We start from the raw sequence: 53,380 nt of genomic DNA on the forward strand, positions 1-53,380 counted from the left end.
ACAAAAATATAGAAAGAAAGGCGGCTTTTCGTTCAAAATTGAACAAAAAGCCGCCTTTCTTGTTTTACATATGTTTTATGAGATGAAAAACTTAAGTTTTTCAGTGGCCTCTACATAAAGGGGATGTTAATATTAATATTTATTTTGCTTCTTTATACATAGCTTCTACTTGTTTCTGAAGCTCTTCGTTTTCTAAATACTCATCATATGTCGTTTGTTTATCAACTAAACCGTTCGGTGTTACTTCAATAATACGGTTTGCGATTGTTTCAACAAACTGATGGTCATGTGATGTGAATAAAATTGTTCCTTTAAATGCCATTAAACCATTGTTTAATGCTGTAATAGACTCAAGGTCTAAGTGGTTCGTTGGATCATCAAATGTTATTACGTTTGCACCGCTTAACATCATTTTAGAAAGCATACAACGTACTTTTTCTCCTCCAGAAAGAACAGAAACGTTTTTCTTTACTTCTTCACCAGAGAACAGCATACGACCTAAGAATCCGCGTAAGAAGCTTTCAGACTCATCTTGTGGCGAGAATTGACGTAACCATTCAATTAAGTTCATCTCGCTATTATCGAAGTACTCAGAGTTATCTCTTGGGAAGTACGCCTGAGATGTTGTAACGCCCCATTTAAATGAACCGCTATCTGGCTCCATCTCACCTGCTAAAATTTTAAATAAAGTTGTAATTGCAATTTCATTACGTCCAACGAATGCAATTTTATCACCTTTATTAACAGTGAAGTACACGTTATCTAATACTTTCTCACCATCAATTGTTTTAGAAAGACCTTCCACTGATAATAAATCATTCCCTACTTCACGCTCTGGTGTAAAACCAACGAACGGATAACGACGAGAAGATGGTTTAATATCATCTAATGTAATTTTATCTAATAATTTCTTACGAGAAGTTGCTTGCTTCGCTTTTGAAGCGTTCGAGCTGAAACGCGCAATAAAGTTTTGTAACTCTTTTACTTTCTCTTCTTTTTTCTTATTCGCATCTTGTGTTAATTTTAATGCTAATTGGCTAGATTCATACCAGAAATCATAGTTACCAACATAAAGTTGAATTTTACCAAAATCAAGATCCGCCATATGCGTACATACTTTATTTAAGAAGTGACGGTCATGGGATACAACGATAACTGTATTTTCAAAGTTCATTAAGAAGTTTTCTAACCATTGAATTGCTTTTAAGTCTAAATGGTTCGTAGGCTCATCTAGTAATAAAATATCCGGTTGACCAAATAGTGCTTGTGCAAGTAATACTTTTACTTTCTCTGCCCCTGTTAACTCAGACATTTTTTTCGCATGAAGGTCTTCACCGATGCCTAGTCCTTTTAAAAGAATTGCAGCTTCTGATTCTGCTTCCCAACCGTTTAACTCAGCAAATTCACCTTCTAGCTCAGCTGCGCGCATACCATCTTCATCACTGAAATCTTCTTTCATGTAAATCGCATTCTTCTCTTGCATTACTGCATAAAGACGTGTATGTCCCATAATAACTGTTTCTAATACTGGGAATTCTTCATACTCAAAGTGGTTCTGTTTTAAAACAGCTAAACGCTCACCTGGTGTAATATGAACATCTCCTGTTGATGGATCAATTTCACCAGATAAAATTTTTAAGAATGTAGATTTACCAGCACCATTTGCTCCGATTAAACCGTAACAATTGCCTGGTGTAAATTTTATGTTAACATCTTCAAAAAGCTTACGATCTGCAAAACGTAAACTTACGTTACTTACTGTAATCATTTAGTTCCTCCTAGTAATACCGCTGTTTTCAGCGGTTTCTCACACGTTAATTCAAAAAGACAGATTACGATTCACGTATTTTAAACTGTATTCACATTATACAGTAGTAAATATAGGAAAGACAATAGATTATGTTAAACGCTTGATTTTACTGAATTATTAGCGAACTTTTTACAACAATCACTAAATTCTATATCGATAGTTTACTACTCGCGTATTTTCTGGGTATATTAAAGTTATAATATAGCGGTTTTTTCTAATTTTACAAAAATATAGAAGAGATGATGGAGGCATTTAATCTATGAGCGATGTTATACAGATTCTTCAAGAAAGAGTAACATTACTTCAAAACGCTAAAAAAATTGAAGAATTATCAAAAGGATACTCACCAGATAAAAAATATGTAGCTCATTTTGATAATGAGAAATTATTATTACGAATAGGTGATATACAGGGCTATAAAAAGAAGAAAACAGAGTTCCAAATATTAAAAAATATGAAAAATCTCGGAGTTATATCTCCTCAGCCTATTGATATAGGTATGATTGAAGAGTTCAACTCCTGCTATAATATATACTCTTTTATAGATGGCGTAGACGCAAAAGACATAATACACACGCTAACAAAGGAAGATCAATATAACATTGGAATGGAAGCAGGAATACAACTATCTAGGATGCATTCGTATGAAGCTCCTCCAACAATTAATACCTGGTATGACCGCGCGATGGAAAAGCATTATAGATACCTAAATGCTTACAAAGCTTGTGGTATAAGGATTAAAAATGATGAAAAAATTATGGATTTCATTGAGGAAAATAAACAGCATATAAAAAAACGTCCGAATCGATTTCAACATGATGATTTTCATCTAGAAAATATTATTGTGAAAGATAAAAAATTTGCTGGTGTCATTGATTTTAATAATTTTGATTGGGGAGATCCACTTCATGACTTTGTAAAAGTAGCTTTATTTCAAAGAGAACGAAGTGTCCCGTTTTCAATCGGACAAATTGATGGATATTTTAATAAAGATGTTCCTGAAGATTTTTGGATACTTTATTCTATCTATTCTGGAATGGTTATCTTCTCATCAGTTGTATGGTCCTTACGTTTTGCGCCTAAACAATTAGAAGAAATGATAGGTCGATTATACGTTATACTGGAAGACCACAAAAATTTTGAAATTCTAAAACCTACATGGTACGAATCAAGTAGTTATTTAAGCCATACATCAGTTAGCTCAATAACATACAAATAATGTTGTTGGGCTAGATAAGGTCATTTGTAGTAAAAAAGGAGCGGCCCTTTTAAAGGCAGTTTTACTTTACGTTTATCTCCTCATTCCCTCGAAAATCGTGTATTCCATCAAACAATGGCCAAAGCGCATTATCTACGATATTCCGATATTAATGCTTTACACTTCGCCAATTGTCTCATTCTCTCGTCCCCCTTTCCCCTCTACTTCGCTATGTGTGAAATTTTAACAATCAGATATTAATGAATTGTAAATACATTATAAATTTCCCATTAATATTAAAAGATGATGATACACTATTTTTATAATTGAATTGACTTTTGGACCTTAAAAAACATCTTTACAACACAAATTTTCTATTTATATCAATATAAAAATTTATACTAATATGGTAATTTATATTCAGGTAGAACATCAGCAGGAATGGACATTAGGTTGGTTCTTATTAATGATAAAATCATAACTGTTTATCCAATGTATTGAAGAATGTGAGGTACCAAAAATGAAATATAACTATACTATAACAAAAAATGAAGGTCTAGATTCTTTAAAAATAGAATTACCAAAAGGACTAGAAATTGTGGCAACATTTTTAGAAAACGATATACAAGGTATTCCAATTAAATGGTGGTTGCAAGAGATTGATGAAGTATTAAATAACTTAAAAGAATATAATGAATTTCAAGGTACATTATGTGCAGTTCAGATAAAAAAGGATGAGACCATAATTGCCGATTTATATTCTATCCACGACCCTAATATATGTAAAATAGAAACAACCGAATTAAGAAAATTAATTGAAGTTTGGGGACAAGCACAAAAAGTTTATAAAGATAACAACTAAAAAAATTAGTTTCTATGAAGAAATTCATATTAAGATGGAATATATTTTGAAGGATTAGAAATAACACCATTGGAATGGCTTGAACAAACAGTCGTAACGTTAAAACAATCTAGTAAAAAGAGACCGCCCGTAATAGGCGATCTTTTCTTCGTATACTTTTCGCTTACTTTAATATAAGGAAGTATAATAAAAATGAAATATCAATATAGTTTTGAAGTACTTAACAATAGAAAATTAGTTATGAGACTACCCCAAGAAATTAAACTTGTTGAAACTTTTTTAGGGGTTGAAGTATCTGTTTTTGGAGATTGGATTTTAGAAGAAATACATAGTGTTTTAAACGGAGAAATGGATTACGGAAAAGTCAATGGTAATATTTGCGGCTTAGAAATTCGAAGAGATACAACTACTGTCCTAGACAATTTAGCTGAAGATGGTAAGGGTGAATTTTGCGAGATAGAAACAGTTGAATTAGTACATTTAATTCATATTTGGCTAAAAAAGCGAAATGAATTTAGAAAAGAAAAAACACAGGATTAAAATAATAAATATAGCTGACTCCTATATGAGGTCAGCTGTATTTATTATTTCACATACCACCTACTATCTATAGCACGCCTTTCAAATTTATTCTTTACCTCCCGTTACTTTAAACTTTATAGTTACTTTTCCGAGACTTTTATCAGCGAAATTAAGTACGTATATACGAAGTAGTACCAATATATTTAAACGCATCCTAAAGCATAAAATTTAACAGAAATGCTAACGAGTTAGACCCGTAGTTTTAAATTCGAAAAACCTAAGGAGAAAAAATGATATAAAAACTCCATCGTATAAACCATTATATATTTTAGTTTATGTCGTAATATCTGTATCTATTATAGGGTTAATGATTACTCCATCCAACAATCCGTGGGAAAAAATTGTTGGATGGAGTAATCATTCTTTTGGGAACAGGTTTAATATGTTTTCTTAAATTTGGACGGTGGGCGCAAAAGAAACTTTATGATAAATTTACAAAAAAACGGGATTAACATAAGACTGGAGAAATTAAAATATGCGTACAATAAATAGAATTTTGTCCTTTACTGTATGTATTATATTTATGTTGTTAATCGGTACTTCTTCTACTATGCGCTTAGAAGACAAGCTTTTACTTAATTGATAAGTAATTTTGTACATAAGTTAAAAATAACCCGACTCATATCATATTGAGTCGGGTTTGTTGTCACTTTACACTCACATATTTCTCACTATCCGTAATGTAAAACAAGATTATATTCGATAATAAGAGGTAATACATATATCCGGTTTCACGCCCGGCTCCTACATAATCGCGCCGAGCTGATCGCACAACTCACCGATTGTACCTACATTATTAGCTTCGAAAGTAGCATTTCTCCGTAATTTATATACTACACCTCTAAATTAATTAGCTTTAAAATTATAAATAGGTTTTATAATACGTTTGATATCAACTGTGTCTTTAGTATTTGCTACAATTTCAGCCATTGGTTTATATACCATTGGTGCTTCATCTAAAGTACTTTCGGCAACAGAAGTCGTCCAAACATCAGTCATTGTATTCTGAAAGTCTTCTAAGTTAAGTACTTCTTTCGCTTTCTTTCGGCTCATAATACGACCCGCTCCATGTGGTCCAGAGAAGTTCCAATCAGGATTCCCTTTACCGAATGCGATAATTGAACCATCTCTCATATTGATGGGAATGATTACTCGTTCATCTTTTTGAGCGGAAATGGCTCCTTTTCGGAGAATCATATTTTCCATGTCTATATAGTTATGGATTGTAGTAAATTGATCAGTTACTTCCCAATCCATTCTAGTGACAATTTCATCAATCATCGCTTTACGGTTTAATTCAGCATACTTTTGCGCAATCTTCATATCATTCATGTAATCTTTGAATCCTTGACCTTCTAAATAAGCTAGTTCTTTGCGAACATTCGGCTTTTTAACTTCTCGTAAGGCTTCATGTATTTCTTTTTGTCTACCCTCTTTTGTTAATCGTTCAATGATTTCGTCTTTAACAGATTTAACATTCATAAGTTGCTCATATGCGAAGTTTTGATAGTACTCTGCTACTTGTTTTCCTAAGTTACGGGAACCGCTATGAATGACAATGTATACATTTCCCTTATCATCCTCATTAAGTTCAATAAAATGATTTCCTCCTCCAAGGGTACCAATACTCTTTTGAGCACGTTGTAATGTAAATGGTGCTCTCACGCCGTCAAAATGAATCATTTTTGAAAATCTATGTTCTTTATCTCGGATACTGAAGCCGCTTGGAACGTATTTTCGAATCGTGTCATCTAATTGATCAAAGTTAATCTCTTCTTTTTTCTTATTAATTACAACGACTTCCATACCACAACCAATATCACACTTAACCCCCAGTTTCTTGAGGAGTGGACTATACCTTCTCTACGGTCATCGAGATATGCAGTCTCTACCGCAGGCTCACCGTATTAATTATTCCTCTTCTATCCAATAGTGAAGTCTATGACAGTTTGAACAAAACAGGTCGCTCTTCTTACTCATTTTCTATCACTCCTTATACATTAATAGTTTCTTACTATTAATGTGACTCAACCATCGTCTATTCTGCGTTTCAGAGCAAAAGGATGAGGAATAATTCTGTATCCCAGTCTGCCAACCTGATACAAGTCTCTGAACCATTCGATCATGTCACCATGACCACTGGCTGCTGATTACCCTCGACTTTACGTTAGGGTTCCCAGTCAATTGAGTGAGTAGTTTAAAGTCTGAGCCGATTAGTTAACCCCGACTAAGTTCGGTACGATTTTATCTTGAATTGTCATTGTTGTTCCAATCGTACACCCAGCTCCGGCATGTGTATCTGGCATAATACGAATCTTACTGTCTTTGACGAACTCCTGGTTACAAAGGTCAATAATTTGCCCCATAGCACTCTCTTCAACATGATTAGTAAATACTTTTGCTTCATTGTATTTTCCTTGTAAATTCAACATCTCTCATTCCCCTTTTCTACAAGATAATGATTTTGTTTAGTTTTTTTCTTGCTGCTGTAATGTATTGGCATCCCAAACATCCAACATTACATAAACTTTTTTCATACTGCACCTCCATTAAATATTAAAATATAGTATTTGTTTTCTGATTATTGTAATATTTTATTAGGAAGTTTAATTAAAATATTACAATAAGGGATTGATTATATGAAAATATCCAGAAACCCAAAAGAAATTCATTCACCAGTAGCTCCTTATGTACACCAAATTGAAGTAAATGGACCTAATAGATGGTTAACATTATCTGGACAATTAGGTATGAGTGTAGATGGAACCGTACCTGAAGATCCAGTAGAACAAATGCAACTAGCACTAGACAATATCCGAAAAAATCTTGAATCCGCTAACATGGATGTCCAAGATTTGACAAAGCTAGTTTTTTATTTAGTTGAAGAAATTGATTCTGATAAAAGAAAGGAAGTAATAAGTGACTTTCTCAGTGGTCACCTTCCTTGTACGACAATGATTTATGTAGTCGCATTAGCTGCACCTATCTTTAAAATCGAGATTGACGCTTGGGCATGCAAGGAAATAGGATAATCCAAATTTTTCAAAATAAAGAGTGATATAAGCAATGTAGGATCAACTTCTCTATGTAGATTTCTATCCTGTAGCCCTTCACGTAGTCGCATTCGTTTGTTTATTCCCCTATTTTCGGCACAAGTCGTTTTTATTTTTCTCAATACGATACGTATAGACCTCTACTGACAAAAATGTTAATATGTGGTTACCCTATTCTTCTGACCTAATATTATTAGGTCTTTTTTTTATGAATTACCTCTTATTATTTCATTATTTAATGTTTGGTTTACGCTATGCATCAATTCTCCCATTACTGCGTATGCTCATGTCTCTCCCCTTGACTACTACTGTTTTTCAGCGTTTTCTTATCAATTGCCTTAAGAGTCACCGTTTACGACTCACTTATTTTAAACTCTTGCTATTCTATAGTAGAACTTGAATAAATAGTAACGATAGATTCATTTTCCGCAAGAAAATCAAATCGCTTTCTGCAACAATTTCCCTGTCTTTCTCTCATAAGGTTCAACTAACCATCAGTGTATCCCCCACTGATGGTTAGTTGAACCAATCGGGCTCTTACGGGCAGTTATCCCTCACCTATCTCCTTCACTTTCTCTGAATCTTGAGGTGAGGGGTCTTACTGCCCGTTAGTGCGGGATAAATTTTGCTTCAATATCCTATACATGAAATGTCGTCTAAATACAATTCTCTTCCTACAAATATATATTCCTATTCTAAAAGAAACTCAGGAAGCATAACTTTTTGTTCAAAACGCGTAGACAATACCATCAAAATTGTCGGGCGGCCATACTTATTACATGAATCACTAAAAGTCTCTAGTGATTCTGGAGAGCTTGTCGCCACTTTTAGCAAGTAATTATATTGGCCGCTAATTCTGTATAAATCGATGACATGCGGTGATTGTCTACAAAACTCAACAAATTGATTGCAGTTGTTTGCTTGAAAAAGAATAAATGCAGTTGTATCCTTTCCTAACTTTTTCCGTGATACAATAGCTCGATAATTCTCGATAATCCCCTTATCTTCTAACTTTCGGACTCTTTCTTTAACAGCTGGCTGAGTCATATTTACCTCTTTTCCCAATTCCACCATTGACATACGACCGTTATTTTGTAGTAACTCTAATATTTTTGAATCAATTTGATCCATATGCAACTCCCCTTTATTTTTTTAAACACAATCCACTAATTTAACAATAAAAAGAAAGTAATCTTACTGAAACAACTTATTAATCGTATGTAAATTATACATTATTTCCCATAAAATATCAGTATTAATTAAAAAGTGATAAAAGGAGATGTTCATGTATGAGCTATCAAAACAATCGAAATGGTTCCAATGTTTTAAAGTTTCAGCGCAAAACTTCCAATTATAAAGCTTGGAAAAATGAATTTATTTATAAGTATTCTCCTCTATTTTCATATAAAAAACTTTTCAAAAAATTTTTTCGTATCTTTTCCACAAAAACAAAATAATAGCTAAAATTATCGATGACAAAGAAAACTATTACAAGTAAACAATTAACGGATCTTTACGCCACTAAAGAGTCAGTTATTAAATATAAAATGACTCTCTTACTTTTGTTTATCTAGCTTTTGAGTATCGAAGTTTTATAAATTATTGATAAAATGGAATTGTTATGTATTGAGTCATATACAAAGTGGAGGGGGTTTGTTATGGAGAGTCAAAATGAGCTTCAGATATATAAATTTTGTAAAGAAGATATACCTAAACTTATTGCTCTTTCAGCTTCAATTGGCTGGGATTATGATGAGAATGAAATCAATACAATTATGTCAGTAGGTACTATATATGGACATAAAACAAATCAAGGTGAAATTATTTCAAGTGCAGCCCTTATTCCTTATGGAAATAACTTAGCTTCTATCGGAATGGTAATAGTTAATGAAAATTACAGAGGGTATGGATTAGGTAAGAAGCTTACGCAAGCTTGTATTAATGCAGTATCTAATAAAATTACAATTATGTTAGTTGCAACTAAAGAAGGCTATCCTCTCTATGAAAAAATAGGATTTCAATCCGTTACTTGCATACATAAATTATTAAATGATAATAATCATTCCTTTTACCCTATCGAAAAAAATCATGATTACGACATACTTCCACTAACTGATAGTCATTTTACTGATGTATGTGAGTTAGATCGACGTGCAGTTGGAGCAGATAGAAAATTGTTTCTTAAATCTAGAATGAAACAGGCTAAACAAGGAGTAGTAGTTAGAGCAAAGACTGGAGATGTAATTGGCTATGGATTAAGCATACAGGGACCAATTCATTTAGTTCTTGGTCCCATAGTAGCACGTAATCATGATGTAGCAACTCATATCATTCATCACCTTGCCACAGGCTACAAAGGAAAACTTAGAATAGATGTACCTGATGGACAAAGTTCATTTGTAACCTATTTAGAGCAATGTGGATTTAAAAAAGTAAACCAACCACCAGTAATGATTAAAAACGCAATTACATTACCGAGAAGAAATCATACACTTTATAGTCTTGCTTCTCAAGCTTTCGGTTGAAAAATCTAGCTTTTCAAAATAACTACATCCTAATTTCTCAGTTTTATAAGCGAGGAATTAGGATTTCCTTAACATTGTAAATTCGTATTTTTTGTTTGAAATAACACAAAAGACAATCCTGCCGAAATACAGATGAGTACAGCACCAAACATATACACCATTCTAATCCCTAAATATTCAGCTATAATTCCAACTATAAAAATAGAAACACTTGAAACCGTTGACAATAAAACATTACGAGATGCATATACTTTCGGAAGTAATGACACATCTATGTTTATTTGAAATGCGGTTTGCTGTGCTACATCCCGTATTTGATATGCCGGTCCCATGGCAATACAGAGTATAAGCGATAAGATAGGAATACTACTAAGCCCATATAACAAAGTAAGAATGCTAAATAAAAAAGAGCCTGCTGCCATGCTGAGTATAAGATTTTTTTGAATCTTTTTTGCTAGATATATCGTTATAATTCCTCCTACAATTGTACCGATATAATAACTAGCATTAATGTACCCCCACCATTGTTCTCCTTTGTGAAGTATTTCTTTTACATAAACCAATGTAATCGCTCCAACCCATATTTGACCTGCAATCCCCTCAATTACATCCATTAATGTAACGAATCGCAGAGTTGAGTTATTCCAAAGGTGAATCCAACCTTCCTTCATAAGAGTCCATTTAGATGCATCTTGATTTCCTGCTATTTGATTGTAAAGAGAGCGAATTGCTATGTATAAACAAACAATCGAAATCCATAACAAAACAGCCGTTATTAGTAAAGTAGGAGTATATCCTATTTTTACGACAAAAAATCCTGTTAGCGTATAGCCGCCAATTTGTACCGCTTGATTGGAAATGCTTAACAAGCTATTAACTTTTACAAGCTCTTCTTTTAAAACAATTTGGGGAACGATAGAATTTAATAAGGGACTACCCCATCCTTCTACGAAAGAAAGTATCAATATGAAAAAGAATAAAATATAAATATGAGAAGTTAAAAATGTAAACCCTAATAATAATAAAGTAATCAAAATGGCCTTAGTAATTTGCAAGTTTACAAGTGCTTTTGACATAGAAATATTTTGCAGAACTAGCGGCGCTGCTAATCCGGCTATTAATCTTGTAAGAGCCTTTAAAAAAGGAAATAAAGAAGCGAATAATACAGATTCCGTTTTCTGATAAATGTAAGTCGTAATGACCATGATATATACGACATCAGCTAACGAGATGCTTGTTTGAGCTATCCAGAACGAATAAAATCTATAATTTCCCATTGCCACCTCCAGATAATAAATATAATTTAATTAAAATTATCATAAAATAAATATTATTTAAAAGAAATTGAAATTGAGTATTTAATACATAAATTTCGCGAATATTCAAAAGACAAACCTAAGATGTGAGTACTTTGCAATCCTAACTACATTTCACCTGCACATTTCAAACAAACAAAAGAATATACTAATGCAACACGACCAATTGGAGTGAACTTATTATGAACCTCTTTCCAACAAGGGTTGTTGCCGGTATTTCTGTAACACCCCCCGCCATCCACGTTGCCGCTATCCATTCAGCAAGTCCCGTTGTAGGAGTGGTAACACCTTTCATATCACCACATCCACAAGTCAGCTATTATTACCATCACATTCCTACAATATATAGAATATATTGATAAACTGTTTAATTTTTTAGAACATAAAAAGCACTACTTTTACATAGCGCTTTTTATGTTCTTTATCTATTCTATATATTTAAAAGAAATCATAAAAAAATGGCTGCTCGGAAGGAATTAAGTTTTCAAATTGTTTTATGTCATTTTCCGTCCCAGAAATGACACCAATTTGATATAATTCCCACGGACTTTTATAGCCGAAAAGTGCTGTAGACAGTGCGTTAATATTTAATTGTACACCTTTTCCTTTCAATGCTACAGCTTCTTCTTTGCTTACCATAACTGCTTCTTTATCTCGTAAAGCTACTGTTTGATTATTCCAATGTGCAAATGAATCAGAAATATGTAAAATAACCTCTTCTTCGTTATTTTCCCAAGCAAATGGATACTGTTTAATAAAACGCTCAACATCAACGATTCTAACCATAAAGTAAGGCTTTATTTCCGCTTTAATACGCGGCTCTTGCAGTGAAAACAGCAATGGCTCTTTTTCATGAACGATCATCTCAAGTTCTTGAATCATGGAGTCATGCTGACAGATGAAATTCCATAAACCTGTTCTAGCTTCACTGTTTAATGGTACAAATTCTTCTACTTTCATCTTAGAGCTCTCTATTTTATACAAAATATAGCCCATTGGCTCATCTGCTCGATTATAATAAACAGCTGCATTTAGGTCACCATAAACAAAATTTAACCAAATATCTCGCTCTCGAACTAACATCCCGGAATATTTCTTCGCAAATTGCTCATATACGATTTCAATCTCTTTCAAATGAGAGTCCTTCTTACATCGTTTGATACTTCCTGATACATATTCTTTCATGATTAAATCCGCTTTTGTTAATGAACATACAAGACGATTCACAAACAGTTCCCATCCATACTTTCTGTAAAATGAAACAGAAAATGGGTGTAGCATAGAAACGCTATAACCGTCTTGTCTCATCGTCTCTAAAACATATTTTAATAGTTTTTTTACATAACCGTTTCGTCTAAATTCTGGGTATGTAGCCACGCCTGCAATTCCACCCATTTTGAACTTTTCTTCCCCTAAAAATATTTCAAACGGGATAAGGTGTAATTTTGCGGCAAGTTCTTTTTCTTCTAATATCCCAAATATTTGATGATACTTTTTCATAAGCTGAAGACGTTTTTCAATTTGATCTTCTGCTACCTTGTATTGAAAGGCATATTCAGATAGTCGAATTGCCTCCCGGTATTGTTCTTCTACTAATTGAATTACTTCCATACTCCGTTCCCCCTCCAGCGTATTCATAATTGCACAGTGAATAACCCCTCCTTATCCACCTTACGGTATGATTGAAGAAAGGGGCTTCCTGTTTCATAGACCGTCGCATAGTGGGGTGTCCCACTGCGTCTTACACAGTCTCCACAGGCGTAGATTATACTGTTCGGACATAACCCTGCCCTACAGTTTGTAGAATTTAGTTTATGGCAAGCAATTCTTCTAATCCTTTTTGTAAGATGTTCCGGCTCGCGTTATAGTCTCTATCCAATACCGTCCCGCACTTTGTACAAATGTGAGTACGAATAGATAGAGACTTCTTCACACGATTTCCACAAACAGAACAGTCTTGTGAAGTATACTTTGGTTCTACTTTGATGAGTGCACCACCATGATTTTCACATTTGTAAGCAAGCATGTTTCGAAACATTCCCCATCCCGCATCAGAAATAGACTTCGATAACTTTCTATTTTTAACCATGTTACGAATGTTCAAACTTTCTACAACGATAACGGAATACTCTTTCGCTAGATTGTAACTGAGTTTATGAAGAAAATCTCTGCGTTGGTTCGCTACTTTTTCATGTAGCTTACGAACACGCTCGGCCTGTTTTCTAAAGTTAGCAGACCCCTTTTTCTTCTTAGAAAGTTTCCTCTGTGCTTTCTGTAGTTGTTTTTCTTTTTCACGGAGAAATCTAGGGTTTTCATATTCTAAACCATTAGAAAGAACGGCATACTTATGTAATCCCACGTCAATTCCTATCGCACGATTGGTATCGATATCAGATGGTACCACTTGTCTTTCGACACTGAAAATAGCGTACCATCTTTTCCCTTGACGTTTGAGGATTAGTTGCTTGATTGTTCCTTCGAGTGGTCTATGAAGTAGGATCTCTATTTCTCCCAATTTTTTATTGTATAACTTATAGTTATCAGAAAAAGACATCGCATAACGATGCTTTCCGTTTGGTTTGAATCCAAATTGAGGAAACGTCATACTATTATACTCTTTATACTTTTTCTGTTTTGGATACTTTGCATCTTTACGAAAGAAATGATCAAACGCTTTTTTCAGACGTGCAAAAACTTCTTGCAGCGGTTGAGAGGGCATTTCTTTTAGAAAAGGATACGTCTTCTTGTCCAATGTAAGTTGTCTTTGCATATCATAACGATCGTAATTTTCTTTGTTTTTCTTATATTTCCGTTCTTTGTCTAGCAAGGCAGAGTTGTAGGTTTGACGACAATATTGTAGCCAACGGTTTAACACTTCTTTTTGTGCTTCTGTTGGAAAGATTTCATATTTTTGATTCAACAACATTGTCATCACCTCTCATTCGTTATGTCCTTGTGTTTCGATATATTGTTTTAGAACTTTTAATGGTGCACCGCTTACAGTCAGCAAATAATAACTTTGAGACCCAAAGCATTCTTTACATACATTCTATCTGATTGGAGGAAATTCCTTTTTCATTCCTTTGGCTTAGGCCAACCAAAAGAATTCTCCTCCCTACTCATTGGGCTTCACCCTTCTCATTCCTTGAGGAAGGGGAATTCTTTTGGAAATATGTTAAAATATAACACAATAATCAGAAAATACAAAATTCACAAACGAAAAACCCGATATATATCAATCTATCGGGTTTCTAACTTCAATTTCTCAATTTCTTTAAAAAAGCCTGGATACGATACGCCAACAGCTTCCGCATCCTGGATCAGCGTCTCTCCATTCGCAATACATCCAGCAATTGCTAGCATCATTCCGATTCGATGATCACCATGACTATTTACGGTATTTCCCTTCAATGGTGTTTTCCCATAAATAATCATCCCATCATCTGTCGCTTCTATACGTGCCCCTAGTTTTGTTAGTTCTTCTACCACTGTATCAATTCGATTCGTTTCCTTTACCTTCAGCTCATGTGCATCTTTAATAATCGTAATCCCTTCTGCTTGCGTTGCTGCAAGAGCGATAATTGGAATTTCATCAATTAATCTTGGAATCATATCGCCGCCAATTTCAATTCCCTTTAAATTTGATGTTTCAATTGTAAGATTAGCAGCAGGTTCTGCAACATCTTTATCGTATTGTTCAATTGCTAATTTTGCCCCCATTTTTATAAGAACATCGATAATTCCCGTTCTTGTTGGATTGATTCCAACGTTTTGTAATGTAAGCTTACTATTTGGAGTAATCGCTCCGCCTACTAAAAAAAATGCAGCCGATGAAATATCTCCTGGCACATGAATGTTCGGTCCTGTTAGCTGTTGTCCGCCTTCTATTGAAACTTTTGTTCCATCTCGCTTCACTTGGACGCCAAATGCTTGAAGCATTCGCTCTGTATGATCCCTTGATACATGAGGTTCTGTAACACTTGTTACACCCCGTGCTCCTAGACCTGCTAATAAAATAGCCGATTTTACTTGCGCACTTGCAACAGGCGAAACATAATCAATTGCTTGAAGATTACCTCCTCGTATCGTTAGCGGTGTATATGTTCCGTCTTCTCTTCCATCAATTGCCACACCCATTAGGCTGAGCGGTTTTGTAACACGTTTCATTGGTCGTTTTCCAATAGAATGATCACCTTGCAAACAAAAATGAAGGTTCGTATTCGCTAATATTCCAAGTAATAAACGAATCGTTGTACCGGAATTCCCAACATCAAGTACGTGCTCCGTTTCTTGTAAACCTTCCATTCCTGTTCCAATTACTTCTACTTCATCTCCGTCTTGCGTGATCGATACTCCCATCTCACGAAAACAAGAGATCGTGCTTAAACAATCTGCTCCTGGTAAAAAGCCCTTAATCGTTGTTTTTCCGTGGGCGATTGCACCAAACATGACAGAACGATGCGAAATTGATTTATCACCTGGAATGACGATTGTTCCTTGCAACCCTGCTATGGCTGCCTGTACAGTTTTCATATTTACGGCACCTTCTTTCCTTTATATATTTTCATACGTTTGATACTGTTCGTGCTGTAAAGATTGCGTTGCTTTCATACGATCTTCTTCTGTTTGAAAACTAATACGTAACACCCCGAGTAATCCTTCACGTGCTTCTAGTATTTGTAAGTTTGTAATACTAATCTCGTGCCTTGCCAGTATGCTTGTAATATGCGCTAACGCACCGACTTTATCTAAAACATCAACGTATAAATCATGATAAGCGGGAATTGCCCCACTTTTGCGGACAGGCATAGAATCACGATATTCTTTCGCCTTTGTGAAGTATGTGTGTAATACTTCGGCATCTCCTTCTGCAACTGTATGCTGCAGTTTCTTCATTTCTGTAATCCATTCCTCTAATAGTTGTAATAAATGAGAACGGTTTTGTCTTACAATATCACTCCACATTTTCGGGCTGCTAGAAGCGATGCGGGTAATGTCTTTAAAACCACCAGCTGCCAGCATATGAATTAACGGGTTATCTCCGGCATGTTTCTCTACTTGCCTAACTAACCCTGCCGCAATTAAATGAGGAAAATGGCTGATAACACCTGTTACATAATCATGTTCCTCTGTATGTAACACAAGAAAATGCGAACGTGTTCCTTTTAACCAATCTTTTAATTGTTCAACTTTCTCTGTCTGAACATGACGCATCGGTGTTAAAATGTAGTATGCATTTTCAAATAAATGCGCCTTTGCACTTTCTACTCCCGTTTTATGAGATCCCGCCATCGGATGCCCGCCAATAAATGTAACACCGTTTGTCAGTAACATGTCTGCTTCTTTCATAATTGTGCCTTTTGTACTTCCAACATCCGTCACAATGACATCTTCACGTAATTGGTACGAAGCAAGCTTTTTTAGTAACTTCGTTGTTTCTTCAACAGGAGATGCAAAAATAATCAAATGCGCTTCTTCACAAATTGTCTGTAAATTCACGCCCGCCTCATCGATTACGTTCAATCGTTTTGCGCGTTCCACTTGCTCACTTTGAATGTCATAACCAGTAATGATTACATTGTGTTCTCGCTTTATTGCTAAAGCAAGTGAACCACCAATTAATCCTGTTCCTATTAATACAACTTTTTTACACATGTGCCTCATCTCGAGACCTACTATTATGAAAGTGTTGTTTTAACACGGCTATCACTCCTTCATTTTGTTCACTCGTACCGATTGTAATGCGAACACCATTTAAAAATGGACGAACGATATATCCAGCATGTGCACAAAGTTCGTAAATTTCCTCGGCATTATCTAACGGTAAAAAAATAAAGTTCGTCTGAGATGAATAAAATGGAACATCATTTTCTTTACAAAGGCTTTCATATTGCTGCAAGCCTTCACGGTTTGCACGAATTGTCTTTTGCAAAAATGATTCATCATTCCATCCAAGTACCGCAGCTTTTTGTGCAAGTGATGACACATTAAACGGAAGACGAACAATATTTAATTTCTCAATGATTGTTTCATTTCCAATTGCATAACCAACTCGAAATGCTGCTAATCCGTATGCCTTTGAAAATGTTCTTAATATGAGTAGGTTCCTATATTCTTTCAAAAGTGAAATTGTATTTGGAAAGTCAGTCGCGGTGACATATTCATAATACGCTTCATCAATTACAACTAATGTTTCGTTATAAACTTGCTTCATAAATTCACGTAATTTTCGGTCATTCACATATGTGCCTGTTGGATTATTCGGATTACAAATCCAAACAATCTTTGTTTTCTCATTCATGACTGCCGCAATTTCATCTAAGTTATAGACTCCATTTTGAAGCGGAACTTCCTTGACCTCACACCCTTCAATTACTGCGTGATGGCGGTATTGCGGAAATGTTTCTCCAGCCGTCACAATATTATCACCTTGGCAAAGCATTGTTCGGCTAATAATTTGAATGACTTCATCAAGACCGCTTCCACATAAAATTTCTTCTTTTTTAACATGCAATTTCTCCGCAATCGTTTGACGAAGTTCTTCTGCTCCCCCGTCCGGGTATAAAGCATGTTCATTCCACTCTTTTCGTAATCCTTCCATCACACGAGGTGAACAACCAAACGGATTTTCATTTGAAGCTAATTTTGCAAATGAATGGACACCATAATCTTCTGCCATTTGTTTTGCTGATTTACCTGGTTTATAGGGATGCAGCGCCCGTAATTGTTCTTTTACTTTCATGAAAATCCTCCTTTTTAAAATTCTTTCGCGTACTCTTTATGCTGAGCGATATTTTGCTTAATAAGATCCATACGATCTTGCCCAAATTGTTCTACTAATGCAGTTGTCAACTCCCAAGCGACAACTGCTTCTGCCACTACACTTGCTGCTGGTACTGCACAGCTATCTGAACGTTCAATACTTGCTTGAAACACTTCCTTCGTATCAATATCTACACTTTCCAGTGGTTTATATAATGTAGGAATTGGTTTCATAACACCTCTAATAACAATCGGCATTCCTGTTGTCATTCCGCCTTCTAATCCACCAGCGTTATTTGTTTTTCGTGTGTAACCCGTATCTTCATCCCACAAAATCTCATCATGCACAGCACTTCCTGGTTGCCCTGCTGCCCCAAAACCAATGCCGATTTCAGCACCTTTAAAGGCATTAATACTCATGATAGCTGCTGCTAACTTTGCATCTAATTTCCGGTCATAATGAACGTAACTACCAACACCAATCGGCATTCCTTCCGCAATCACTTCAACGATACCACCAATAGAATCTCCGCTACTTTTCGCTGCATCAATCGCTTCCATCATCGCTTGCTCTGCTTCTTGATCTAAGCAGCGAACAGGCGAATGTTCTGAAATCATTTGCATCTCTGCTAATGATTTGTCTAGAACTTGCTTCGCTTTTACACCACCAATTTCAAGGACATGCCCCGCAATATTTACTCCTAACTCTGTTAAAATCTTTTTCGCAACAGCTCCCGCGGCTACTCTCACAGTTGTCTCCCTTGCAGAAGAACGTTCTAATACATTGCGTATATCACGATGACCATACTTAATTGCTCCATTTAAATCAGCATGCCCTGGACGTGGTTTTGTAATCGTTCGTTTCATTTCTTTACTTTCTTGCTCAGAAATCGGCTGTGCACCCATTACGTTTGTCCAATGTTTGAAATCATCATTTTTCACAACCAATGTAATCGGTGAACCTAGAGTATACCCATGTCGCACACCGCTTACAATTTCCACAGTATCTGTTTCAATTTGCATACGCCTTCCGCGGCCATAGCCCTTTTGGCGTCTTAATAACTCTATATTTATATCTTCTGCAGTTAAAGAAAGACCTGCAGGAACACCTTCCAAAATAACCGTCAACTGCGGACCATGTGATTCTCCTGCTGTTATATATCTCATTTCTATTTCCCCTTTACGATTTTATATAAAAAACCCCTACTGATTCCGTTCAGTAGGGGCGACAATAATCGCGGTACCACCCTAGTTATAGACAAATATGTCTACCTCTCTTTATTGTTAACGATCATATTGACCGTCTTTCCCTTCATAAAAACTTCCGTCTTTACTACGAAAAAGATGCTCCAGGGGTGTAATTCACATATATCTTTGTACTGATTTCCACCAACCATCAGCTCTCTGTAACAAGAAAATACATGCTACTGCTTCCCTATCAATGCAATGATTATTTCATTATGATAACTTATTTCTAAACCCTTTTAACTCTTCCATGAATGCATGGAACTGCGGAATATCCATTTGCTGTGCTGAATCTGATAAAGCAACTGCTGGGTCTGGATGCACTTCTGCCATAACAGCATCTGCACCGATCGCTAATGCTGCTTTCGCAGTTGGTAAAAGTAAATCTTTTCGTCCTGTTGAATGCGTTACATCTACAACAACCGGTAAATGTGTTTCTTTCTTTAAAATTGGTACTGCGGAAATATCAAGTGTATTACGCGTTGCTCTTTCATATGTGCGAATGCCACGTTCACATAGAATAATCTGATCATTCCCTTGTGCAATAATGTATTCTGCTGCATTCACAAATTCATCAATTGTCGCTGCTAAACCACGTTTCAGTAATACTGGTTTATTCACTTTTCCAACCGCTCTTAATAAATCGAAGTTTTGCATATTACGAGCGCCTACTTGAATGACATCAACGTAATCAAGTGCCATTTCTACATCATTAGGATTTAAGATTTCACTAATAATCGCTAAATCAAATTCGTCTGCAACTTGACGTAAAATTTGCAGCCCTTCTGCCCCCAATCCTTGGAAATCATACGGAGATGTTCTCGGTTTGAACGCACCGCCGCGCATTAATTTGATTCCTTGTTCTTTCATCGCTTGAGCAACTTGGCGAACTTGATCTAAACTTTCAACTGCACACGGCCCCATAATGAACGTTTGCACGCCGCTTCCTAACAATTCACCCTTTACATCAACAATCGTATTTTCTTGTTTCTTTTTACGTGAAACTAATAATGCTTTACGATTATCATCTTCTTGCAGTTCTAAACTAGCTTTAAAAATTGTTTTGAAAATATGTTGTATTGTAGATGTTTCAAATGGCCCTTCGTTATGCTGTGCAAGCATATCAAGTACTTCACGCTCACGAACAGGATCGAAGCGTTTCGTACCATGCAATTTCTTTTGTTGTCCGATTTCTTGCACAATCTTTGCACGCTCATTTAATAAGTGCAGAAGTTGTAAGTTAATCTCATCCACCTGTTTACGTAATTGTTCTAAATCATGATTTCCCATTAAAAATTCCTCCTTATATCTTTTTGAGATTATATAATAAGGGATTGAAAATTCCCTATTTTCTGAACTCAATACTTATAACAAAATATAGTTGATAACGATTTCTCATATGAAATATATGAAAAAATCCCTACTGATCCAATCAGTAGGGACGATCATTATCGCGGTACCACCCTAGTTGTAGACACATTTGTCTACCTCTCTTTATTGTTAACGATCATTTTGACCGTCTTTCCCTTCATAAAGACATCTGTCTTTACTACGAAAAAGATGCTCCAGGATTGTAATTCATGCTTGTTTATGTACTGGTTCACACCAACCACCAGCTCTCTGTTACAGGGAAACAACCACTACTCTCTTTCCTATCATCACGCTTATTATTTTATTATCATCTAGGTCCGCATATATGCAAAAAACCCCTACTGATCCAATCAGTAGGGACGATTATTATCGCGGTACCACCCTAGTTGTAGACATATTTGTCTACCTCTTTTCATTGTTAACGATCATATTGACCGTCTTTCCCTTCATAAAGACATCTGCCTTTACTACGAAAAAGATGCTCCAGGACTGTAATTCACGTTTATCTTTGTACTGATTTCCACCAACCATCAGCTCTCTATAACAGGGAGATAAACACTACTCTGTTCCCTTCAATGCTTTGTTTTTATTAAGTATGATTTGTATTATAAAATGTCATTTCAAAATATGTCAACACTTTTTCATTATTTTTTATATTTTCATTCTCACTGCATCATATGTTTCAAAATAGCAAGTGTGAATCATTTGCATTTCGATTAATCATTCCAATGCGCATCATCTCATTTTGAATACGCTCAAATAACGTATTTTCAAGCTGTGTCTCATCAAACAATCGCCGGAGATGAATCACTTCATTTTCAATACAATCTGCATCATTTATTTTTGTTAATAAAACGAAAAATAATGTTGCATATACTTTAGGACTTTGATGAATCAGCTCGCTTTTTCCCAACAGCTGTTTGAATAAACACTTCAATGCTTGTTTTTCTTCTTGCAGTGAAGATATAGAAAAATATGATAAAACAGTTTCAATTCCTTTTTCAGCAATACCATCCATGTATAACACAAATTGCAAAAAAATAATATATTCTTTCTCTGCTATTATACTCATTTTAGGACGTTCTACTAAAAATTCTGCAAGCCAGTCTTGCCAAAATTTTTGTTGTTCTTTTATGCTCAAAGTTTTTACATAATACGATACATTTTCTACAAACTTTACTTTCTCTATCTCTTCTCCATGTATAAAAAGAGTGTGCAACCAATCTATTGGTTCATCCCAATATAAAATACACTTTAAAAAGACGAGACTTAGCCATTTCATAAATACTTCTTGTGTTTGTTTATTCAGCAAATGTAAATGCCGAACAGCAAAAGCAATATATTTCTTTGTTTGTATAAATAAAGGCAAATTAATTTGCGTATTTACAAACCCTGCCCATGCATATTTTGTTTCCTCTTCATTTTTCTGCAAATCTAAATAAGGAATCATATGTTTTCTACACCAATGCTTCTCGATATGATAGAGAAATGTTAAATCAGCTGTTAGCCTTGCAATCATAATATTTACGTAGTATGATTGTTTCCGCATTTGCTCTTCAAATACATACAAATAAGCATGTATATTTCGATCATATAAATGTTCATATGCAAGAAGTTTTAATAAAACTGCTGTTATTTTCCCTGCTGGATGCAAAGCAGCCTCATTATAGTAATCCGTTTGCTCTTTCCCTCTTCCTTGCTCTCCTTTCATAACATGGGGAAACAATGAAAAAGCAAGCTGTTTTACTGCCCGAATTGTATCTTCTTGAAATTCCTCTAGCTGATTACTCTTTTCATACAGAAAACTACTAATGAGCCAATGATAAGTAGCATGTCTGACAAATTGATGCAGCAATGGTAAAAGCTCTTGTATTTGCTTACCTGTTAATTGTCGATTATTGCGCCACTCTCTCATTAATACAAACCATACTTCTTTATTCACTTCTTTATATCTAAATAATTGATACGCAAGAGAAATACTCCATTGCACATTTGTTTTACAAGCCTTTGAAAGCATTTCTAAAAAATGATGTTTCTCAAACAATCCTTCTTGTGAATATTGAAGAACTTGCTTTATCATTTCTTCCTCTTTCATATCTAATAAACCATCTGTTGTTAAATTGCATGTAATTGGTTGTAATATCCGCTCTTCTTGTAAATCTGGAAACTGCCTCGATAAAAAATGAGGGAATTTCTGCTTCATCAATTCATATGTTTGTTTCGTAAGTTCATTAGTTGGATCGCACATATATAGCCAATCGATTAAGTTACAAGCCACATAACACGTCTTTTCTTCAAACTGTTTCACTATGGTTGTCAGCACTTTTTGTTTCGCATGTTCAGATGCATGCTCATAATGATTCTTTAACAGTTGAAACACTTCATGCTTGCAAGAGTCTTCAGTAAGCAATTGATGTTGTAACAACCATTCTATTTTTTCATTTTGCGTTCGGAAAACAGTATGGTTCATACTATGCACTGCAATTCGCTTTTGCAGAGTATTCCCAAATTCAATCATAAAAGAAATATAAAAATTTGCTTTATCCTCATAATGAGAACAAACATAGTCCATACAATCTCTCACAATATTAATTAAAAAAGAAAATTCACGCGGTTGGCTATCTTGCTCATGCGGTTCAATTGCACTTCGTGATTCACTAACTGAATCATGGATCTGAAGCGCCTGTTGTTTTAGCGTTAATCTCTGTAGTTTTTCTAATCCAATCTGTAAAATTGGGATCGAAAAATAAGAAAGATGCGGCTTTATTTTTACTTCCCATATGTGCTGCATCTTTGAAATGGTTGTAGCTGACAGATAGTTCGTTTCTGCTAACTCTACAACATCTTGCCTATCTTGTTCCCATTGCCGAAGTCGCTTCAATTTTAGTTTTCCATCTAATATACAAGTTAGTAAAAGAACCATAATTTCTTTATGCTCCGGGTACGTACATTTATGAAACAAAAAAGGCAAACTTTCCATAAAAAATTCATTTCTTTTCGCCTTTTCTAACAATAATAAAAGCCACTTCGCAAACGAAACGATATGTATTGGTTGTTCCATATCTACCAAAAATGTACATATCGTATTCCAAAACAAGGCAGATATTTCCGTATTATTTTTATACATTAACTGAAATAATTCATTTTGGTGGCTTACTAAAAAATGATCAATAATCCACTGTGCAAGCAACTGATCTTTCTCGGAAGTCTCAGCCTCCTCCGAAAATAAATTCCGCAATTGTCCTTCTTTTTCTAACCATTCCACCCATTCGTAGTCTCTTGCAAACTCTACAAAATAACGAAGTGTCTCAATCTTTTTTACAGATTGCTTAATGTAAGACAGTTGTTCCTGTTCTAAAGATGGCGGAACCGCTACGATATCACGAATACGTGTTCTTTTTGTAATATAATTATCTCCCATTAGCTCTGCCCATCGCTGCACTGCTTTTGCTAATGATTGATGATTTTGCGTCTTATTCGGATACACAATGGGCTTAATCCCTAAATGCTCCCAATGATATGTATTATCTCCCCCCGCAACAAAAGCATATCGCCTCGTACTTGGTGGTAATCCAGTTGCTAAATATTTCATAACAGGGTCATTATGACTATATCCAATAAACAAAACTGTATAATTAGAAAATAAATCAATTAAAAATCGTCTAGCCCATCCCTCCGTTAAGTAAGCCCTTCCAAAATCACCATCTGTCAAAATTAAATTTTCTTCTTCTTGTTCCACATTACCATGAATATATGCCAACCCCTTAAAAGCTCTTCCCGTTGGAAGCGCCGGAGCATAATATATATTTACTTTACGTTTTGACTCCTCAAGTACCGCCGTGAAATGCTGATCAAAATTTGTAGTTACAATCCGAACATTCTCATCAGCAGCGAATAATTGTAAAATAGAATAATGCAATGGATTTGGCTTTGAATATGCTACGTGAACAAGATTCTTCGCAACTTGATGAACATCTTTCGCTTTCGCAATTTTTCCAAGATAATAATCGTGCGGTTCATTTTCCTCACGTTTGTCTACATATAGAGCATTCGCAATATCATCCACTAAATCATCAAAATTTGGTAAGTTTGAATTGCCTTTCATAGATACTCCAGCTCCAACAAATAAAACCAGTTTCCCTTGTTCGAGTTTATCAAATAGTTCATCTGGAATTTCTACCTCTGAAGTAATCCACACTCCGATCCCCCCTTACCTAAAAATGTTAATTTTCTCTTTCTAATATAACATTTTCTTTGTATTTTTTTAAGATTCAGACAAGTAAAAGGTAATAAATTTTTTAACCTTCTTTAAAAAAAACACCTTGCAAGTTGCAATTTTAAATTCCCATGAATAAAGTCCCTTTTTTCATTCAAACTAAATAGAAAAAGAGAGGTTCAAATGATGAATCATATTACGATTATGCTGATCAAATTTATATCCTGTATGATTGCTTTTGCAATTGGTCTGGATTTATTCTTTGATGCAACAATTGTTGACATCTTTTCTTTTAGTTTATTTGTTACAATCGCTTCGTATATGCTAGGAGATCAAATTATCTTACCGCGAGCGGGAAATACCGCTGCACTCATGGTTGACTTTCTTTTTACTTATATGAGTGTATGGATTTTCGGCAGCGTACTTTTAGATAATTATATGCAAATTGCTTGGGGGAGTATTTTATCAGCAATTATCATTACAGGAGCAGAAGTTTGGGTTCACCGCTATTTAATGGATCGCATTGCTACTTATCAAACAATTGAAAGAAAACCATTCACTTTCAACAGATCGTTAGCTTATGGAACAGAGTTTGCTGAGGAGCAAGATGTTACTGATACGAAAAAACGAAAATAATGCAACCACTTCAAAGATTTGCGTGAAATGCTACTACGTTCTTAAACGAAAAAAAATCCTGAGAATTACTCTTTCTCAGGATTTTTCATCAATTTGAGGTCATTTGTTTACCAAACTACAACTCACTCCACATGACTCTCATGAAGAAGCCGATAATAAAGTGAAACTTTAATCAGTGGGGGTTTTCTTCATCCCCCACTGATTATCAGCCCTTACCAATCGGGCTTTTACGGACAGTTTATCTCCCGCCTAACTTCTTAAGAAAAGCGGAAGCGGCTCGTTCAGAATCGCAGGATGCCCACGCCCCTGACAGAGAGGCACTTTTCGCCTCGTCCGAGGGGGCGAAACAGCCGGAGATTCTAGCCGCTAGAGCTGGACAATGTCTTCTCCGAATTTTGAGGTGGGAGTATTACTGCCCACAAATAGCAGGATAAACGAAATGCAATAGCGAGATATTATGTAAAAACTTTTCATTTCAATGTTTGAGGTTTTCTCCAATACCCTCTATCTTTATGATACAAAATCAAAGCAATCACTAAAATTCCCGATGCAATCCAAATCGATCTGTTCCCTATATGAATAGTAGTAAATGTACCTAACATTGCACCAAGTATAAAAGAAAGAATAATAACAAGAAATTCTTTAAATCGTTTTTTCTCTTCCTGATTATGTTCTATAAATGCTAAATATGCTGCCTGCGTTACGGTTCGAAGATTCCCTGTTGTCATCGTTGAATTGTAGGCCCACTTGTCTAGTTTATTAAAAGTAGAGATTTGTAAAGATGATACAAACGAAATACATACTGTTACCACTATGTTAGGTATACTTTTTGGCAAAATACCTACAATGATTAAAACGATACATTCAAGTATCAGAATAGATCGTCTGTAACTATGTAATGCTTGTCTTATATGAGGAATCTTTACTACTTCTGATATTAAAACCCCTAACATAAAAGCTAGAATAGGCGGGATATAAAGCAAAGCATTATGCCATTCTCCGTTAGCCGCTCTTATAGCGAGTAATACTACATTCCCTGTCTGTGCATTGGCAAACACGCCGTCTCTGCTAATGAAAGTATAAGCATCTAAAAAACCTCCAACTACAGCTAACAAAACACCCAAATAAACAGAGTTTGAAGATAATGAGGGGATTGGACTTAGTTTGTCTTTCATATTATTATCTCCTTGTACCTTATGTTACAGATGTTATCCATTTATATAAGGACAACATTCCTATGAAATCCTTCCCAGCATTTTCGAAATTTCTATCTTGCTGTTGTTTCCTTTTACTTTTTCCTAATATGATATACTACCATACCAAGTTTTTTAACTACAATCAACACAATTATTTAATATATTTTAATTTCACATATTTCGCCCTCATAAACGAGTATCAACTTAATGGAAAACTAATTTATTCCTAGTACAATCGTCCAAAATATGTAAAGATAAGTATAGAAAGAGGACAGTCTATCAAAGAGTCTTACATAATGAAGAACTGCTACAAAAAACTCTCCCCCACTGATTAAAGTTTCACTTTATCAAAAATAACCCCAAAAGTATTCATACACAGAATTCCTTTTGAGGCATCATCTTCAGAAATTCCGATGGATAAATACTCATACAATTCACTTGAACCTCTACATTCCATTTTGGCGAAATTGTTGAATCGTTCAGATCGTTGATTTGTATTCAAAATACCCCTCTTCACCAGAAGTAATTTTCTGATTTTTATAAACAATTTCATTATAACTGAAACTATTGTTATGGTAAATTATTCCTGTTATAGCAATATATGAAATGACGAGGAGACTTATAAAAACAAAAAGTACACCACTATAGATAAGCGATGTACCCTTACATATACATTAGAAACAGATTGTTTATCCTTTTTGATAATATTCTTCCATAATGTGAGGTGGCACCATTCCTCCACCTGTTGCCCACATAATATGCGTTGCTTGTTTCATTTTCTCTTGCAGATGATTTTCTTGCATATATTGCTGTTGCTTAAAGAGTTGAACTGGTCCGTATACACTTGCCAATGCTGACGGCTCTAATTTTATTCCTTCTGTATCAGCCAAAGCCTTTAGTAATCTATATAACTCTTGGTCACTAACTGTGTAACAGCCGCTTAATAACGGTTCCATCACTTTCCCTACAAATCCTGATGCTCTTCCTACCGCAAGACCGTCAGCTTCCGTCACATTATCAATGCCAAAGTCTTGGACAGAAATTTTATCATGAAGACCTGTCAGCAAACCAATTAACATACAAGGAGAATGAGTTGGTTCCGCAAAGAAGCAATGTACATGATCACCAAACAATAATTTTAAACCGAACGCTACTCCGCCAGGGCCGCCTCCGACACCACATGGTAAATAAACAAATAACGGATGATCAGCATCAACAATAACATTTTGATCTTGCAGTTGTTTTTGTAAACGAGAAGCTGCTACAGCGTATCCAAGGAAAAGATTTTTTGAATTCTCATCATCAACGAAATAACACATAGGATCCGCTTCTGCTTGCCTTCTTCCTTCCTCTACTGCCTTACTATAGTCCGCTGCATATTCGATAACTGTAACATTTTTACTGCGTAGTAAATCTTTTTTCCACTGTTTTGCATCAGCAGACATATGAACCGTCACATTAAATCCGAGTTTAGCACTCATAATACCGATACTAAGTCCTAAATTCCCCGTTGAACCTACCGCGATTGAATATTGCGAAAAGAACGCGCGGAATGCACCACTATCTAAAATGGAATAATCATCTTGTTTATGTAATAAATGCTGTTCCAAAGCTAAGTCTTCTGCATGTTTTAGAACTTCATAAATCCCGCCTCTTGCTTTAATAGATCCTGATATCGGCAAACGACTATCACATTTTAGTAATACATTACCTGCGATATGCTGATTATATTCTTGTTCTAAATGTTGTTTCATAGAAGGAATTGCGACTAAAGGTGATTCAATGATTCCACCTGTATCTTTTGTTTCAGGAAAAGCCTTCGCAATATACGGCGCAAAACGTTTTAATCTTTCCTCCGCATCTTTTACATCGTCTTTCGTAAGAGAAGCTTTTTTCATTCCTGTTTCAAACTCTTCTTTATTCGGATTCGCCCAAAATACTTCCTCTGTCAAAACAAGTTTATTTAATAAAGGGTGCTTTTCTTTTAACGTTTGTATAGTTGTACTGTCATACTTCTTCATTCGTATATTCTCCCTTCTTAATTCCTACCATGTTATCATTTTAAAATTTAAATTTATTTATTATAATTAAAATAAATTTAACACAAAAACGAAATGAATTAAATATATATTAATAAATTTTAATTAAATTTAATTAATTAGTAAAAGGAGCATAAAAATGAATGATATAAATGTCGGACAAAAAATAGCAGAATACCGAAAAGCACAAGGCTTAAGTAGTCGGGAACTGGCAACACTCGCCAATGTCACTCCTTCTATGTTAAGCCAAATTGAAAAGGGATCAGCAAACCCATCTCTGCAGACTCTTAAATTAATATCTAACGCATTAAATATTCCTATGTTTAATTTCTTTTTGGAAGATACGAATGCGCAAAGCTTAGTTGTAAGAGCTGACCAACGAAAAAAAATTACCTTTCCTGAAAGTGAAAGTTTATCATACGAGTTACTTTCTCCCGATTTAAACGGAGCTCTCGAGCTTGCTCTGATGACTTTATTGCCGCAATCCTCTTCTTCGGAAAAACCACTGGAACATAAAGGTGAGGAAATTGCATTTGTTTTAGAGGGAACTGTTACCCTATATTTAAATCAAGAAACATTAACTTTACACAAAGGCGATAGTGTAAAAATCCCCTCTTACATGAAACATAAATGGGAAAATCCATATAAAAAGAAAGCGGTAGTCATCTTTGCGATTACCCCTCCTACTTTTTAAGTATTTATCAAATGCATGAATAAGACTATATGAGGTACCGTAAGGAAGGTGCAGGTTTACAACGCTAAGGAAGTCTCAACCCATTAAAAAAAGTCGATCTCTTAACCAAAAAATCGACTTTTTTTATTTGTTCTTATTCAACTAAAGCTCCTGTTAGCTTAATAAGGAAAAAAGGTTACTAGAAGAATAATGGATTAATATTTTCTTAGTTATTTTAATCCTAACTTTGCACATAATTGATACAAAAAGTATAGTCCATGTAACTGTTCTTGATTACGTTTATTTAAATGCTGTTGGCACTCCCGGGCAATGCTTTTTGCCCCTTCAATATTGTACTCCTCCAAATTTCTAATAGATTTTTTTAATTGAACAATTTCGTGTGAATACACAGCGTTTTGTGTAAGCTTCATTAACAAAATTTTAATAAACTGATATGAATTAAAGTAGCGATAATTATTTTCACCTCTCTTTGCATTAACATATCTCTCTTTTTCCCAATATCGTATAGTAGAAGTAGAAATTTTTGTTTTATTTGCTACCTCTCCAATCGTCATTAGGTTATTTGCTATCGATTGAGAATCAACGATATTGTTTAGGTCTTTTATTATTCTAGTAGCTAACTCTTTTTCTTGATAGGTGACTGCTTGTATCTCGTTGATTATCCAGAGTGCAGAATTCAAATTTTTTTGTTGCAGTTTTTTTAATACAGCTGTTGTTATCTCCATTCCAAACCCGGGTGACATGGCTACTATACATTCAAAATATGCTAAATGTTCCTCCGTATAGATTCGATATCCTGTACCCAACCTTTCTGTGGGTGGGATAATCCCCCTTGTTTCGTAACTTCTTAAAGTGCTAGTACTTACATTTAACCTTTTCGCAATATCAATAGGCCTTATATTACTCTTCATTCTTTTTCATCCCTATCAACATTAAATTTATTATAAAGTTTATCATGTAATCCTCTTTAAAATAAGTATATACAATTGAAAACTTTATAATTGGCTTTAATGTTATAAGATTAAGGAGTAAGTAATAAAAAATGACGGAGGGATCTAATTGTCAAAATTAAACATTCAACCCGAAATGTCAATTGAAGAGTTAGGACAAAAAGTATCTGGTTATCTAAAGGACCATTGGGAAGAAGTTCTTGCAAATACCATTGAGGAACTCCAAAAATTATTTCCGGAGTATGAAGATGCCACGTATGGTATGTACTTAGATAAACTACTTCCTCCAGTATGGAAAGAGCTTGAGAAAGCAGGTTTTCAGTCTGCTGAAAAAACAAAAGAAGATGACTTTATTATTGCTGGGTGCTTAAATTTTAGAAATTCTATTGAAAAAGCAAAATGGGGAACGCCTGATCATGAAAAGCGTATCTTTTGGATTGTCATTGAAAACCAAAATAAACAATTAATTGGTACTTTTCTTTTTGAATTATCTCATTCTCATGTAAATTTCAACCTCCCTTCAGCTCCAAGACTAATGACTTTTACAAGTACTGAAAGAAATGAAATTACCAAAAAAATTCTAAGCCTAAACGAAAATTCTTGATTAATGTAACAAGAGACTGTCTAAAAAGGGCTTGATCCATCCAACAAGTAACAATACATGGAACTACCTACTATTTAAGTTCCTCCTATAGTCAAAATAAAGTGGCTAAAGCATTACGAGAAATGGGAGGATTGAAAAAACATTTTTATTTTAGATTATCTATCTGATAAAACCATGCATTGGCAAATCCAGAGAGGATTAAATACAGGAGAGACAAATGCACGCACTAGTACATTCTATATTCTTTGGAAAGCAAGGAGAATTACGTGAAAAAGCCTTTCAAGATCAATTTCAGAGGGCGAGTGCCCTTAACATAATTATTAATTCCATCAGTATATGGAATAGATTTATATAGTAAATAAGCCAGCATTTCTAGGAATTCACTCTAAAAATGCTGGCTTAACTATCATACAATCAGTTTTATCCCGCATTAACGGGCAGTAATACTCCCGCCTCAAAATTCCGCGAAAGCAAAGAAGTTAGGCGGGAGATAAACTACCCGTAAAAGCCCGATTGGTTCAACTAATAATCAGTGGGGGATGAAAAAAACCCCCACTGATTAAAGTTTCACTTTATTTCTTTTACATCTACTATATCCGCAAACCAACCTAATACTTTGTTATGATGGTGAATGATATCCTCAGCGCATAATTGCTCTGAGTCAAACGTACTATGCGCCCCTTGAATCAACGTTACTTTATACCCTTCACTAAACGCACGGCGAACGGTTGTATCTACGCAATATTCTGTTTGCAATCCACAAACGAACAGATGTTCAACTTCTTTTTCTTGTAAAACTTCACGAAGATTTGTTTTATAAAAAGAATCCGGTGTTTCTTTTTCCACTATCATCTCATTTGGCATTGGAGCAATTTTAGAATGAATGTGCCAACCTGCTGTTCCTTTTTCTAACGGATGCCCATCAGATCCATTATGCTGCACATAAATAACAGGAATATCCTGCGCACGACATTTTTGAATGATTTCCTGTAAATTTCGCAATAATTCTGAGCCATTATGTACAGGTATACCTACTGTATACATACCTTCTTGCACGTCAATTACTATAAGCGCTTGTTTCATTACACACAATCCCCTTCATTTTTATATTCCATTATCCAACAATCTTCCCATACCCCTTCATGCAATTCATGTTCTTTCAACACTTTCACTTTTTGAAATCCACACTTCTCATAACAACGAATTGCCCTTTCATTACTTACTCTTGGGTCCATCGCGATTGCGAATGCTCCTAATTCATTCTTAATATATGTAATTGCAGCCAGTACAAGTTCTGTACCAATTCCTCGATTCCAGTACGCTGTTTCTCCGATAAATTGATCCATTCCCCACACATTTTCTCTCTCATCATATCCATATAACGCTTTCCATTCTGGATCTAAAGGATATATTTGTATATAACCGATAGATTTGTTTTTGTATTCTACAATACACCTTTTCTCTCCCGAACTACTTATATAACGCTCTCGAACTTGTTCTGGTGACCGCGGTTTGTCTCGTCCTTCATAAAAGCATAAAACTTCAGGGTTTGATAGCCAGTTTGATAAGGTTTGAACATCATTTTCTGTTACGTATCGAATCGATAAATCTTTTTTCTGAAATAACATAATCCTCCCCTGTTCACAATAGTCTCAATGTTCATTTTCATTAAATATTACAAAAATAGAGTTTACATAATATTATTATTACATTTCATTCGAAGAAAGCATAGCTACTTTTTTAGCTTTCTCCCTTCTTTTCATATACATTTCGATCACTAAACTAAGCAACGCGAAGAGAAAAATAATCCCACCTATTTGGAAAGTTTGATTAAAACTATTCATAACCGCATGTTTATATTTTACTTGAATTTGTTTATAAAATTTATTATTTTCACTCGCATCCTTCATTACACTTTGCTGTGAAGTTATTAATTTTAACTCTTGGATCATTTTTTCCTTTTGTAAACTTGTTTGATTACTTTCATAAATGATTTTTTCCGCTTCCTTATTTACTTTTTCTTTTTCAATAGATAGTTGATGATTTAACATAACAACTAAAACAGCTACCCCAACAATACTACCTACTGTTCTAGAAATATTTGATACACTTGATGCAATACCCGCTTTTTCAGTTGGTACACTTAATACTGCAGTTGTTGTAAAAGGAGCGAGTGTACAACCTGTACCAATACCTACAATCATAAGCCTCCATACATAGTCCCAATCCGTATCGTTTAATGACATATGACCAAATGAATAAGAAGCAATTAAAAATGCAATAATCCCAATACAACCAATAGCAATACTTCCACGCTTAGCAGAAATTGGTGTCATAATTGCAGTCACCACCATTGAAACAATTGCTAATGTACTAATAATCGTTCCGGCCCGAAGTTCACTCATTCCTTCTACTTCTACTAGATAAAAAGCAAAAACAAATAAAAAGTTCATAAGACCCATTCCCACAAAAAACAAAGCGAGATTAGCAAATGAAAACTCCTTGTATCTGAATAAGTGTAAAGGTAACATCGGATTTTCACTTTTCTTTTCAATGATAATAAATAATACGAAACTTATAAAAGAAATGATAAACAGAGAACTCATAGTTGCGTAGTTTACACTTTGTTTATTCACTTGTATAAGAGCATATACAAGTGTAAACAAAGCGAATGATGAAGTAATCATACCTGGCCAATCTATTTTACGGCTAGCTGTATGATCATAAGATTCTTTGATTAAAAAGAAAACGAAGAATAAAGAAAGGATACCAATCGGAACATTAATAAAAAACACCCAATTCCAGCTCCATTTATCTGTTAAAACACCGCCAAGAGAAGGACCAATCGCAGCAGCTAAGCCGCCAAAGGCCCCCATAATCCCACTAATCATACCTTGTTTTTCTTTTGGAACAAGTTCTAATCCAAGTGGCATCGCAACTGGAACAATAATAGCAGCAGACATCCCTTGGAGTACACGAAAAATAACTAACATATGAAAAGAAGAGGCAAATCCACACATTAGTGAACTAATTGAAAATCCTAATAAACCAATAACAAACAACATCTTGCGACCAAATTGATCTGCAAGACGTGCCGCAATTAATAAACATGTAACAAACGCAACGTTATATCCATTTGCAATCCACGAAATATTGTCTATTGAAGTATGAAACGTTTTCGTCATTTCTGGAAGTGCAATGCTCACAATATTTGAATCTAAGATCGCCATAAAAAATCCAGAAACTAATGCAAATAGTGCAAATAATTTTCTCATATCCTTATATCTCCCTATTTATCCCGCATTAACGGGCAGTAATACTCCCACCTCAAAATTCGGCGAAAGCAAAGAAGTTAGGTGGGGGATAAACTGCCCGTAAAAGCCCGATTGGTTCAACTAATAATCAGTGGGAGATGAAGAAAACCCCCACTGATTAAAGTTTCACTTTATTTTCCTTATAAGAAACCCCGTTAACAAAAAGATTTACACTTGTCTCTATGTATTCTTCTAACTTAATACCCTCGTCAGTTAGGCTAACATTCATAATATATAAAAATAACTGACCATAAAACATGTTTGCTATTAATCGATAATTGCACGGTGCAATGTACCCTTTTTCACTAAGTTTTTGTAAATATGTTTCTAAGTGATCAACTAAATGTGAATTTAATTCATGAAGCAGTCGTTTCATCTCACTATTTTGTCTGGATTCAAGTAAAGCTGCCCAAATATAATTTAACTTTGGAAGGTTAATCTGTATGTATGTTTCTGCAATTGTTGTAAGGTCTTTACTTAAATCACCAGTAAACTGCTCATCCAATCCTTCTAACAACGCAACTGGTGTTGTTCGTAAAATAATACTTTCTCGAAATAAATTTTCTTTATTTTTAAAGTTACGAAAAATGGTTAATTCGCTTACCTCTGCCTTTTCAGCAACTTCACGAATTGTAGTTGCTGTGTATCCTTTTTCACCAAACAATAAAACAGCTGCTTCAATAATCTTTTCTCTTGCTGATGTTTTTCTCATTTTATTTCCCTCCATCCAATATGTAAGTAAGTGGTTACTAACATATTACCATAAAGAAAAATGAAAGTAACTAGTTACTTTCATTTTTTAGAAATATTCTTCCATTTAACAGAACGATATAATTTCATCAACTATTAACTTGTATTGCCTTAGAAGAAATAATGGCATTAATGTCCTAGATACGCTTTTAAAATACTTTCACCTATTTTTAAATAGAAAACATTTTTCAAATACTATTTTTTCTCTACTTGCTTTATAGCACTGTATATCTTTTTCTTCATATCTGAAAATTATTTTTCTCAAGTAATTTCCAACTGCTAACGGTATAAATAAAAATATTTGTACATATGTTGAAGAGATGGAAATCATGATACAACTAAACTTTGAAGAAAACCTGTTAACAAAAACTACGTGGTGTTATTACAAAGATTATCTTCCCCAACAAAAAGTTGCCTCCTTACTACATATATCTAGAAATAAGGTTGTCCGTTTACTAGAGAAGGAGCGTGGAATATAATGACTGCTCTATTAGCTTATGATGCTGGAACCGGTAGTATCCGAGCTGTCTTATTTAATTTACAAGGGAAGCAACTTGCTGTTAGTCAACGAGAATGGGTTCATCTAGAAAACTCACGATATCCAGGTTCAATGGATTTTGACATAAAGGAAAATTGGAAGCTTATTCAAGACTGTACAAAAGATGTACTACAAACAAGCGGTGTTTCCCCTTCTTCTATTCAAGGAATTAGTGCAACAAGCATGCGCGAAGGATTTGTTTTATATGACAAGGATGGTACTGAAATTTGGGCGTGTGCCAATGTTGATAACCGTGCGGCGGCTGAAGTTACACAACTTAAACAAATACAATCTCACCTTGAACATGATATATATACAATATCAGGGCAAACATTCGCTCTAGGTGCATTACCAAGATTAAAATGGATTGCAAAACATCAACCTGACATTTATGAAAGAGCACATTCTATTACAATGCTAAATGATTGGATTTTATATAAGTTGTGCGGCGTATTACAAATGGATCCTTCCAATGGATGTACGACGGGAATTTTTAATTTACATACTAGAAATTGGGCTCCAGAACTAATAGAGAAATGCAACCTCTCATCAGTACTCTCACCGAAAATAAATGAAGCTGGAACTATTATTGGAAACGTAACAAAACAATGCGCAGCAGAAACTGGATTATTCGAGGGAACGCCTGTTGTTACTGGAGGCGGAGATGCGCAAATGGCTTCTCTCGGTTCTGGAGTTGTCAAAAGCGGGCAAACTTTCATTTGCGGCGGAAGTTTTTGGCAACAAGAAGTGAACGTAAGCAATCCTGTACTAGATCCAAACGCTCGCATTCGTGTAAATTGTCATGTTCTTCCTACTCTTTGGCAATACGAAACAATTGCCTTTTTTCCCGGTCTTGTTATGCGCTGGTTTCGCGATGCTTTCTGCCTGGAAGAAAAACAGCGAGCAGAAGAACTAGGTATCGATGCTTACGAATTATTAGAGGAACAAGCAAAACATGTCCCAGTTGGATCACACGGTATCATTCCAATTTTTTCTAATGTCATGAACTATATTTCTTGGCGACATGCATCTCCCTCTTTTATAAATTTAAGCTTAGATTCAGAAAAGTGCGGGAAGAAAGAAATGTTTCGAGCAATTGAAGAAAATGCAGCTTTCGTAACATATGGAAATTTAAAGTTAATTGAAGAATTAACAGGACAGTTCCCGAAAGAGGTAGTCTTTGCTGGAGGGGCGTCAAAGGGAAAGTTATGGTGTCAAATTGTCGCTGATGTATTAGGTGTTCCTGTAAAAGTACCAGTGGTTAAAGAAGCAGCCGCTTTAGGCACAGCAATTGTAGCAGGGATTGGTGCCGGTATTTATCATTCAATGGAGTCTATTTCTGAACAATTTGTAAAATGGGAAACAACGTATATACCAAACAATGAAAACCATGAACAATACCAAAAACTATATAAAAACTGGAAGGCTGTATATCAGCAGCAACTCCAATTAGCTGATCAAGGCTTTACTTCTCATATGTGGATTGCACCTGGCGCTCTGTAAATTGTTACAAAAAGGAGTGAAAAGCATGTTAAAAGTAAATGAAGAAGATTTCTCCTATCGCTTCGGTGATAATGGACCAAAATATTTAGTAAAGGGCCCTAATATTGATATAGGTGTTGTTGTCATTAAACCAGGGCAAGATTTTCAACACCATTATCATACAACTTGTGAAGAAATTTTCTATGCATTAGAGGGTGAAATAGATTTCTATATTAATCACGTAAAAGTTCCTATTAAACAAGGTGACGTCTTACAAGTTCGTCCTCATGAATCTCACTATCTCATCAATCGTTCTTCACAAAATTTTAAAGCTCTCTTTATTAAGTCACCTCATTTGCAAGAAAAAGATACTGTACAAACAAAAAATCCAAACTGTAATTAAGGAGTGATACCCTATGACTTGGGGATTTCAAAATCGCTTACATACTATTTTGCCGGATGGAAAAGCAGTTATGTTAGCAATTGATCACGGTTATTTTTTAGGACCCATTCATGGATTGGAACAGCCTCTTGAAACAGTAAAAAGCTTACTCCCATATACAGACTCTCTTTTTTTAACGAGAGGCGTTCTTAATTCTTGTATACCAGAAAATTGTAAAACTCCTATGGTCCTTCGTGTATCAGGCGGGGCTACTGTAGTTGGAAAAGATCTTGCGAATGAAACAATCGTTACCCCAATAAAAGAAGCTCTGCGTCATAACGTAGCTGGAGTTGGCGTATCTGTCTTTGTTGGATCTGATTATGAAACACAAACTGTAACAAACCTTGCAAATGTTGTATCTGAAGCGCACGATTACGGCTTACCTGTACTCGGGATCACCGCGGTAGCAAAAGAACTTCAAAAACGAGAAGCACGTTTTTTAGCGTTAGCGTCACGTGTATGTGTTGAAATGGGTGCTGATATCATTAAAACGTATTACTGTGAAGGCTTTGAAAAAATCACAAGTACATGTCCAGCTCCAGTTGTGATTGCAGGTGGACCAAAGTTAGACACAATTGAAGCAGTGCTTACAATTACATACAATGCACTGCAAGAAGGTGCAGTTGGTGTTGATATGGGACGGAATATTTGGCAATCCGGACATCCGGCTGCGATGATTCAATCGATTCATGGCATCGTAAAAAATGGATTAAATGTAAAAGAAGCGCTAGAATTATATAATACTATTACAAACTAAACATTCAGACCGTATCTATATTCACGATATAAGAACAAGTAATAGGCTTTATCCAAATTACTTGTTCTTTTCTAATTTCATAAATTTTCTTACTTGTTTTATCAAGCATGCTGTCAATTTTTTTCTTTCCCCTCCAACATCTCAATAACTCTATCTAATTTCTTCTCAATTTCCACTAAAGAAGTGCTTTGACTAGATTGATTGATGAGTCTCCTGCGTATAAACGCACCAAGTGAAATAAAAAATAACAGTATTAAAGCGAAGAATAGAATAGTAAAAATGATATTTATAATTGAAAAATGGTCCAACATCCTATCTCCCCCCTATTTCTTCTTTATTGAAATTCCCTTTAAAAAGATTCTTAAGTTAAGAGGTTATTCCCTTACAAAACTTTAAAGTTAAATCTAATTTTTCTTTCTCTTTCAACAAGTCCATTACTTGACAAACAGCTACCGCAAACTCTGCAAACGCAGTACCTTTTGCAGTTATTATTGTGTCTTCCACTTCAATATCTGCTCCTGTATATACCGATGTTTCAAATAGGGATTTGTTATTCTCATATGTATGCTGAAGACACGTAAATTTTCTACCGTTAAGTATCCCTGCTTTCCCCAACAAAATAGCGGAAGCACATATAGAAGCAATGGGAATATGTAAGTGAAAGGCGTTCATTAACATCTTACTAACAATTCTCTCATCTACTATTTCATGAACGCCATCTCCTCCAGAAATAAGGATGAGATCAAATTCATTTACTTTAATTTCAGATAAAGAAGCTTCGACTTGAATCCTTAACCCACCAATACTTTCTACTGGTTTACCATCTACGGAGACAGTAGTAATTTTTACTTTACCCATTTTTCTAAGCAAAAATAATGCGTGGGCTACTTCAAAATCAGCGTATTGTGGATAAGCGAGAAACAATACTTTTTTCATACAATAATCATTCCCCTTTACATTTATTATTCAATTACTTTTAAAACCTTAAACATTTCTATCCGGTACTTTTAGAATAAATCGAGAAGGTTTTCACTTCCGAATTATTAGAATAATCAATATGGAATCTTGTATAATGAAAGCAGTAATAAAAATCTACAATAAACGGACGGTGTTATATATGAATGAAACTCTTACCATACAAGAATACTCTTCTGACTATCAATCTCAAGTTTTAGATTTAATTCTTTCCATCCAACAAGATGAATACAATATTCCTATTTCAAAAGAGGATCAACCTGATTTACTTAGCATAGAAAGCGTTTACCAATTTGGTAACGGTAATTTTTGGGTTGCACTTTATCAAGGAGAAGTTGTAGGCACGATCGCTCTTTTAGATATTGGCAATCGTCAAGTAGCATTGAGAAAAATGTTTGTAAAAAAAGAGTTTAGAGGCAAAATATTTCAAACAGCTAGTCTTTTATTACATAATACGATTGCATGGGCAAAGACAAAAGAAGTGAAAGAAATATACTTAGGAACGACGTTACAGTTTGTAGCGGCCCATAAGTTTTACGAGAAGCATCATTTTGAAAATGTAGAAATTGATAAATTACCTACAAGTTTTCCTGTCATGCAAGTAGACAAAAAGTTTTATAAATACACCGTTTCATAACTAAAGACTCGCTTAATTAATAGTGTTGATTTATCATTGCTTCTTCGTTTATCCAAATTTATATATATTAATTAGATGGTAATAAATTCTCGAACGGTGCTTATAAAAGATTCCTTCTCTTCAACGAAAGGAAAATGATTGCTATTCTCAAAAATTACTAATTTAGAACCTGGAATCAATGTATGTATTTCTTTTGAGTACAAAACAGGGCATTGAACATCATATTGACCACAAAGAATAAGAGTAGGGAAATGAATATGTTTTAATTTAGCGCGAACATCATATGTTTTAAGATCACTATTATAAGCCCTCATTCTTTTTCTAATAATTTTACTAAAGGATTGCTCACTAAAATACTCATTATACTTTTCTGGTTTATGGAGAGACAGTTCAATCAACTTCTTATTAGCTATTTCTTTCTTTGTTTTCGAAACAAAGGGTAACATCAATGATAAAAATATCTTGGATACCACCTTACGATGTTGCCCTGTTTTAAAATTATATATGCAACTTTCCGAATTTAAAAACTCGTTAGATGCGGAAGTATCACATAATATAAGCGAATCCAATACCTGAGGTTTACTGGTAGCATATGTTAACCCTAAAAATCCACCCGCAGAATGTCCAGCAAAAGACCATTTTTGGTACCCTAACTCAGTTCTTATGCTTTCGAGGTCTTTAACAGTCTCATTCATTGTCAGTTCATTTGAGTTTCGAGCCTTTGATGAATTTCCAGCCTGTTTTAAATTAACTAAGATAACCTTGTAAAAGGATGATAGACAATCTGCAAAAATTGAACCTTTACTGGAGAATTCTTGGTATAGGTGTGTTATACACAAAGGTTTGCCATTACCACTAACAAAAATTTCAAAGGAACCTCTTTCTGTATTAATAATTTTCCGTTCGTAATTTACCAATTCATTCACCTACTTTACTGTTTCATTAAAAAAATAGTTGTAGACTGAAAAATTATTTTCTGTACATGAAAGCATCTTTTGTTAAGATAAAACCAACGTATCACAAAAGGTTTAAAAGTCTCTTCAGAAGATTTGAAAAGACTTCCGTTCGCATAATTAGTGGTATCGGATGTTAAATTATAACTAGTCTTTTAGTTCAAGATGATTTCATTACTTCTTCTAAAATCTTATTTATAAACTCACTTTTACCTTCCACATAACGCACTCGATCATTTACTGTATTTGCTAATTCCTTTTTTAATCGACCATATTCTTTAGCAGCTTCTGGATGATTGCGAAGATAATTACGAAACACTAAATGTCTTGCAAGTTCCTTATTATCTTTACAGCAAACATATAAGTGGTGTTCCATCCATATTCTTTTTTCTCCATGCCATGGCGTGAAATGATCTTTTCTTCCAAAAGCTTCACGCCCTTCAACGCCTAGATTACCTTCATGATAATAACCTAATTTCCCAAGCTTTTGAGTAACTTTTGGAAGCATGCTTCGGTTATCCATTACAAGGTCTAAATCTATAATAGGTTTTGCACTTAGATTATTGACTGAAGTACTACCAACATGTTCAATGGACAATAATAAGTCGCCTAATTCGGCTTCAAGAACACACTTTAGATCTTTAAAAATAATTGACCATTCTGGATTATAATCTTCAATTCTTATTCCACTCTTAGTCATTAACATAGCCACCTTTTTGCTCGTTTATTTTTCCTACGATTAATATTATGGGTGGTTAATACCCTAAAGTGGAGGGAATATTTTGCGTAATAGACAGAAGGATGACTCCACTGACATTTTTGACCGTACATTTATAGGGAAACCTGGATGTATGTTGGTTCTCATTGCACTAGTAATCATATACATAATTTGCAACATTCTAACAAATCGAGTGGTTATTTTCGATATTTATCTGGAATGGTTAAGCCACTTCTTTCATCATCCCAAGCCACTGAACTAATTTTCCAACCACTAGGAGTGTGAATAAATTGTATGGTTTTCATGCCCATTGTAGCAAAAGCTTCGCTAGATAACACTCCAGATTTTTGATATAGACTGAAGCGATGAGCGATATTGCCGAAAATTTCTGTGATCTCGTACGTTTCTTCTTCCTTAAAGTCAATCAAATGCCCTTCTCCCAATAGTTTCTCACGAGGCTCGATAAACTGCTGAAAATTATAAATGACAGGAGACGAATCCGTATTTTTGATGATCACAGCTTCTGGAACAAATAATTCGTACAATACACGTATATTAGGTTTAATTCCATTTTGATTGGTAAACGCATCAAAAAAGGTAGCAGTTAATTGATCTAGAATCATTTTTGTATCGAATGATTCTAGATGGTTATTTATATGGTTTTCATTTTGTCTATCGTAGGCAAATAATTTAAGTTCTTCAGGATCATTAGGCATTCGAACCAATCGTTCAAACTGCAACCCCACTTTTTCGAGAAGCTTGGCTGAAGCGTGATTGTCTTTAGTAGTAATCGCTACAATACGATTTAGCCCCAACGTATCTTTTCCATATGTCATTATCGCGGAGGCTGCTTCATAGGCGTATCCTTTTGACCAATACTTTGGAAGAAAGGCAAATCCAATATCCACATCCTCTAAGGAATCTCTTTTTATCAGACCGCAGATTCCAATCGGTACATGATCCTCTTTTCGTTCCACCAAAAAAAGATAAAAACCGAATTCTTCATACATACGAATTGGTCCATTCAAAATATAGGCAACTGAGTCTTCTATTGTTCTCAAACCTCGATCGCCAATGAACTTCAACCAAGAGGGGGCGTTCATAAGCTCAAGGATAAATGCCGCATCGTCGGTTGTTTGTAAGCGAAGGGCAAGTCGATCTGTTTCTAAAATTTTCAAGGAAAATACACCAGCCTTTCAGTATTTTTAGTCCACTTACTCAATAGAAAAAGACTAGACTTAATATCTGAACTTTACTTCAAAAGCGATCGTTTTTTGGTGATTCTAGGTGGTGCTTTTATATTCCGCTTCTTAAACTTGCTATGATTAGAAAATATAAAAAAGAAGATAGTTAAGGGTACAAATTAACAAAAGACCTAATATGTTAAATATTAATGTTTTAGCATTCATTGGTTTGTAAATTAGAGATATTATAAAATGTAATCCTGCCATCGCATAAAAAATAATCGGGTTTTTTAATAAGACAAAAAATATAACAGATAAAACGATTATCCCCGTACTATAACATTCTTCTGCTTTACTAGCATATCGAGAAAACATTCCATCCCTCCTTTCTATTTTTCACAAAAATTACATTTATTTCTTTTTGTGAAAAATAGTATCATATATGATGTACGAATTATTTGTAATGTGGGAATTGATAGTGGCAAAAAGATTCGCGAGGTCTCACCGCATCGCCATCAAGCTAAGAAACTCATTGTTCCCCAAAACGAGAAAATTGGCATCTCCAGGTGAAAATGTACATTTTTTTGTTTTGGGGACGTTATAAAATTCTTAAGTTGATGAGCACGAGACTTAAAGTATCGCAACTTTTTTATGAACATCATAACTTTATTTCAAATCCACAGTAATATCTTTTAGCACGGCACAGCACTTAGTTTATCTTTATTTATTTTCCTACAAAATCTATTCAATTCATTGAAAGCTTCCCATAATGCATCCACTGCTACCTTTCTATCTTCTTCTTTTATCAGAACCCAAATCGTCTTATGACTATCTGCAGCTTGTAAGATTTGCACACCTTTTTTCCATAAAGCAGAACTGACTTGTGCTACGATTCCTGGCACCCCAGAAAATTCAACTGTTCCTTCTATGGTTACCTTAATACACCCTGGATTGATTTCAGGAATATAGTCTAACTGTTCGATAATTGTAATGACCTTTGCTAATTTTTCATTCTCTACAGAAAATAAGACTTCCTCTACAGATATGTGTACAAAATCAACCTTAATTTTTTCTTTAACAATCTGATCAAATATCGAAATTGGGAACATAGTATCTATTTCTTTTTTCTTTACTTTTATTTGATTTATTGGTGAACTACAAAAAATATTTGTTTTAAATATTTCACTCATAATCATAATCTCCCATCTTTAAAACCATTCATTTTTTCCAACCTCTATACTCTTTATATTTTTCAGAATATTACTTCTTATTTTAAATCAAAAGAATAGCCCAGTAAATCCAAAATTTGTATTTTATAATTACTAAAAATAACATGAAAAGTATCCTACTTTTCCTATTAAAAAGCCTAATTTCTCAATTTATTGTAGAGAAATTAGGCTTTTTTCATCACTCCATTAAAGCGCCCTATAGTTTACTGACTTGATTTACTAATTATATCTTCAATCATTCACTTTGAACTACATAGATATAGTTTTTGTTGCAACTGTTTGTTGAAATGCCTTATCATGCTCAACAATAACCATTGTGGGATTAAATTGTTGAATAAGCTCTTCAATCTGCATACGCGAATAAATATCAATAAAATTTAATGGTTCATCCCATATATATAAATGAGCTTTTTCACATAAACTTTTAGCGATAAGCAGCTTTTTCTTTTGTCCACCAGAATAATAAGATATATCTTTCTCAAATTGAATTCGGTCAAAATCCATCTTACGTAGGATGGATTTAAATAGCGTCTCATCAATCTCGTGCTCTTCAATAAAGTCCGATAACGATCCCTTCAAATGAGAAGTATCTTGTTGGACATAGGAAATGATGAGTCCTGAGCCTAAATTAACTGAGCCTGTATGCTGTATTGGATGTCCTAGAATTAGTTTTAGGATACTACTTTTCCCGCTTCCATTCTTTCCATCAAGTACAATTCGGTCCCCTTGTTCAACTATGAAGCGAATTGATTCATTTACTATTTGGTCATCATACTTAACAGACACATCAGTCAAAACAACTAATTCATTTGACTGAAATTTCAATTGTTCTAATTTTAGCGACTCAGTTTTCTCCACATTTTTTAGTAATTTTGACTTTTCTTCAATAGCTTTTTGCTGCCTTGATTCAAGGTTCTTCGCTCTCTTCATCATCTTGGCCGCTTTATGTCCTACAAAACCCTTATCTAACTTAGATCCTGAATTCCTTGTTCCATTTTTGGAAGCTTCCACTTGATGAGACCAACCTGCTGAAGTTTTTGAAGACTGTTTTAATCTCCCTATGTCTTTTTGTAAACGCTCATTTGTAGCCTCTTCGTGTTCCTGCTGTCGATCAAAATTTAACTTCCAAGAAGAATAGTTACCACTTTGAACTTCAATATTTGCCCTATTTATAGATAAGATATGGTCAACGCATCCATCTAAAAAGATTCTGTCATGTGAAATCAAAATAAACCCTTTTTTCTTCCTTAGATAATCAGAGACCATCTTTCGTGCATCAGTGTCTAGATGATTTGTTGGCTCATCAATTAATAGAAATTGACCCTCATTCAAAAACAGTGCAGCAAGCAACACCTTTGTTTGTTCTCCATTTGATAATGTTTTAAATGGTCGATACATAGCCTCGGCATCAACATTTAAATAGGATATTTCACGCAGAAATTCCCAATCTTCTGCTTGGGGACAAATTTCTTCAAGAATTTCATGAGTAAACTTGTTCTTATCTGAAACTGGGTAAGGGAAATAATTAAATTCTACCGAAGAAGTGATTTTCCCACTATACTCATAATTCCCTAATAATAAATTAAAGAATGTCGTTTTACCTCGTCCATTTCTACCAATAAACCCCAGTTTCCAATCCGTATCTATTTGAAAATTTACACCTTCAAAAATATCATCAAAGCTACCTGGGTATGAAAAAGTTAAGTCTTGAACTTTTATCATTGACATAATAATTCCTCCTTTATATATCAACACTTTTCATATAAAGTCGGAATATCCATCAATTTTTTAATTCCTCCATATAAGTTTGATGGATATTAACGACTTATATAGAGCATTACATGTGTAACAATAGTGTCTGAATTACTCATTTTTCTCTCTCCTTTATTTGTTAGGTTACAGTTACGGATTATTAAATATCAACTTACCTATAAGAGAATAAAAAAATCCTCCCAATTTGTAATCGGAAGGATTAGTAGTTCACTTATACTTAATAAGTTCTTATTAATCATTGGAATCATGACAAATAAAGTATGAACTGATTTATAAAAATGGATAGACTAACCCTATATTTTGTATTTTGAAGTTATTAATTTCAAATTTAAATATAGATTAGTTAATCATTATTCATCCATCAGTCCTCTCATAATTCTATTTTTAGAGTAACATTCTTTTTTATGGAATGCAATATCACAATCATCTTTACTTCAAATTACTGCTAACTACTTCTTTAGAATCAACAATGTATATTCCTTTTTTCTTTATACTTCCCTTCCATGAAAATCTTAATCCTAAATTGTGTGGCCTTAAAGCAAAAGATGGTCTCTTTTTTCACGCTTACACTCCGTTAGTTCACCAAGACTTTTCTCTTAAATCCACCCTTTTCCGTGTTCGCGAATGAATCGAAGTTCCTCTTGATAATGATCATAATGTCCTTCGTCGATCATTTTTTGAAACGCCATATCGCCTTCTTTGGCTTTCCTTTGTATGGTTTTACATAATCCTTCTACCCGCAGCAATACCATTTCTAAAAACCCTTTTTCTATTCCCTCCATACCATAGGAATCAAAAAACAGTTTAACCTTTTGTTTGATTCGCTCAGCATCCTTTAACGAATCATAATAAATGGCTTCGCCTGCTTCCGTATGATAAAGCCTACTTAAAGGAACGCAAGTGTAAAGCGTATAGGCGATATCCCAAAGTCTTGGACCAGGAGCAGCCAAATCAAAATCAATCACACCTACTGGTTTTTCACGATTAAAGATAATGTTATAGATGGCAAAATCATTATGGCACATCACCTCAAATGGCTGCGGGGTGTTATCAATGGGTTGCCAACGTTCTTCCATTGGAAAATCACTCACCGCATCATGATAGAGACGAAGCATTTTTGCGATCTCTTTTAAAGCCTCATCCGACCACATGTATTTTTTTAACGGATAATTTCCAGCTTCTCCTTCGATAAAGGATAAGATTTCTCTCTCTTTTTCATCAATTCCTAGAAACTTTGGCACACCATTTAAGCCTTTGTTTTCAAGGTGTTTTAGCAATGTATGAATTTTAACACTATCAGGCTTTAATTTTCGTCGAACCGTATCTCCCAAACGATATACACTGGAGACATTCCCTCCTGTTAGTGCTTCTTCTTTTTCGTACTGACTTTTCATTAAAATCCCCCCAATTTAGGGACCCTATGATTGTGTCAATAGAGATGTATTTTTACCCATAAATAAAAGCAGATATACAAAGGTATCTGCTCGGCAATGGGAATTTAATTGTCCACACCATGTATCCCTTGAATGATTTAAGATAGACAAATAAACGCATCCTTAAGAACCAAGGACCGCCACTGTCTCTATCCAATTAAATAATCATTTCAAGGTATTCCACATATGTACAGATTCCCCTTTCTTTACATCTCTAAATTAGATATTACCAGGGATTACTAACTAAGAAAAGAATTTTGTATAAAGTTTTTAAATTGTTTTGCTATTTGAATCAATTTCATAATGGTTTCTTTTCAATTTTACGTGTTCATCGTACTTTGAAGTAATGTTGCCCATTCTTCCTTTAACATCGAATACATAATCGCATCATGCATCACTTCATTTTGAATCATATATTTGCGAAGCAATCCTTCTTCTGTAAAGCCTGCTTTTTGTAATAATTTGCGAGATGATTCATTTTCCGGGTACACAACTGCTGAAATTCTCTCAAAATAAAGTGTTTCAAACCCGTATGTAAGAATAGCCTGCAGTGCTTCTGTCGCATATCCTTTTCCCCAATATGTTTCATCCAGTTCATAGCCGATTTCAGCCCGTTTATGTTTGTTATTAATGAGATGAAAACCGCACGTTCCAATTAGTTGATCTGTTCCTTTTAATACAATTCCCCAGCGAAATGCAGATCCTTCTTCATATCTGCTCCTAAAATTTTTGATGACGTTTTTTACTTCTTCAATATTTTGAAACGAATCCATTCCAAAATAACGAATAACAGATTCTTTTGCAAAATACTGGAACATTGTATCTGCATCAACTAACGTTAATTCTCTTAAATATAGACGATCTGTTTCTAAACTAGGAAACTTCTTCATTCTTTTCCCACCTTTAGTCTAATGAACTGCAAATTTCAATATAATTCCCATCTGGATCACAAACGTAAGAAACGGTTTGTCCCCATGGTTTTGTAACAGGCTCTACTAACACCTTTACGCCATGTTTTTTGAAACTATTTATTGTTTCTGAAACATTATCGACCACAAATCCAATTTCAAATGTAGATGATTCCGATAACGCCTTCGAAATTGATAATCCTGTTAACTCTTGAACACTTTCTCTACTATTGATTGCCAAAATTGTAGAACCTGTGTCAAACTCAACATATGTACCATGCTCCCCCTTTATCGGTAACTGTAAAATATCGCGATAAAAATGGATGCATTCCTCATATTGCTTCGCATATAAAATGATATATTTCATTTGAAATTTCACATTTCTTCCTAGTTTAAAAAACTTATAAAAATCTATCAAAACGTTGGCGAACCAAGACAAAAGCCAACTACCGAAAAGGATTCTCACCTTTTTCCTGTCCGCAAGGGTATCACCTTCTCATTCACCTACTGTGAAAGAATAACGGCAGATTCCTGTTAGGAACGGTCTTGTATTGCGCATAGTCATTCATCCGAGTCAACTATACGCAAAGGGATATAAGTTTTAAACCAGGTTCCCTCCCTTCTTGATTTGAAATAAAATTTGTTCATTACTCATATACACTGTTTTATGAAGGATACTCCATAATTTCCAGTTGTGATGGTCTTTCCATATTGCGATGGTTTGTAACCATTTCTTATATACCTTTTTTGTATTCTTATTGCTTTCTTCCAATGAAGCAATAAGAATACGAAGTTTCGTTGCGATTTGGTTTTGTAACAAAGAAATCATTTCTTTTGGTAGTTTTTCTTGTAGTCCGAGTCCACGACGTGCAATCGTAAACGCAGCCGTTTCATGAACGCTAATCCCATACTTTTTACTATACTTTAGTTTTCCAATCACGCTTGTATAAGCAGGGTTCACCGTTTTGACGGAAAGTCCATTGCGAAGCCCCATTCTGATTAAACTACTTACCATCTTCTTGTAAGTAAACTGATGAAATTTACGATTGCTGTATTTGTCTGTATCATGAGATTGTTGAAAATGTAAATCTTCTAGGACAATGCCGCCAACATGTTGAGAAAATAACCCATCTTTAATTTGTTGTGTCATTTGCCCGATTACAGTAGCACGTTTATCCATAGAAAACGTATCTAGATTGTGTAAATAAAAGATTTTTGATCCTTTGAAATTCCCTTGCTTCGTGCATAAACTGACGGCTATACGATCAGGATTGACATCAATCCCTGCAATCACATCAGATATTGGGACTTCTTTGAAGTCTAACATACGACCTGTTTTCGTTTCCTCAAATGTAATGTTTACATAGAATTCCTCTTTTTTACGAAGTAATTCTACACTATATGCTTGGTGGTCAATCATTGGTTTTCCTTTTGAATTCACACCTGTTTGTGTCCCCATGACGACATCTGTGAGTTCTTTGTAATAACGATACGGAATTACAATCGGTACTACAATACGAGGACTTGTTCTTTTTCCTGGAGTCAAACCGAACGGATTGGCGATTTCTAACCAACCTTGGCCGTTATCATCCATTGTGATCCGCATATTTAAATTTCCTTTTTTACTTTTATCACCTCTTGAATACAATTGCCTTGTCCGTAAACATTTCCATTCTTGATTGGAAATGTTTTGCTTCATACGTTCATAGAAGGCTTTTCGACCACCGAAAATAACAGGCGGTAATGTGCCGTTTGCAATATGCGTTTCATACATCACAATTTTTTGTTCTACTTTTTGTTTTCGCCTTCGTAAACCGTTTAAACAAACGTCTAATGGTACTTTTTTGGGTCTTTTTCTACCACTTTCATATTCCTCTATTTTTTGTATGGTTTGTTCTAACTTTTTTTGATTGTTTTCTAGATAAACAGGAAGGAGTTCTTTTTGGGAGGAAATGATGGTTTGTGCTTGTAAAACTGCATCTTCACAATAACGTTTATTTAAGGAATACACGTGTTGTAATTTCTTGATCAATTCTTTATCGTGATGTCCTTCTGTTAAACGATTAAAACTATACCGTTTGGCACTTTCAAATGTACGAATCAAATCAAGAAGTTGTTCCCTTTGTTCTCTTGTGAGGGTTTTGATTTTACAAGAACGTGTTGTTTTCATCTAGTACTCTCCTTTCGTTACTACATTTTCAATCTCTTTACTTACTTTTTTTCCTCCGCGTTTTCCACTTGTTTTTTTGTGGAAACACAAGCATAGATAAAAACTTGTTTGTTTATTAATTTTTCTGTATTTGTTTGAATGCCTAAAAAGGCGTCAATTGCATCTATATCATATAATCGATGTCCATTTGGAGTGATGATTGTCTCTAATGGCCCTTTGTTAGACCAAGAACGTACCGTTTGTTTGTCTACACCGAATAATTCTGCCGCTTCTTTAATTATTATCATTCTTCCCATAGAAAACAACTCCCTTTTTGTTATAGGGCCTGACAAAAGGAGATGTGATAGTTTTTATTATCTTTTATAACTTTTTATAAATTTTTTTGAAACTGTCGGAACCTCCTTCACATCCTTACTATAATTTGACAAAAAACACAAAAATCCTTTCTATAATTTTTTCTCATGAATAAACACTCCCATAGTTACAAATGCTAACAATGGAGGTGTGTTAAAATGGAACCAATGCTTTGTCCAAATTGCAAAACAAACCGCACACGATTCAACATTATTGAACAAACAATAAAACCGGTAAAATTAAATCCACAAACTGGCCAAATTGAAGAAGAATATACAAATGATAGTATAAGTGCATTTCATATGTCCTACCAAGGCCCTACATATCGCGTACAATGCGCTGCGTGCGGATTAATTGAAAACCCAGAGCAATTTATTAAACCCGCACAAAATCAATCTTTTTAATTGTTAAAACAAGACTGCCCCCAAAGGTTATTATTACACAACTTTTAGGGGCAACTTCTTTTATTCCTTCTCGATACGTACAAAAAATTGTTGTCATTCTTCTTGCAGTATTCACAGATAAAGTGAAACTTTAATCAGTGGGGGTTTTCTTTATCCCCCACTGATTATTAGCCCTCACCAATCGTGCTTTTACGGGCAGTTTATCTCCCGCATAACTTCTTAAGAAAAGCGGAAGCGGCTCGTTCAGAATCGCAGGACGCCCACGCCCCTGTCAGAGAGGCGCTTTTTGCCTCGTCCGAGGGGCGGCGAAACGGCCGGAGATTCTAGCCGCTAGAGCTGGACAATGCTTCCGCTGAATGTTGAGGCGGGAGTATTACTGCCCACAAATAGCGGGATAAATTATCTTTGCACATTCAGTATTATTTAATGCGTAGAAATAAGTTTAATCTTTTCAAAGAATGCTTGTAATCGTATAAATTCTTCTTCATTTCCACGTGTTGTAAAAATTTCTTGTTCCTGATGAAAAACAGCAATTGCAGGAAACGTTTTAAAAAGCGCAAATACATGCTTCGTTTCTTTTATTTTATTCATTTGATAATAAGGTATTTGTAATGAAATAGGGAGCTTTCCAAATATTTCACCATAAAATAATAACTGTTGTTCAGTATAAGCTAACATACCTTTCACAGGTGTAGAATTTCCATTTGGTACTCCTACTAAGCCAGACATTCCATTTTGCATTTCGTAATAAGCTGTGATCATTCCTTGTATATTTTCAGTTGAAGATATTTTCTCTTGAAATTCTTTTATTGCTTGTTCTTTTAGACCCATGTTTATCACTCCATTAATAAAGATGTATATTAGATATTTTACTAGAAAAGAGAAACCAAATATGAACAGAAATGTTACTTATTAACTGAAATTTTTATCCTACATATATTTATCCCGCATTAACGGGCAGTAAGACCCCCACCTCAAGATTGAGAGAGAATCGAAGAAGATAGGTGGGGGATAACTGCCCGTAAAAGCCCGATTGGTTCAACTAACCATCAGTGGGGGATGAAAAAAAAACCACTGATGGAAGTTTCACTTTATCTAAAACATCCCTTCTTGTTCGAGAGCCAATCTTCCCACGCATCTTCATGCTGTTGCACAAATAGCGGTGGGAATTGGTTAACTGGAAAATACTTGAGCTCTAACGTTTCATGACCATCTATTTTTAACGTCCCGCCTACTGGCTTGCATTGAAAAAAGAACGCAATCGTCTGCGCTTGATCTCCATTTGGATATTCATCGTAATATTTCGTATACACGCCAATTAAGTGTTCAACTGTTACCTTTAATCCCGTTTCTTCATATACTTCACGACTGGCTGTCTCTTCAGCAGATTCACCAAGTTCCATTGCACCGCCAGGAAATCCCCACGCATTTCTATCTCCTCGTTTTTGTAGAAGTACTTCGCCTTCTTCGTTACAAATAAGTCCACCTGCAAAATTAAGAAAGATTCGTTCAGGTCCAACTTTCTCTCGAATAAAACGAATATAATCTAGCTTTTTAGTCATGAACATCCCCCTATTACTCTATACATTTTTTCAAAATAGTACCAATAAACATGATATAATCATAATATACGGAAAGGATTGAATACAATGTCAATATTACGAGATATAGTAAAAAGCCTACTCCATGAAGATGAAACGATTCTTTTTCACACACAATGTTCTTTATCTTTATTTCTAGGTAAATTACCAACTGCACCCGGAGTAGTATTAACAACAAATAAAAGATTGTTGTTTATATATAAAGAAAAGACTGAATCTAACCCTCCGCGATTTGAGGAATACCTATACGAACGCATTGAGGAAGTAAAGGAACATCCTTATTTTTTCAACTCTCACATCGCTCTTTACTACAACGATGAATGGGTACAATTTCGAGATATCTATGATAAAAATGTAAGAAAACAATTTTGTTCCATTATACAAAAGCAAATTACAAGTAGCTCTATATCCTAGGGCTACTTATTTATCTATCTCCTCCCATAAAGTGAAACTTTAATCAGTGGGGGTTTTCTTCATCCCCCACTGATTATTAGCCCTCACCAATCGGGCTTTTACGGGCAGTTTATCTCCCACCTAACTTCTTAATAAAAGCGGAAGCGGCTCGCTCAGAATCACAAGACGTTGGAGCACCCGACAGAGAGGCGCTTTTTGCCTCGTCCGAGGGGGCGAAACGACCGGAGATTCTAGCCGCTAGAGCTGGACAACAAAGAAATGTGGAAGTGGCTCGTCCAGAATGTG

Annotated in this window: 47 protein-coding genes, 5 pseudogenes and 3 other annotated features; of the genes and pseudogenes, 17 read left to right on the forward strand and 35 right to left on the reverse strand. The window is 34.8% G+C overall.

Features of this window, described 5'->3' with window-relative positions; genetic code table 11:
• Positions 1-139: 139 nt before the first annotated feature.
• Positions 140-1,768 carry an ABC-F family ATP-binding cassette domain-containing protein gene (locus MR076_RS22030; protein ID WP_242224165.1) on the reverse strand — a complete coding sequence of 543 codons (1,629 nt, stop codon included), beginning with the start codon at positions 1,766-1,768 and terminating at the stop codon, positions 140-142.
• Between the two features lie 301 nt (positions 1,769-2,069).
• Here MR076_RS22030 and MR076_RS22035 point away from each other — a divergent pair, with 301 nt between their 5' ends.
• From MR076_RS22035 to MR076_RS26620, 4 genes and pseudogenes are all read left to right on the forward strand, one after another.
• The gene (locus MR076_RS22035) at positions 2,070-3,029 is read left to right on the forward strand and encodes an aminoglycoside phosphotransferase family protein (protein WP_242224167.1); all 960 of its coding nucleotides are present in this window, start codon (positions 2,070-2,072) and stop codon (positions 3,027-3,029) included.
• Between the two features lie 499 nt (positions 3,030-3,528).
• Positions 3,529-3,870: a hypothetical protein gene (locus MR076_RS22040; RefSeq protein WP_242224169.1), complete on the forward strand. Its 342-nt coding sequence runs from the start codon at positions 3,529-3,531 to the stop codon at positions 3,868-3,870.
• A 192-nt stretch (positions 3,871-4,062) separates the two neighbouring features.
• Positions 4,063-4,410, forward strand: a complete 348-nt coding sequence (locus tag MR076_RS22045) for a hypothetical protein (protein ID WP_242224171.1) — start codon at positions 4,063-4,065, stop codon at positions 4,408-4,410.
• A gap of 277 nt (positions 4,411-4,687) precedes the next feature.
• A pseudogene (locus MR076_RS26620) lies at positions 4,688-4,904 on the forward strand (hypothetical protein).
• A 394-nt stretch (positions 4,905-5,298) separates the two neighbouring features.
• On the opposite strand, the gene MR076_RS22050 reads toward MR076_RS26620, so the two are convergent.
• Positions 5,299-6,258 carry an RtcB family protein gene (locus MR076_RS22050; RefSeq protein ID WP_242224172.1) on the reverse strand — a complete coding sequence of 320 codons (960 nt, stop codon included), beginning with the start codon at positions 6,256-6,258 and terminating at the stop codon, positions 5,299-5,301.
• A gap of 410 nt (positions 6,259-6,668) precedes the next feature.
• Positions 6,669-6,884 (reverse strand): annotated as a pseudogene (locus MR076_RS22055) (RtcB family protein); the annotation flags it as partial.
• A 207-nt stretch (positions 6,885-7,091) separates the two neighbouring features.
• On the opposite strand from MR076_RS22055, the gene MR076_RS22060 reads away from it, so the two are divergent.
• A complete protein-coding gene (locus MR076_RS22060) occupies positions 7,092-7,484 on the forward strand; it encodes a RidA family protein (RefSeq protein WP_242224176.1) in 393 nt (130 codons plus the stop codon).
• A 711-nt stretch (positions 7,485-8,195) separates the two neighbouring features.
• Here the strand turns inward: MR076_RS22060 and MR076_RS22065 are convergent.
• A complete protein-coding gene (locus MR076_RS22065) occupies positions 8,196-8,636 on the reverse strand; it encodes an Lrp/AsnC family transcriptional regulator (protein ID WP_242224178.1) in 441 nt (146 codons plus the stop codon).
• A gap of 527 nt (positions 8,637-9,163) precedes the next feature.
• Here MR076_RS22065 and MR076_RS22070 point away from each other — a divergent pair.
• Entirely contained in the window at positions 9,164-10,030 is an 867-nt protein-coding gene (locus tag MR076_RS22070) for a GNAT family N-acetyltransferase (protein ID WP_242224180.1), read from the forward strand.
• Positions 10,031-10,098: 68 nt separating this feature from the next.
• On the opposite strand, the gene MR076_RS22075 is transcribed toward MR076_RS22070, so the two are convergent.
• The 9 genes from MR076_RS22075 to MR076_RS22115 all read right to left on the reverse strand — a co-directional run bounded on the left by MR076_RS22075 (position 10,099) and on the right by MR076_RS22115 (position 24,922).
• Positions 10,099-11,307 carry an MFS transporter gene (locus MR076_RS22075; protein ID WP_242224182.1) on the reverse strand — a complete coding sequence of 403 codons (1,209 nt, stop codon included), beginning with the start codon at positions 11,305-11,307 and terminating at the stop codon, positions 10,099-10,101.
• 477 nt (positions 11,308-11,784) lie between these two features.
• The gene (locus MR076_RS22080; RefSeq protein ID WP_242224184.1) at positions 11,785-12,957 is read right to left on the reverse strand and encodes a GNAT family N-acetyltransferase; all 1,173 of its coding nucleotides are present in this window, start codon (positions 12,955-12,957) and stop codon (positions 11,785-11,787) included.
• Positions 12,958-13,153: 196 nt separating this feature from the next.
• A complete protein-coding gene (locus MR076_RS22085) occupies positions 13,154-14,278 on the reverse strand; it encodes an RNA-guided endonuclease InsQ/TnpB family protein (RefSeq protein WP_242224185.1) in 1,125 nt (374 codons plus the stop codon).
• Between the two features lie 308 nt (positions 14,279-14,586).
• A complete protein-coding gene (gene aroA, locus MR076_RS22090) occupies positions 14,587-15,879 on the reverse strand; it encodes a 3-phosphoshikimate 1-carboxyvinyltransferase (RefSeq protein WP_242224187.1) in 1,293 nt (430 codons plus the stop codon).
• A gap of 21 nt (positions 15,880-15,900) precedes the next feature.
• On the reverse strand, positions 15,901-17,001 hold the full coding sequence (locus MR076_RS22095; RefSeq protein ID WP_242224228.1) for a prephenate dehydrogenase: 1,101 nt from the start codon (positions 16,999-17,001) through the stop codon (positions 15,901-15,903).
• Entirely contained in the window at positions 16,994-18,088 is a 1,095-nt protein-coding gene (gene hisC / locus MR076_RS22100) for a histidinol-phosphate transaminase (protein WP_242224189.1), read from the reverse strand. The genes MR076_RS22095 and hisC overlap by 8 nt, the downstream gene beginning before the upstream one ends.
• Before the next feature lie 14 nt (positions 18,089-18,102).
• Positions 18,103-19,275, reverse strand: a complete 1,173-nt coding sequence (aroC, locus tag MR076_RS22105; protein ID WP_242224191.1) for a chorismate synthase — start codon at positions 19,273-19,275, stop codon at positions 18,103-18,105.
• Between the two features lie 51 nt (positions 19,276-19,326).
• Positions 19,327-19,559: a binding site (T-box leader), on the reverse strand.
• A gap of 7 nt (positions 19,560-19,566) precedes the next feature.
• Positions 19,567-20,643, reverse strand: coding sequence for a bifunctional 3-deoxy-7-phosphoheptulonate synthase/chorismate mutase (locus tag MR076_RS22110; protein ID WP_242224193.1), 1,077 nt, complete (start codon positions 20,641-20,643; stop codon positions 19,567-19,569).
• A gap of 144 nt (positions 20,644-20,787) precedes the next feature.
• Positions 20,788-21,021: a binding site (T-box leader), on the reverse strand.
• 55 nt (positions 21,022-21,076) lie between these two features.
• Positions 21,077-21,309: a binding site (T-box leader), on the reverse strand.
• 97 nt (positions 21,310-21,406) lie between these two features.
• The gene (locus tag MR076_RS22115) at positions 21,407-24,922 is read right to left on the reverse strand and encodes a DUF4020 domain-containing protein (protein ID WP_242224194.1); all 3,516 of its coding nucleotides are present in this window, start codon (positions 24,920-24,922) and stop codon (positions 21,407-21,409) included.
• Between the two features lie 204 nt (positions 24,923-25,126).
• Between MR076_RS22115 and MR076_RS22120 the strand changes: the two genes are divergently transcribed.
• Positions 25,127-25,576 carry a YndM family protein gene (locus MR076_RS22120; RefSeq protein WP_242224229.1) on the forward strand — a complete coding sequence of 150 codons (450 nt, stop codon included), beginning with the start codon at positions 25,127-25,129 and terminating at the stop codon, positions 25,574-25,576.
• A 470-nt stretch (positions 25,577-26,046) separates the two neighbouring features.
• On the opposite strand, the gene MR076_RS22125 is transcribed toward MR076_RS22120, so the two are convergent.
• The 3 genes from MR076_RS22125 to MR076_RS22135 all read right to left on the reverse strand — a co-directional run bounded on the left by MR076_RS22125 (position 26,047) and on the right by MR076_RS22135 (position 28,793).
• A complete protein-coding gene (locus MR076_RS22125) occupies positions 26,047-26,751 on the reverse strand; it encodes a YoaK family protein (protein WP_242224196.1) in 705 nt (234 codons plus the stop codon).
• Between the two features lie 352 nt (positions 26,752-27,103).
• Positions 27,104-27,274: a hypothetical protein gene (locus MR076_RS22130; RefSeq protein ID WP_242224198.1), complete on the reverse strand. Its 171-nt coding sequence runs from the start codon at positions 27,272-27,274 to the stop codon at positions 27,104-27,106.
• Positions 27,275-27,461: 187 nt separating this feature from the next.
• Positions 27,462-28,793, reverse strand: coding sequence for a D-serine ammonia-lyase (locus MR076_RS22135; RefSeq protein WP_242224200.1), 1,332 nt, complete (start codon positions 28,791-28,793; stop codon positions 27,462-27,464).
• Between the two features lie 157 nt (positions 28,794-28,950).
• Here MR076_RS22135 and MR076_RS22140 point away from each other — a divergent pair, with 157 nt between their 5' ends.
• Positions 28,951-29,505 carry a helix-turn-helix domain-containing protein gene (locus MR076_RS22140; protein WP_242224202.1) on the forward strand — a complete coding sequence of 185 codons (555 nt, stop codon included), beginning with the start codon at positions 28,951-28,953 and terminating at the stop codon, positions 29,503-29,505.
• Between the two features lie 209 nt (positions 29,506-29,714).
• On the opposite strand, the gene MR076_RS22145 is transcribed toward MR076_RS22140, so the two are convergent.
• Positions 29,715-30,416 (reverse strand): MerR family transcriptional regulator, encoded by a 702-nt coding sequence (locus tag MR076_RS22145; protein ID WP_242224204.1) that lies wholly within the window; start codon positions 30,414-30,416, stop codon positions 29,715-29,717.
• 148 nt (positions 30,417-30,564) lie between these two features.
• Here MR076_RS22145 and MR076_RS22150 point away from each other — a divergent pair, with 148 nt between their 5' ends.
• Entirely contained in the window at positions 30,565-31,059 is a 495-nt protein-coding gene (locus tag MR076_RS22150; RefSeq protein ID WP_242224205.1) for a DUF6022 family protein, read from the forward strand.
• A 74-nt stretch (positions 31,060-31,133) separates the two neighbouring features.
• Positions 31,134-31,402: pseudogene (locus MR076_RS22155) on the forward strand (Tn3 family transposase); the annotation flags it as partial.
• Between the two features lie 224 nt (positions 31,403-31,626).
• Here the strand turns inward: MR076_RS22155 and MR076_RS22160 are convergent.
• From MR076_RS22160 to MR076_RS22175, 4 genes are all read right to left on the reverse strand, one after another.
• Positions 31,627-32,142: a cysteine hydrolase family protein gene (locus tag MR076_RS22160; protein WP_242224206.1), complete on the reverse strand. Its 516-nt coding sequence runs from the start codon at positions 32,140-32,142 to the stop codon at positions 31,627-31,629.
• The gene (locus MR076_RS22165) at positions 32,142-32,687 is read right to left on the reverse strand and encodes a GNAT family N-acetyltransferase (RefSeq protein ID WP_242224207.1); all 546 of its coding nucleotides are present in this window, start codon (positions 32,685-32,687) and stop codon (positions 32,142-32,144) included. Before MR076_RS22165 ends, MR076_RS22160 begins: the two co-directional genes overlap by 1 nt.
• A gap of 78 nt (positions 32,688-32,765) precedes the next feature.
• Positions 32,766-34,334 (reverse strand): MFS transporter, encoded by a 1,569-nt coding sequence (locus tag MR076_RS22170; RefSeq protein ID WP_242224208.1) that lies wholly within the window; start codon positions 34,332-34,334, stop codon positions 32,766-32,768.
• Positions 34,335-34,491: 157 nt separating this feature from the next.
• The gene (locus MR076_RS22175; RefSeq protein ID WP_242224209.1) at positions 34,492-35,085 is read right to left on the reverse strand and encodes a TetR/AcrR family transcriptional regulator; all 594 of its coding nucleotides are present in this window, start codon (positions 35,083-35,085) and stop codon (positions 34,492-34,494) included.
• A 358-nt stretch (positions 35,086-35,443) separates the two neighbouring features.
• Here MR076_RS22175 and MR076_RS22180 point away from each other — a divergent pair.
• The 4 genes and pseudogenes from MR076_RS22180 to lsrF all read left to right on the forward strand — a co-directional run.
• Positions 35,444-35,593, forward strand: a pseudogene (locus MR076_RS22180) (sugar-binding transcriptional regulator); the annotation flags it as partial.
• Between the two features lie 8 nt (positions 35,594-35,601).
• Positions 35,602-37,164, forward strand: a complete 1,563-nt coding sequence (gene lsrK, locus MR076_RS22185) for an autoinducer-2 kinase (RefSeq protein WP_242224210.1) — start codon at positions 35,602-35,604, stop codon at positions 37,162-37,164.
• A gap of 25 nt (positions 37,165-37,189) precedes the next feature.
• The gene (locus MR076_RS22190; protein ID WP_242224211.1) at positions 37,190-37,546 is read left to right on the forward strand and encodes a cupin domain-containing protein; all 357 of its coding nucleotides are present in this window, start codon (positions 37,190-37,192) and stop codon (positions 37,544-37,546) included.
• Between the two features lie 13 nt (positions 37,547-37,559).
• Complete coding sequence (lsrF, locus tag MR076_RS22195) at positions 37,560-38,342, forward strand: 3-hydroxy-5-phosphonooxypentane-2,4-dione thiolase (protein ID WP_242224212.1); 783 nt, start codon at positions 37,560-37,562, stop codon at positions 38,340-38,342.
• A 113-nt stretch (positions 38,343-38,455) separates the two neighbouring features.
• Here lsrF and MR076_RS22200 read toward each other — a convergent pair whose 3' ends face one another.
• Both MR076_RS22200 and MR076_RS22205 read right to left on the reverse strand, forming a co-directional pair.
• Entirely contained in the window at positions 38,456-38,653 is a 198-nt protein-coding gene (locus MR076_RS22200; protein ID WP_242224213.1) for a DUF4083 family protein, read from the reverse strand.
• A 55-nt stretch (positions 38,654-38,708) separates the two neighbouring features.
• Positions 38,709-39,278 carry a DJ-1/PfpI family protein gene (locus tag MR076_RS22205; protein ID WP_242224214.1) on the reverse strand — a complete coding sequence of 190 codons (570 nt, stop codon included), beginning with the start codon at positions 39,276-39,278 and terminating at the stop codon, positions 38,709-38,711.
• A 181-nt stretch (positions 39,279-39,459) separates the two neighbouring features.
• On the opposite strand from MR076_RS22205, the gene MR076_RS22210 reads away from it, so the two are divergent.
• Positions 39,460-39,954 (forward strand): GNAT family N-acetyltransferase, encoded by a 495-nt coding sequence (locus MR076_RS22210; protein WP_242224230.1) that lies wholly within the window; start codon positions 39,460-39,462, stop codon positions 39,952-39,954.
• 71 nt (positions 39,955-40,025) lie between these two features.
• Here MR076_RS22210 and MR076_RS22215 read toward each other — a convergent pair whose 3' ends face one another.
• The 10 genes and pseudogenes from MR076_RS22215 to MR076_RS22260 all read right to left on the reverse strand — a co-directional run bounded on the left by MR076_RS22215 (position 40,026) and on the right by MR076_RS22260 (position 50,618).
• The gene (locus MR076_RS22215; protein ID WP_242224215.1) at positions 40,026-40,871 is read right to left on the reverse strand and encodes an alpha/beta fold hydrolase; all 846 of its coding nucleotides are present in this window, start codon (positions 40,869-40,871) and stop codon (positions 40,026-40,028) included.
• Positions 40,872-41,067: 196 nt separating this feature from the next.
• Entirely contained in the window at positions 41,068-41,607 is a 540-nt protein-coding gene (locus tag MR076_RS22220; protein WP_242224216.1) for a GrpB family protein, read from the reverse strand.
• 680 nt (positions 41,608-42,287) lie between these two features.
• Positions 42,288-42,803, reverse strand: a pseudogene (locus MR076_RS22225) (GNAT family N-acetyltransferase); the annotation flags it as partial.
• 698 nt (positions 42,804-43,501) lie between these two features.
• A complete protein-coding gene (locus tag MR076_RS22230) occupies positions 43,502-43,999 on the reverse strand; it encodes an ACT domain-containing protein (protein ID WP_242224217.1) in 498 nt (165 codons plus the stop codon).
• 288 nt (positions 44,000-44,287) lie between these two features.
• Entirely contained in the window at positions 44,288-45,766 is a 1,479-nt protein-coding gene (locus MR076_RS22235) for an Lsa family ABC-F type ribosomal protection protein (RefSeq protein WP_242224218.1), read from the reverse strand.
• A gap of 641 nt (positions 45,767-46,407) precedes the next feature.
• A complete protein-coding gene (locus tag MR076_RS22240) occupies positions 46,408-47,205 on the reverse strand; it encodes a phosphotransferase (RefSeq protein ID WP_242224219.1) in 798 nt (265 codons plus the stop codon).
• A 359-nt stretch (positions 47,206-47,564) separates the two neighbouring features.
• Positions 47,565-48,134, reverse strand: a complete 570-nt coding sequence (locus MR076_RS22245) for a GNAT family N-acetyltransferase (protein ID WP_242224220.1) — start codon at positions 48,132-48,134, stop codon at positions 47,565-47,567.
• 13 nt (positions 48,135-48,147) lie between these two features.
• Positions 48,148-48,531: a VOC family protein gene (locus MR076_RS22250; protein WP_242224221.1), complete on the reverse strand. Its 384-nt coding sequence runs from the start codon at positions 48,529-48,531 to the stop codon at positions 48,148-48,150.
• Positions 48,532-48,753: 222 nt separating this feature from the next.
• Positions 48,754-50,322 carry an IS200/IS605 family accessory protein TnpB-related protein gene (locus MR076_RS22255; RefSeq protein ID WP_242224222.1) on the reverse strand — a complete coding sequence of 523 codons (1,569 nt, stop codon included), beginning with the start codon at positions 50,320-50,322 and terminating at the stop codon, positions 48,754-48,756.
• Between the two features lie 41 nt (positions 50,323-50,363).
• Entirely contained in the window at positions 50,364-50,618 is a 255-nt protein-coding gene (locus MR076_RS22260; RefSeq protein WP_242224223.1) for a MerR family transcriptional regulator, read from the reverse strand.
• Between the two features lie 216 nt (positions 50,619-50,834).
• On the opposite strand from MR076_RS22260, the gene MR076_RS22265 reads away from it, so the two are divergent.
• The gene (locus MR076_RS22265; protein WP_242224224.1) at positions 50,835-51,080 is read left to right on the forward strand and encodes a DNA alkylation repair protein; all 246 of its coding nucleotides are present in this window, start codon (positions 50,835-50,837) and stop codon (positions 51,078-51,080) included.
• 423 nt (positions 51,081-51,503) lie between these two features.
• On the opposite strand, the gene MR076_RS22270 is transcribed toward MR076_RS22265, so the two are convergent.
• Positions 51,504-51,911, reverse strand: coding sequence for a hypothetical protein (locus MR076_RS22270; RefSeq protein ID WP_242224225.1), 408 nt, complete (start codon positions 51,909-51,911; stop codon positions 51,504-51,506).
• Positions 51,912-52,171: 260 nt separating this feature from the next.
• Entirely contained in the window at positions 52,172-52,642 is a 471-nt protein-coding gene (locus tag MR076_RS22275) for an NUDIX hydrolase (RefSeq protein WP_242224226.1), read from the reverse strand.
• Positions 52,643-52,729: 87 nt separating this feature from the next.
• Here MR076_RS22275 and MR076_RS22280 point away from each other — a divergent pair, with 87 nt between their 5' ends.
• Complete coding sequence (locus tag MR076_RS22280) at positions 52,730-53,095, forward strand: PH domain-containing protein (RefSeq protein WP_242224227.1); 366 nt, start codon at positions 52,730-52,732, stop codon at positions 53,093-53,095.
• Positions 53,096-53,380: the final 285 nt, after the last annotated feature.

Origin of the sequence: Bacillus cereus group sp. BfR-BA-01380, from assembly GCF_022663535.1 — a bacterium.
GTDB classification, from domain to species: domain Bacteria; phylum Bacillota; class Bacilli; order Bacillales; family Bacillaceae_G; genus Bacillus_A; species Bacillus_A cereus_BB.

What these genes read in the sequence shown, in the direction of transcription:
- MR076_RS22030 (WP_242224165.1), bottom strand. Translation starts at nt 1,768, where the DNA reads ATGATTACAGTAAGTAACGTAAGTTTACGTTTTGCAGATCGTAAGCTT.
- MR076_RS22035 (WP_242224167.1), top strand. Translation starts at nt 2,070, where the DNA reads ATGAGCGATGTTATACAGATTCTTCAAGAAAGAGTAACATTACTTCAA.
- MR076_RS22040 (WP_242224169.1), top strand. Translation starts at nt 3,529, where the DNA reads ATGAAATATAACTATACTATAACAAAAAATGAAGGTCTAGATTCTTTA.
- MR076_RS22045 (WP_242224171.1), top strand. Translation starts at nt 4,063, where the DNA reads ATGAAATATCAATATAGTTTTGAAGTACTTAACAATAGAAAATTAGTT.
- MR076_RS22050 (WP_242224172.1), bottom strand. Translation starts at nt 6,258, where the DNA reads ATGGAAGTCGTTGTAATTAATAAGAAAAAAGAAGAGATTAACTTTGAT.
- MR076_RS22060 (WP_242224176.1), top strand. Translation starts at nt 7,092, where the DNA reads ATGAAAATATCCAGAAACCCAAAAGAAATTCATTCACCAGTAGCTCCT.
- MR076_RS22065 (WP_242224178.1), bottom strand. Translation starts at nt 8,636, where the DNA reads ATGGATCAAATTGATTCAAAAATATTAGAGTTACTACAAAATAACGGT.
- MR076_RS22070 (WP_242224180.1), top strand. Translation starts at nt 9,164, where the DNA reads ATGGAGAGTCAAAATGAGCTTCAGATATATAAATTTTGTAAAGAAGAT.
- MR076_RS22075 (WP_242224182.1), bottom strand. Translation starts at nt 11,307, where the DNA reads ATGGGAAATTATAGATTTTATTCGTTCTGGATAGCTCAAACAAGCATC.
- MR076_RS22080 (WP_242224184.1), bottom strand. Translation starts at nt 12,957, where the DNA reads ATGGAAGTAATTCAATTAGTAGAAGAACAATACCGGGAGGCAATTCGA.
- MR076_RS22085 (WP_242224185.1), bottom strand. Translation starts at nt 14,278, where the DNA reads ATGACAATGTTGTTGAATCAAAAATATGAAATCTTTCCAACAGAAGCA.
- aroA (WP_242224187.1), bottom strand. Translation starts at nt 15,879, where the DNA reads ATGAAAACTGTACAGGCAGCCATAGCAGGGTTGCAAGGAACAATCGTC.
- MR076_RS22095 (WP_242224228.1), bottom strand. Translation starts at nt 17,001, where the DNA reads ATGTGTAAAAAAGTTGTATTAATAGGAACAGGATTAATTGGTGGTTCA.
- hisC (WP_242224189.1), bottom strand. Translation starts at nt 18,088, where the DNA reads ATGAAAGTAAAAGAACAATTACGGGCGCTGCATCCCTATAAACCAGGT.
- aroC (WP_242224191.1), bottom strand. Translation starts at nt 19,275, where the DNA reads ATGAGATATATAACAGCAGGAGAATCACATGGTCCGCAGTTGACGGTT.
- MR076_RS22110 (WP_242224193.1), bottom strand. Translation starts at nt 20,643, where the DNA reads ATGGGAAATCATGATTTAGAACAATTACGTAAACAGGTGGATGAGATT.
- MR076_RS22120 (WP_242224229.1), top strand. Translation starts at nt 25,127, where the DNA reads ATGAATCATATTACGATTATGCTGATCAAATTTATATCCTGTATGATT.
- MR076_RS22125 (WP_242224196.1), bottom strand. Translation starts at nt 26,751, where the DNA reads ATGAAAGACAAACTAAGTCCAATCCCCTCATTATCTTCAAACTCTGTT.
- MR076_RS22135 (WP_242224200.1), bottom strand. Translation starts at nt 28,793, where the DNA reads ATGAAGAAGTATGACAGTACAACTATACAAACGTTAAAAGAAAAGCAC.
- MR076_RS22140 (WP_242224202.1), top strand. Translation starts at nt 28,951, where the DNA reads ATGAATGATATAAATGTCGGACAAAAAATAGCAGAATACCGAAAAGCA.
- MR076_RS22145 (WP_242224204.1), bottom strand. Translation starts at nt 30,416, where the DNA reads ATGAAGAGTAATATAAGGCCTATTGATATTGCGAAAAGGTTAAATGTA.
- MR076_RS22160 (WP_242224206.1), bottom strand. Translation starts at nt 32,142, where the DNA reads ATGAAACAAGCGCTTATAGTAATTGACGTGCAAGAAGGTATGTATACA.
- MR076_RS22165 (WP_242224207.1), bottom strand. Translation starts at nt 32,687, where the DNA reads ATGTTATTTCAGAAAAAAGATTTATCGATTCGATACGTAACAGAAAAT.
- MR076_RS22170 (WP_242224208.1), bottom strand. Translation starts at nt 34,334, where the DNA reads ATGAGAAAATTATTTGCACTATTTGCATTAGTTTCTGGATTTTTTATG.
- MR076_RS22175 (WP_242224209.1), bottom strand. Translation starts at nt 35,085, where the DNA reads ATGAGAAAAACATCAGCAAGAGAAAAGATTATTGAAGCAGCTGTTTTA.
- lsrK (WP_242224210.1), top strand. Translation starts at nt 35,602, where the DNA reads ATGACTGCTCTATTAGCTTATGATGCTGGAACCGGTAGTATCCGAGCT.
- MR076_RS22190 (WP_242224211.1), top strand. Translation starts at nt 37,190, where the DNA reads ATGTTAAAAGTAAATGAAGAAGATTTCTCCTATCGCTTCGGTGATAAT.
- lsrF (WP_242224212.1), top strand. Translation starts at nt 37,560, where the DNA reads ATGACTTGGGGATTTCAAAATCGCTTACATACTATTTTGCCGGATGGA.
- MR076_RS22200 (WP_242224213.1), bottom strand. Translation starts at nt 38,653, where the DNA reads ATGTTGGACCATTTTTCAATTATAAATATCATTTTTACTATTCTATTC.
- MR076_RS22205 (WP_242224214.1), bottom strand. Translation starts at nt 39,278, where the DNA reads ATGAAAAAAGTATTGTTTCTCGCTTATCCACAATACGCTGATTTTGAA.
- MR076_RS22210 (WP_242224230.1), top strand. Translation starts at nt 39,460, where the DNA reads ATGAATGAAACTCTTACCATACAAGAATACTCTTCTGACTATCAATCT.
- MR076_RS22220 (WP_242224216.1), bottom strand. Translation starts at nt 41,607, where the DNA reads ATGACTAAGAGTGGAATAAGAATTGAAGATTATAATCCAGAATGGTCA.
- MR076_RS22230 (WP_242224217.1), bottom strand. Translation starts at nt 43,999, where the DNA reads ATGAGTGAAATATTTAAAACAAATATTTTTTGTAGTTCACCAATAAAT.
- MR076_RS22235 (WP_242224218.1), bottom strand. Translation starts at nt 45,766, where the DNA reads ATGTCAATGATAAAAGTTCAAGACTTAACTTTTTCATACCCAGGTAGC.
- MR076_RS22240 (WP_242224219.1), bottom strand. Translation starts at nt 47,205, where the DNA reads ATGAAAAGTCAGTACGAAAAAGAAGAAGCACTAACAGGAGGGAATGTC.
- MR076_RS22245 (WP_242224220.1), bottom strand. Translation starts at nt 48,134, where the DNA reads ATGAAGAAGTTTCCTAGTTTAGAAACAGATCGTCTATATTTAAGAGAA.
- MR076_RS22255 (WP_242224222.1), bottom strand. Translation starts at nt 50,322, where the DNA reads ATGAAAACAACACGTTCTTGTAAAATCAAAACCCTCACAAGAGAACAA.
- MR076_RS22260 (WP_242224223.1), bottom strand. Translation starts at nt 50,618, where the DNA reads ATGGGAAGAATGATAATAATTAAAGAAGCGGCAGAATTATTCGGTGTA.
- MR076_RS22265 (WP_242224224.1), top strand. Translation starts at nt 50,835, where the DNA reads ATGGAACCAATGCTTTGTCCAAATTGCAAAACAAACCGCACACGATTC.
- MR076_RS22270 (WP_242224225.1), bottom strand. Translation starts at nt 51,911, where the DNA reads ATGGGTCTAAAAGAACAAGCAATAAAAGAATTTCAAGAGAAAATATCT.
- MR076_RS22275 (WP_242224226.1), bottom strand. Translation starts at nt 52,642, where the DNA reads ATGACTAAAAAGCTAGATTATATTCGTTTTATTCGAGAGAAAGTTGGA.
- MR076_RS22280 (WP_242224227.1), top strand. Translation starts at nt 52,730, where the DNA reads ATGTCAATATTACGAGATATAGTAAAAAGCCTACTCCATGAAGATGAA.